A 57671-nucleotide genomic window follows, 5' to 3' on the forward strand; every position below is an offset into this window, starting at 1 on the left:
TGCCGAAGTCGGCGCCCGCTTCACCCTCGACGCCATCCCCGGCAAGCAGATGTCGATCGACGCCGACCTGTCCGCCGGCATGATCGACGACAAGACAGCGCAACTGCGCCGCCGCGAGCTGGAAGAGGAATCCTCCTTCTTCGGCTCGATGGACGGCGCCTCGAAATTCGTCCGCGGCGACGCCATTGCCGGCCTCATCATCACCGCCATCAACATCGTCGGCGGCATCGCCATCGGTTACATCAGGCACGGCATGGGCATGGGCGAAGCCGCCGATGTCTTCATCAAACTGTCGGTCGGCGACGGCCTCGTCACCCAGATCCCGGCGCTTATCGTTTCGCTCGCCGCCGGCCTGCTTGTGTCCAAGGGCGGCACGCGCGGCTCGACCAACCAGGCGGTGTTCGGCCAGCTCGGTGCGCATCCGCGCGCGCTCTATGTCGCGGCCTCGCTGCTCGTCCTGCTCGGCCTGATGCCCGGCCTGCCGTTCTTCCCGTTCTTCACGCTAGCCGCCGGCATGGCCGGCCTTGGCTACGTCATCCCGATGCGCGCCAACCGCGAGGCTGCCGCCGCCGAAGCGATCAAGGATCTGGAGAAGGCGAACAAAGTCGAGGAAGAGAAGAACTCGGTCAAGGCTTCGCTGACCACCGCCGAGATCGAGCTTCTGATCGGCAAGCAGCTGTCGACGCGGCTGCTGGTGTCGCATCAGGAACTGGTGTTCCGCATGGCCAAGATGCGCAAGAAATTTGCCACGCAATACGGCTTCGTCGTGCCGGAAGTGCGCGTCGCCGACGATTTCGGCATCCCGCCGAAAAGCTATCAGATCAAGGTCCACGGCACCGTCGTCGCCGAATACCAGATGCGGGTCGGCGAGATCATGGTGCTGCTGGGGAACCGGGATTTGCCCGACGTTCCCGGCGAGGAAATCCGCGAGCCGGCCTTCGGCATGCGCGCCTTCTCGGTGCTGGAAACCTTCGCCGAGGATCTGAAGCGCGAGAACTATACCTTTGCCGACAACATGTCGGTGCTGCTCACCCATTTGTCCGAGGTGATCCGCAACAACCTGCCGCAGCTTCTGTCCTACAAGGACATGAAGGCGCTGCTCGAGCGCCAGGATCCGGAATACCGCAAGCTGGCCGACGAGATATGCACCTCGCACATCTCCTACCCCGGCCTGCAGGCGGTGCTGAAACTGCTGCTGGCCGAACGCGTGTCGATCCGCAACCTGCATTTGATCATCGAGGCTATCGCCGAGATCGCACCGCATGTGCGCCGCACCGAGCACATCGTCGAGCATGTCCGCATCCGCATGGCCCAGCAGATCTGCGGCGATCTCTCCGAAGGCGGCATGCTCAAGGTGCTGCGGCTCGGCAACCGCTGGGACCTCGCCTTCCACCAGAGCCTCAAGCGCGACGCCAAGGGCGAGGTGCGCGAATTTGACATCGACCCGCGCCAGCTGGAGGAATTCGGCCAGGACGCGACCAAGGCGATCCGCAAGCATCTCGAGGCCGGCGAGCGTTTTGTCCTCGTCACCGCGCCCGATGCTCGCCCCTATGTGCGCATGATCATCGAGCGCCTGTTCACGACGCTTCCCGTTCTCTCCCATGTCGAAATCGCCAAGGGCGTCGAGATCAAGGTGCTCGGGACGATCTCGTGAACATACTGTCGCAAGGCGTCGTCATCGCCGCCTTCCTCGCCTTCTGTCGCATCGGCGCCTGCTTCATGCTGATGCCGGGCCTGTCCAGCGCCCGCGTGCCGATCCAGGTTCGGCTGTTCGCGTCGATCGCCGCCACCGGTGGCCTGCTCGCCTTCCTGTGGGACAAGATTTTTCCCTTCGTCGATGCGCGTCCGCAGGTGCTGGCGCCGATGATCATTTCGGAACTTTTGGTCGGCGGGCTGATCGGCGCCATGACCAGGCTTTACATGGAAGCGCTGCGCTTCATGGGCTCGGCCATTGCCATGCTGATCGGCTATGGTGGCACCGGCGGCCCGGCGATCGAGGAGCCAGAGCCGCAGGCGGCCCTCGCCGCCATCATCTCGTTTTCAGCGTTGCTGCTGCTCTTCGTCTTCGATTTCGACCACGAGATCATCCGCGCTCTGGTCGCCTCCTACACGGTGGCGCCGGTCAACGTCTTCTTCAATCCCCAGGCCGCCCTGGTCGATCTCACCGACACGGTGTCGGACGCCTTCTTCCTGGTCATCCGGCTCGGCAGCCCGTTCATCGCCTATGCCATCCTGGTCAATTTGACGATCGGCTTCGTCAACAAGCTGACGCCGCAGATCCCGGTCTACTTCATCTCGCTGCCTTTCGTCATCGCCGGCGGCATGATCATCTTCTACTTCGCCATCGGCACCATGCTGTCGCTGTTCGTCGACGGCTTTGTCGATCTGACGCTGGCGAGGTGAGATGAGCACGCGCAAGGAACGGCTGAAGAAACTGGTCAAGGTGCAGGAGCAGCTGAAGGCCCTGCACGAGACGCGCCATGCGGCCTTCCTGGCGGCAGCGGCAACCGCCGAAACCGAGGCCAAGGAACTTGTCCAGCATTTCGACGCCGACCAGTCGATGGCGGTGCTGTTCCCTGACCTCTACCATCGCCGCATCGCCAATGCGCTGGTCCGGCAGGAAGCGAGCCTGGAAAGCGCCAGGCAGGAGGTCACGCTCATCGCCACTGCGACGGCGCGCACCAACATGGTGGAGCGCGCCTACAAGGACGTGCGCCGACAGGACGAACGCGAACGCTCCGACCGCGACCGGCTCGATCTGATCGCGCAGAGGCGAGGCGGCGAGTAGCTGCGTTCCAGTAAATGCAAGCATTTCCGGCGGTCTGTCGACAGGCTGGCTTGCGCGCATTGCACGTTCCGCGGCTTACCGCGATTTTAAACGCGTCAGCTTCGAGCGAGATGACCTCTGCAGCTGCGCAGCTCGATGTCCTACGAATAGGCTTTGGTTAGTGGCCGCTTTTTGAAGAACCGCCGAAGATTGGACAGCGTCCTTACAGCTGGTCTCTCCTCAAGCAGCAGATCAATAATCCCGTTGGCTGCGGCATCCGATCGAAAACGCTCTGCCCATTCTTCTGTCAGGCCATCGCGCTGGATCTGAATCGAAGAAGCTGGTCTCTCGGCTGGAGCTCCAACACCCATATGCTCAGCGACCGCTTCCAAAAAAGGTGTCGGATCCTCAAACATCTCCTCATAGACGACATGCTTGTGGGGCAGCCCAAGCATGTCGAGATATTTCGACCAGAACGAGTACCCATCTTCAAGAGAAATGCAGGCTCGGGAGATCTCCGCGAAATCGTAGGCGGCTTTCGCTCCCGTTCCCCTTGCTCTGTTGGTCCATTGCCTGGAAACACTGGCGCGATAGTACGAAATGGCCTGCCGGAGCCGGTCTCGCCGTTCAAGGAAAATCAACCCGATTTCGTGCTTCTTCAGCGTTTCAAACAGAAAGTCTTTCTCAAACTTTTCTCGCGTTTCACGCAGATGGCCAGGGAACAGCTTGATGGCGAAACGCCCGTTTTCTGACAATCCGGCCTTGAGGACGGCGCTTTCCAGCTCGTCATAAGAGCGGGCCACGAATTTGAGATGGTCTGGATCCAGCCATTCCCCGAAACACCCCATGGAACCTGTGGCATTCGCAAGGCTTCCAAGCCATTCGGAGCCGCTTCTCGGTACGGTTAAAAGCGCAACGCCCTTCAAAGAGTATCTCCTCCAACAGCAATGGGTTTATAACGGCGTTCCTCGCAGAACAAATCTCAATTTGCCGCTAGGCAAAGCCGAACGCCCGAAAAACAGTCGCCGGCCGGCGAGCAAGCGAACCGGCGCGCTCCTGTTCACCGGAAAGTTGCCGCAAGAAGGCGCCCGCGCCAAACTGCGGCTTGACCCGAACCTGCAAATCGCAACTGCTGATGTCGGGTGGGGGGCATACGGATGAAAGACATTTCAGTGATCATCCCTGCACACAATGCAGGGCGTTCGATCGCTTCGACGATCCGGTCGCTGGCTTCGGAAGCCGACCTCATCGAGGAAATCCTGATCGTCGACGACGGATCGACGGACGGCACCGCTGAAATCGCCGAACAGACCGGCCGGCAAAGCGGGCTTCCGGTGTTGGTCAAACGGGTGGACCGATTTCAGGCGGGCGCCGCCCGCAATGTCGGCATAAAGACAGCCGTCTCGCCATGGCTCTACTTCATCGACGCCGACGACATCCATCTGAAGGATGGGCTGCGCAACTTGCTGCGCAAGGGCACCGAGCATGGGAGCACCGGAATAGTGGTCGGCTCGTATATCAGGCGCACAGATGGCGTTGACCGGCTCATAGACGCGCCAGCCGGATATGGTCCATCAAAGCTCGAAAACGCAGGCAATTATCTCATTGACAAATGCGAGACGATCAATGTCGGCGCTGCCCTGATCAGAAGCCTGGCGATCGGCACAGTCCGCTTTCCCGAAGGCGTCGCCTATGAGGAGGACACACTGTTCTGGGCAAGGCTGTTGACCCAGGCCGGCGTCGACAAGGTGCCCAACCCGGTGCTGACCTACCAAATATCGACTGCACGGGCCGACAATCGGCTTTTGGTCCAGCCCGCTACGCAGTTTTTCATTTGGCGCAAGGCATTGCGCGAGCTTGGCACTGTTCGGATCGACGAGGATACATTGCGCAGGCGGGAAGCTCTTCTGGCCATCAAGATTGCCCGCGTCCATTACCTCCACGGCAGTTTCCGCACAGCCGAACGATTTCTCATGATCGCCAGGCCTTTGCCGAAGACCGCAAGGACGCAATGGCGGTTCTGGCGGTATCGGCTCAAGCTATGGCTCAATCGGTCGACGAGAACGCCTGAAGGGCCAGGTGGGTCGCACAAAGAGTCGCTGGATCTTCGAACGTAATCGGGCCGGCTTTCTTCAGGAGCGTGATGAACAGGTCGAAATTCTCAGCGGTTGTGGGCAGGCTATCGTGGGTGAGGATAACGCAATCCCGCTTCGCTCGAACTTCGCGAAGCGCGCTCCTGATCCACCCCTTCGGCTGGCGGTGAGGATCCCAATCGTTTGGATCCACATCCCACAGAAGGGTGCGATGCCCGAGTTCATCCGCAATCTCTGAAACGACCCGGCTCAAAGCCCCGAAAGGCGGACGAAAAATCTTCCCTCCCGGCGTGAATGCGGAAATCAGACTACCGGTGCTCTCGATCTCCTGGCGAACTTCCGTTGGTTTAAGCTCGGTCAGACGGCGATGCGAAAACGTATGGTTTCCGATCCGGTGTCCCGCATCGAAGACGCGCTGGACGATGGCCGGATGAGCGGCCACCTTTTCTCCAATCACGAAGAACGTAGCCTTGATCCGATGAAGGTCGAGCACCTTCAAAATCTGCTCGGTATGGCCGGGCTCCGGACCATCGTCGAGCGTAAGCCAGACGCGCTTCGGCAATTTCCCGGCGTCACGCTTCCGGGCGTCAAACGGTGATGAGAAGCGTGGGATTTTCATCTTGCCGGCCATGCACCCCGAAATAGTCAGGCTTCTGTTCCAATGCCCAGCCGCTGAAAGCAACTGCCTCGGCTCGGCGCATGTGGCCGTGTCTACCAAAGCTCTCCGACAAACAGGCGCGCCGCTTCCTCGTGCCCATCGGATAAGGAGGGGTCGCCGCCGAAAGCTTTGGCATGTGACGACCATGCTGCTTGCTGGCCCGGTGCTCGTGCCATGGCGATGGCTTCGACGAGCGCCCGAAAAGAGTACGCGCCGGCGATGACGACGCCGGCATCGGCCTTTTCGACCAAGGGAGCAAACCCGCACGTATCGGTGGTGATCACCGGAAGTGCATTCGCAAGGGCTTCGACGATGACCGTTCCCGTGGTTTCGATTCGGGCAGGATGAATGAGAAGATCCGCCGCAGCCATAACAGCCGGTATGTCGTCTCGGATTCCAATGATCTTTGTTCGGCCCCGGGCGTGTATTGTCACCTTCTGGATCAGGCGGCTGCCCATGCCGCTGACAGGCACGACGCCCACCACCACCCAGACCGAGTCGGGAAATGCCTCCAGCGCGGCCGCCACCCTGTCGAAGCCCTTTACCCAAGCCGAGGAGCCGATCGACAGCCATACCTTGCTGTTTGGCGCAATGCCCAATTCAGCCCGGATGCGTTCGCGCGTTCCGTCGGTGCGTAGATGCGGCATGCGCCTCGCCGGATCGAGATTGGGCGAAATGCGTCGAAACCGACTCTCCGGCGTTTTCCAGACGCTCTGATACTCATTTTGCTGGCGCTCGGTCAGCATGATGAGGCTGGTGCGCGAACTTGGCGAAAAGCAAAGCTGCTCCAGCCGCATCTGGGTTCGGTGGCGTGGTGAAAAAGGGCGCCACGCGCCTGTCTTGATCTTCGCGTAAGAGCGATCGCCGGAATAATAGATGTCGAGCATCGGAAGCTTGTTGAAACCGATGATCCGGTCAAACCCCTGGCGATGCGCCTTCAGCGCGGCGCCAAGCGCGATGTCCCTTCCGGGATTGGTTCGATTGTTGGTATCTACAATCTGGATCGAACAGCCGGGGTCTGCGATCGACCCGCGTATTTCCGTGGTCAGGATCGTAACCTCATGCCCCGCCGCCACGATATTCCTGGCGATAGAGAGGCAATCCCGTTGCAGCCCGCCGAAAGTCGACAGGTTGCTGATCGCTATCCCGAAGCGCATTCACCAGCCCTCGGAACGGAAGTAATCCCGGCAAAACACTATATTTGGCCCCCACAGTCGAAACGACTTGAAAACAAGGAATGCGACAAAAACAAGAATGTAGCGTTCACGCTTTGGTGAAAAACCTCGGAGTTTTCGAGCTTGTGAGGGGCTCCGGTATGCAATGGTGGATCGCGACCAACTGCGTGAAACACGTTGGCTTATAGGTACGCTATCGGCGTGTTCACTGTTGCATCGACGTCCAGTTCGGATTTCGATGTCTGCGCAGTGTCCGGATCGACCATCGACCTTGCCAACGCTGCCAGATTGGATCGCACCTGTTCCGCGCCGTAAAGTTGGCGTGCCCGTTCCTCCGCTGCAGCGCCGATGCTGGCCGACCTTTCATGGCTGCTCATCAACTCGACCATCGCTTCGGCAAAGGCCCCTTCCTCATTGGCAAGGACCACTTCCTTGCCATCGATGAAACCGAGCCCTTCCGCTCCGATGGAAGTTGAAACGACCGGTCGGCCGTACAGCGCAGCCTCAATGATCTTGATCCGCGTGCCGCCGCCACGCTTGACCGGACATACAACAACCCTTGCCTCCGCATAGGCAGATGCAAGATCCGTAACGAATCCTAGCGTCTCTACCCCTGCGCTGGCGTCATTTATTCCAAGTTCGCGGCCGCCATCACCGGCGATGAGGAGCCGCGCTCGCGGCAGCCGTGCCCGGACCAGCGGAAAAATCTTTCCAACAAGCCAGAGGATAGCCTCGGCATTCGGTGGATACCGGGTGTAGCCGACAAAAAGAGCCGTTGGCTCTGAAGGCATCGGGGAGCGGCCGGTCATCACGGCAGCATTGGGTGCGACTTCGATGCGGGCGCCCGGCGAAAGCTCTTCGACGATTTTGCGATCATGCTCGGAACACACGAGGCCCACTGTCGCAAACCCCGCGACGAGTCTTTCTGTCCGGCGTGCGACCGCGGACACCAGGCTCAGTTTAAGGCGTTTCGCGGGAGAGCGCTCCATCTGGCGAGACCTGCCAAGGGCGACATGTTCGAGGTCATCGAAGTCGACCAGCACCGGAGGCAAATCCATCACCGTGCGGATCAGAGCCGCTGTCGACGCCAATCGATGCGCCAGGATGAGGTCAGGCTTCAACTCGCTGATCGCCTGCTCAAGCCGGGAAACTTCCGCCATACGGCTGGACCGCATCGTGACCCGGCCCTCCGTGAAACTGACTGCGCCGCGCGTCGCGGCGATCACGTCGCGGATGCCAAGATCGCGCGGCCAGCGCCGGAACCGAGACGGCAGAGCGGGCGGTGAAATCAGTATGATCCGCCCGGCAACAGACCATGACCGCCGAAAATCCTCGACGGATTGACGTTGCCGGTCTTCGTTTTCGGACCAGTGCAACGGCCACATGAAAACGAAATCGACGGAACCGATACTACCCAGCGCGTCGGCGTGACGCCGGAGCCTCTGGAAGACGCCATGGACCATCTGGTCAGGCAGGTGGGGAAAATACTCCGACACGATCAGGGTTTTGATTGATTGCGTCACTTCGAATTTGCCCGGTTGCGGAACTGAGGTTTACGGGCTCTTTGCCGAGTAAAGGCGACGCTTGTCCCTGCCGTCCAGCCACCCTGTGAAGCGCCACCATGAAAGGCGATTGTCTCGTAAAGATGGCGCTGGGAGCGGTCCCCCGTTTCCGCCGCCGTTGCAACGTGGTTTCGCAGCAAGGGGAAGAAGCTCTGCGGTCCGTAGGCAGGCGCTGCGGCTTGCAAAGCGGCGCGAGGAGTGACAAGCCTGCCGGTGAACCTGCTGTCCAGGGCCTGCAAGGCGCAACAGCTGCGCGTCGTGGCACCGGCTTTCAACGCAAGAGCCCTTATGTCAGAGCGAGCCTGTACGGTCATCATTCCAACCTACAATCGCCTGCCTTATCTGCTGAAGGCGGTCGCCTCGGTTACGGCTCAGACGTTCGGCGACTGGGAGTTGCTCATTGTCGACGACGGAAGCACGGACGACACCTTGGCCGCTATCACTGCGCTCTCTCTGGCCGAGCCACGTCTGCGCATTCTGCGAAACCCCGGCACGAGCGGACCGGCCGGCGCGCGCAACGCCGCGATTCGCGAGGCGCGCGGACGGTATATCGCGTTTCTGGACAGCGATGATCGGTGGGACGACGACAAGCTGGCGCAATTCATTGCGGCGGCCAACACCCGGCCCGACGCGATCCTGATTGGCAGCGACTATCGCATGGTCGACGAGCTTGCCGACACGTCCATGACCGCCTGCGACATGATCTTCGGTACCATGATGCCGTGGTGGGAAACCTATGATCGGACCGCATCTCTTCTGCCATGCCGGGAACTCAAGGCGGACCGTTCCCTGCTGGCCCGCTCTGATGTCGTGCTGACCACGACCATCGCCGGATACCTTTGGATTCACACCTCCTCGACGATGGTTCGGCGCGACGCGATACTGGCGGCGGGAGGGTTCGATGAAAGCCTCGCCCGCACCGAGGACATCGACCTTTGGCTGCGGCTCAACACGCGCGGACCCTTCGTCTATATCGACCGGCAATTGGCGACCTATGACGTCACTGGGCGCGATACGGCAGAAGGCGAACGCTACCAGACGCATTCAGAATCACGACATCACGACGAATACACGGAGTGGAAGCACCATCTCGCGCTCATGCTGCGCATTCGAAAACAATACCGGCTTTCTCCAGCGCTTAACGTACTGATGGAAGACCGGCTCGACTATTTTGACAAAAATTGTGCCAGGGCCGCCTGGCGGACAGGCCGGAAAACCCTCTGGCTCAAGCACTGGATTTCGAGCCTGCGGCGGGCGATCGGGCTTGTGCGTTCCGATAGGTGAGAACGCGCGGAAATGGCTGCGGCAGGCCTGAGCCATCGAGCGGGATGTCAAGTGCCCTAAGGACCGCGGGCAAGCGTGCGCTGCGTGAGAAGCTGGTCGCCACGGTCTGCGCGGCAGCCTGACCAAGACGGCTCACCGTCGCTGCTTCGGCGTCCAGAAATTCCTTCAGCTTTTCGCCCAACAAGCTCGCCGTCGATATGTCGGACACAAAGCCGTTACTGCCGTCTTTGATCAGCTCCAGCGCGCTCGCCATGGGATGGGCGACACAGGGTAGGCCTGTGGCCATCGCCTCCAGCAGGCTGAGGGAAAAACCCTCGACTGAGCTGGCCAGGACGAAGAGGTCAAGCGCATGGTAGATCGCACGCGGATCGTTTTGCCAGCCGAGCAATTTGATCCGGTCAGCAGCTCCGGACGAGCGCACTTTGTTTTCCACTTCGGAGCGAAACCAGCCATCCCCGGCGATGATCAGAGCGACGTTGGCGGCGGGCCGACTCGCGCGAAGAGCCGAGAAAGCATCAATCAGGACATCGATATTTTTTTCCGGCCCGAACCGGCCGACATAGCCGATCGTTCGCACATCTTCTGACAGTGCAAGCCGTTCGCGCGCTTGGCGCCTTTCATTGACAGTCGGTGGTGCGAAGATGGGGTCTACCCAATTGGCACAGACACGGACCTTATGGGGAGCCATGTCAAACTCTTTCGTCGCGATCTCTGACAATTCGCTCGACACGCCGATGGAGCGTTGGACGCAGGCATTCATGACCGCGCCATATCTGCGCTTCGAAAACATGGATCGCCACGCGGCCTCGCGCGGCCTGTGTTCGATGGTGTAAATTCGCCGGCCCGCGGCCTTGGCCATGAGCAACTCGACGACAGGCGTTTCCGCGAAAGCCCCCCGGCAGAAAATGATGTCATGGCCGGGATGCCTGACCAGCACAGACCCCCAAAGGATGTATCTTGAGACCGGGAACCGTCTCGGTTTGACGATGAGCCTTTGATAAGAAAGGCCCTCGACAAGCTCTACATCGATTGTCTCAGGGGGAAGAAGGTCGGAAAAATAGTCAGTGTTGACTGAAATGATCTTGACGGGAAACCCAAGCGAAGCGGCGGTGTGGGCCACGTCGGCGGTATGGATATGAAGACCGCCAGGATCCCCGCTCCCGCCGACAAACAAGAGGCGTCTTCTTTTCACTTTGGGATCTCACTGAATCCGCCACTCTGGCGGTGATAAACCGCACAACGGGTGCGGTAAAGGATTGGGCCGGGATTACAAGTGGGATAGCCGCCTCGTCGAACAGGCTTCGGTAAGCAGGCCTTCACCGTCGGGGTCATTGAAGACCACCCGTGTGGACGGCCGCTATTGGCGCGTAGCAGACGAGCTGACAGCATTCCGCCTCCCCTCTCCCTCGCAAGCCTGCCACAAGCTTGTTGCGGCATGGTCGCTCAGGAAACCCGGCAAAGAGGCGGACTTTCTTGGCGATTTCTCCACCCAGTGACATCGTTCTCGATGTTGCCCGAGCCGTCGACCCGGCGCATATCGAGGCTGCCCGTGCCGCGCTGGCCAAGCGGGCCAACGGCGTTGGCGGTAATTTTTCTGTCAACATGGCTGCTTCGGTCGATGCCGGCTCGATCCTGTCGCGCGCTACCGCCGACAAGGCCGCCGCAAATGCCGATCCCGCCAGCAAGTTCAAGAAGTTCGAGGCGATGGTCTTGCAGACCTTCATCCAAAACATGCTGCCCAAGGACACCGAGGGCGTCTACGGCAAGGGGCTGGCCGGCGACATGTGGAAATCGCAGCTTGCCGAGCGTGTCGCCGACGTCATGGCCGAGCGCGGCGGGATCGGCATCGCCAAATCGCTGCTCGCCGACCACTACAAGGACGGCAAGCGCACCGTGCCGATCGGCCCGGTGTCAACCGGGCCGCACAAGACCGAGATCGACCAGCAGACCCGGCTGTCCACCTCGCTGGTCGAGGAATTGCAGCGCAAGGCCGCACGGTCGATGACCGGCGACGAGACGACCATCAAAACCGAAATCAAGATCTAGACCAGGATTTTCAATGGCCGATTTTTCAAAATACTCTTCCAACCTGCCGGCGCGTACGTCCGAAGCCCCGATCCCGTTTGCACGGCCGGGCAACCTTGCCGCCATCATCGGTCGCATCGAGGAAGCGGTCGAGGAAGAGACGGCCGGTTTGAAGAACGACACCAGCTATGACCTCAAGGCCTCCAACGCCCGCAAGAGCCGCTACCTCTATGAGCTGACCCGCGCCATGAAGGGCGCCAACGAGATCGAATTCCTGGAACAGCATCGCGACAGTCTGGCGCGGCTGCGCCAGAAGCTCTCGAAAAACGAGGCTGCAATCCTCGCCCACCTCAACGCGGTCAACGAAGTCGCCACGCTGTTGAAGAACGCCATTCAGCGCGCCGAAGCCGACGGCACCTATTCGGCCGGCGAATTCGGTTGGGCGAGCTGATGATCTCGGCACCAGGCGGGAACAACCGGTGATCAAATTCATCGCCGCCGCGATCTGGATCTGCGCCGCCACGCTGGGCGCCGTGTTCTATTCGTTCCAGGCGGCCGGTGAGCGCGGCGTCGGCGAGACGCCGAAACCGATGCTGGGTGGCCTCGACTACGTCAAGACCGACATCATCTCGGTGCCGCTGATCCGCGATTCCAAGATCGACGGCTATTTCCTCACCAAGCTCGTCTACACGGTCGAGCCGGCCGAGATAAAGAAGATGTCGATTCCGGCCGAAGCCCTGATGACCGATCAGGTCTATTCCTATCTCTACTCCAATCCTCAGATCGACTTCACCAAGAAGGAAACCATCGATCTCGATGCCTTCCGCAAGGCCATACGCGACACCGTCAACGCCCGCGTCGGCGCCGACCTGGTGCATGAAGTGCTGATCGACCAGGTCAACTTCCTGACCAAGGACGAAATCCGCGACAACGCCATGCGCCGCCGCAAGGATCCGGCCACGCCGACCGAACCGGCCCCGGCGGAATCGGCCCAGGCCGAGGCGGCGAAGCCCGCTGCTGAACACTAACCTTCGTCGCAGGGCGAATGTTCTCTGCCGCATTCCTTCCGACTGAAACGAGATGACGCATCGCGCGTTGACGTTTACGTCAACTCGAAGCTATATGCGCCAAGCGACCAGATCGCGGTACGCGCGAGACAGTGACTTCGGCGGAGGCCGGTCACTGAAGCGCGGCAAAACGCAACGAGACCAGGAGAACAGTCATGAGCGTTCAGGATATTGCCGAGAAGATGAGGTCGCGCGTGGCGAGCGCCGGGTTCGAACATTCCGTGAAGTTCGATACCGGCAGCAACGGCGTCATCGTCATCGACGGCGCAACCGTCTCGACCACCGACGCGCCGACCGACTGCACCATAAAGCTGTCGCTCGACGATCTGGATTCGCTGATCGCCGGCGACCTCAACCCGACCATGGCGTTCATGTCCGGCAAGATAAAGGTCGAAGGCGATATGTCGGTCGCCATGGCGCTCAGCCAACTGATCGGCTGAGCCCTTCGCAAAAACAAAACGCCGCCCTCGCTGAAATGCAAAGGACCGGCGGCGTTTGTTTGTGGACAATCAGGCGGCCAGCGACAGCCTCTGTGCCTTGAGCTTGCGACCTGCAGCCTTCAGCGTGCCATGCGCGCCGTCGAGCGCACCATCGATCAGTTCCAGCGCCAGCAGGCGGTGCCGCTCGTACGGACCAGGCATGGCGAGCGCGCCGGTCTTCTCCGCCGAGAAGCCGAAGCGGCCATAGTAAGGCGCATCGCCGACCAGCAGCACCGCGGCATGGCCGAGACGCGCGGCCTCGGCCAAAGCATGGCGCATCAGCGCCGAGCCGATGCCGGCGTTCTTCAGCGCCGGATCGACGGCGAGCGGTCCGAGCAGAAGTGCTCCCGGGCCACCCTCGCCCAGACGCACGTCCCACAGCCGCACCGTACCAGCAACCGCGCCGGTTGCATCGCGCACGACAAAAGCGAGACCTTCGGAAGGCCGGCGGCCACGCCGCAGCTTCTCCGACGATTTCTTGCGCCGCATCGGCCCCATGGCGCGATCGAGCAACGCTTCACGCGATGCAATGTCTGCCGCAGTTTCGGCGACGATGGGAATGGCGCCGGCCATCTCCCCCTTGAGGGGGGAGAATCCAATGCCGTCAATGTAATTTACAATGTCCATTTCCGCGATCCTTCACGAGCGGAGCTTGTTCCACAGGCGAACCCGGGCGGACGCAAACGTCCGCCTGGGGTGATCTGAAGGCCGAAGCCGTCAGATCACGTAGGATCGGAGAGGCTCGAAGCCGTTGAAGGCGACCGCCGAGTAGGTGGTCGTGTAGGCGCCGGTGCCTTCGATCAGCACATCGTCGCCGATGGTCAGCGACAGAGGCAGCGGATACGGCGTCTTCTCGTACATCACGTCGGCCGAATCGCAGGTCGGGCCGGCGAGCACGCAAGGTGCGGTCTCCGAACCGTCATGGCGGGTGACGATCGGATAGCGGATCGCCTCGTCCATCGTCTCGGCCAGACCGCCGAACTTGCCGATGTCGAGGAACACCCAGCGCACATTGTCGTTTTCGGCCTTCTTCGAGATCAGCACGACTTCCGACTTGATGACGCCGGCATTGCCGACCATGCCGCGGCCCGGCTCGATGATGGTCTCGGGGATCGCATTGCCGAAATGCTTGCGCAGCGCCGAGAAGATGGCCTGGCCATAGGCCTGGGCCGCCGGCACGTCACGCAGATAGCGCGTCGGGAAACCGCCGCCCATATTGACCATCTTCAGGACGATGCCTTCGTCGGCGAGCGTGGCGAACACCTTCTTGGCGTCGGCCAGCGCACGGTCCCACGCCGTCAGGTCGGTCTGCTGCGAGCCGACATGGAACGACACGCCATAGGCGTCGAGGCCGAGCGTCCTGGCATGGCGCAGCACGTCGACGGCCATCGCCGGCACGCAGCCGAACTTGCGCGACAGCGGCCACTCGGCGCCTTCGCCGTCGGTCAAAACGCGGCAGAACACGCGCGCGCCGGGAGCGACGCGGGCGATCTTGTCGACCTCCTCGACGCAGTCGACGGCAAACAGCCGAATGCCGAGCTGGTAGGCGCGTGCAATGTCACGCTCCTTCTTGATGGTGTTGCCGAAGGAGATGCGGTCCGCCGGCGCACCGGCGTCCATCGCCATCTCGACCTCGGCAACGGAAGCGGTGTCGAAGGACGAGCCCATCGCAGCAAGCAGGCGCAGGATCTCCGGCGCAGGGTTTGCTTTCACCGCATAGTAGATTCTGGAATCGGGCAGCGCCTTCTCGAAGGCACGGAAATTGTCGCGCACGACATCGAGGTCGACGACGAGGCAGGGGCCGGACGGACGTCGGGTGGCGAGGAAGTCGAGGATGCGCTGGGTGGCCATCGGGGTCTCTCCATTAACGCCTTGCGGCGCGCAATAAGGCTGCGGGACGCGGGCTTTCGGCCTCGCGAACACGCGGTCAAACAAAGGCGGGACGGAAATCCATGGAACCAGCCGGTGGAGACCCCGGAACCATGAAACGCCGTCTCGCGGCGGTGAACCTTGGCCTTGCCCGGCCTCGGTTCGCTTTGTCTGCCTTGGCTTGGATGGGAGACCCGTCCGCACTGCCGGCAATGAAGGTGTGCCTCTTCAGTAACCCCGGTCTTTGGACAACCGGCAGAACACCAGAAAGGCCCGCACCGTCGTTGCTTCAAGGTGTCCTCGGGCTTGCGGTTGGCCGCTAGACCGACTGGAGGGGTTGGCTCCAGTTACCTTACCGATTTCCCTCACCATTCGAGGATCGGCGGACACCCACAGGCACGTGCGACTTTGGGCAAGCGCGATATAGGGTCGAAAGATTTCACAATCAATAAAAATCGTATCCCAGGTTGTAAAATTCCTGCCATCGAACAATGCTGCGCCAACCGTATACGGATATCGAACGATGACAGGCACGCACGGCCCGCTCAACGCCTTTCTCGACCTGCGTCGCATGCCGGTGGCCAATGCGGAACTGGGGCCGCTGGCAGGGCTCAGGCTGGCGGTAAAGGACATTTACGACGTCGCCGGCTACCGCACCGGTTGCGGCAATCCGGTGAAGTTCGACGAGGCGCATGCCGCGTCCAGCACGGCACCGGCCGTGCAGATGATTCTCGACGCCGGCGCGCGCTTCATCGGCAAGACGCAGACCGACGAGTTCGCTTTCTCGCTGATGGGCCAGAACGCGCATTTTCCGTTTCCGGTGAACCCGGCCGCTCCCGATCGCGTCACCGGCGGTTCCTCGTCAGGCTCAGCGGCGGCGGTGGCCGGCAAGCTTGCCGATATCGCTACCGGCTCGGACACCGGCGGCTCGATCCGCGCCCCGGCGAGCTTTTGCGGATTGATCGGGCTGCGCACCACGCATGGCCGCATTTCGCTCGAAGGCACGATGAAGCTGGCGCCGAGCTTCGACACATTCGGCTGGTTCGCCGACGACATCGAGACCTATGAGACGATCGGCAAATTGCTGCTCGGCCGCGACCCGCATCCATATCCGCTCACCCGGCCGCTTTCGATCCGCTGGCTGGACGCTTTCGTGGCCCGCCCCGCTGAGGCAGCCGAATATGCCAGGATGAGAGCGCTGGCCGCCAGTCTTATCGGTGAGCCGGCGCCGGTAGAGTACAGCTTCGCCTCCTTCCCCGACGAGCTCTACTGGTGCTTTCGCCGCCTCCAGGCCGCCGAGGCCTGGCAGCAGCATGGCACCTGGATCATTTCTGGCGAGCGCGATCTCGGGCCGGGCGTCGAGGAGCGCTTTGGTTTTGGCCGCACGATCGACGAAAAGACCGCGCGGGCCGAGGCGGTGCGCCGCCTGACGTTCCGCTCCGAGCTAGCCGCGCTGCTCGGCCAGGACGGGTTTCTTGTCCTGCCCACCGTTCCAGGCCCCGCACCTCTGGTCAAAAGCGAGCTGCAGCAGCTCCAGGCCTACCGCGAAAGGGCCTTGCATCTTTTGTGCCTTTCGGGTCTTTCAGGCTTTCCGCAAATCACCCTGCCGCTGGGCTCGGTTGACGGTGCCCCTTTCGGCCTCTCGCTGCTCGGCCCTCCCGGCAGCGACATTGCCCTGATACGGCTCGGCCGGCGAATTCTCGATGCGGCACGAAAGGCTTGATGATGGATACACTGACCCGCATGCGCGCCTTCATCGATGTCGTCGAGGCCGAAGGCTTTTCGGCGGCCGCGCGCAAGATCGGTCGCTCCAAGGCGCTGCTGTCGAAATATGTGCGCGAACTCGAAGACGAACTCGGCGCGCTGCTACTCAACCGCACCACGCGGCAGTTCTCGTTGACTGAGGCCGGCCATACCTATTACAGCCGCGCTTCGGAAATCGTGCGCGAGGTCGACAGCCTAGCCGACGCCGTGCGCGAATCCTCCGGCGACGTGCGCGGCAGGATCAAGCTCTCCGCGGCGCGCACCTTCGCCGACGCGCCGATAGGCCAATCGCTCATCGACTTCGCCAAACAGCATCCCGACATCGTGCTCGACATCCATCTCGACGACCGTTTTGTCGATCTGGTCGAGGAAGGTTTCGATCTTGCCGTGCGCATCTCGCGCCTGGAGAACTCATCGCTGATCGCCCGCCGCCTGGGGCCGTTTTCGATCAAGCTTTGCGCCTCGCCGGAGCTGATCGCCAAGCACGGCAAGCCGACGCGCCCGCAGGATCTCGCCAACTTGCCCTGCATCGTCGACACCAATGGCCGCTCGCTCGCCAACTGGCGCTTCAGGGGCGATGGCGAGGAGTCAGTCAGTGTCAACGTATCGGGTCCGATCGAGGTCAACAGCCCGATGGCCGCGCGAGCCGCCGCCGTGTCCGGTCTGGGCTTCACCATCCTGCCGGATTTCATCGCCGCGCCCGACCTCGCATCCGGGCTGCTGGTGTCCTTGCTCGACGACCGCATCCAGTCGGGCAGCGGCATTTTCGCCGTCTACCCGCACCGCCGCTATCTGCCGGCCAAGGTCCGTGTCTTCGTCGATTTCCTGGTGCAATGGTTCAGGAACCGCGAGAGCGCTTGAGCCGGTCCTGCCGTGCCGCGGTCCCAATTTCGCCCCGTTTCTGGTAACCTCTCGAAATCTCTCCGGGGCCGATGGAACAGCGACCGAGAATGCATCTGAAACGGCACGCAATCATGCTGGCTTCGGCCCTGGCGACGACTTTTGCCTCCGTCGGAGCGGCTGGCGCGCATCCTCATGTCTTCGCCGAGGCCCGCCTCGACGTGATCCTCTCGCCGGATCACCAAAGTGTGAAAGCGCTGCGTCACCTCTGGCGTTTCGATGATCTGTTTTCGAGTACGGTGATGATGGAGTTCGACAAGAACTCCGACCTGAAGCTTGACGACAAGGAGCTGAAGGATGTCGCCGACACCGTTCATGCCTCGCTGGCCGAATTCAACTATTTCCAGCTCGTCACCGTCGACGGCAAGGACGTGCCTATGACGCCGCCACCGCATCTGATGGCCAATTTCGACAACGACCAGTTGATCATCCTGTTCGAATCCGAACCCAAGGTGCCGATCAAGCTCGCCGGCAAGATCGATTTCGGCGTCTACGATCCAACCTTCTACACAGCGATCGACTTCACCGAGGATAGCAACATCACCGTGGAAGGCCTGCCCTCGAACTGCACCAAGAGCGTCATCCGGCCGGATCCAGACGAGGCGATCAAGGAAAACCAGAAGACCCTGACGGACGCGTTCTTCAACGACCCGACAGGCACCGACATGAGCAAGATCTTCGCCACCAAGCTCGAACTGAATTGCCCGCCAGAAGGATAGATCCGGTGATGAAACCGTCCCTGCGTTTGGCATTCGGCCTCGTGGCCGCTGCCCTGCTGATGACGCACTTTCTCGGGCAGGCCCATGCCCAGAGCTCACTCGGCATCGGTGTCAATGACGGCATGGCGCCCACCACCGGCCCGTTCGCCCACATCCTGATGTGGATCAATCTGCGCCAGCAGGAATTCTACCGCGCATTGGCCACGGCGATGAAAGCAATGCGCGAGGACGGCAGCAAGATGTGGCTGCTGATCGGCCTGTCCTTCGCCTACGGCATTTTCCACGCCGCCGGCCCCGGCCACGGCAAGGCGGTGATCTCGTCCTACATGGTGGCCAATGAAGTGGCGCTCAGGCGCGGTATCCTGCTGTCCTTCGTCTCGGCGCTGCTGCAGGGCCTGACCGCGATCCTGCTGATGCTGCTTGCCTATTTCGTCCTGCGCGGCACCGCCATCTCGATGACCGACGCAGCCTGGTTCATGGAGATCATGAGCTATGTCTTCGTCACTTTGTTCGGCGCCTGGCTGCTGTGGCGCAAGCTCGGGCCTACGGTCCTGCGCTGGTTCGGCAAGGCGCCCGCCTACAGCCTGTCGGCAGCCCACGCCGGTCATTCCCATGGCGGCCATTCGCATGCCGCTCACAGCCACGCGGCGCATGCGCATTCGCATGCCTTGCATGTGCATCACGACCATTCGCATGATCATCACGATCACGCTGCGCACGACCACGACACACACGATCATTCCCATCACGACCACGCTCATCACGATCACGCCGCTCACGATCACCCAGCCGGCGAGGTCTGTGATACGTGCGGCCACTCACATGCGCCCGATCCGGCGCTGCTGTCGGGCGACCGCTTCGACTGGCGCACGGCCTGGTCGGCTGTAGCCGCCGTCGGCATCCGCCCCTGCTCCGGCGCGCTGATTGTGCTGAGCTTCGCTTTGCTCAACGGCCTGTGGCTCGGCGGCCTGCTGTCGGTGCTGGCGATGTCGATTGGAACCGCCATCACAGTCTCGGCGCTGGCAACGATCGCAGTCACCGCCAAGAACTGGGCGGTCTATTTCGCCGGCGATGGCCGCATGGGCAACCGCATCCACACAGTCGTCGAAATCGGCGGCGCCACCTTCGTCTTCCTGTTCGGGCTGTTGCTGTTGTCGGCGAGCCTGTCCGGAGCTGTGTGACCTCGGCGGGTCAGGCCTGACCCGCGATCATTACGCCCAGCTCATCCTCGATATGAGCGCGGATGATTTCATCGAAACTGTTTTCGGCGCTGAAGCCGAGGTCCCTTGCACGGCGCGCCTCGAAGCGCGTCGGCCAACCCTTGACGATGGCCCAGATCGTTTCGTCGGGCTCCTCACGGATCAGGCTCGCCACCTCGGCGCCTGCAGTGCGCTCCAGCGCCTCGATCTGCTCGCCGACGGTGACGGCAACGCCGGGCATGGTGAGGTTGCGGCGCGGCCCGACAGCGGCACCGTCGAGCCCGGCGGCATGGATCAGGAAACCGACCGCAGAGCGCGGGCTGGCATGGGTGTGCAGCACCGAGCGCGGCACCGGCAGGATCGCCTCGTGGCCGCTCAGCGGCTCGCGGATGATGCCGGAGAAGAAACCTGACGCCGCCTTGTTCGGCTTGCCGGGCCGCACGCAGATGGTCGGCAGCCTTATGCCGATGCCGTCGAAGAAGCCGCGCCTGGAATAGTCGGCCAGCAGCGCTTCGCTCATCTGCTTCTGCGTGCCGTAGGAGGTCAGCGGCGTCGGATGGAAGTCGTCCGGGATGACATCGGGGAACGGCGCGCCGAACACCGCGATCGACGAGGTGAAGACCAGACGCGGCGAAAAGCCCGCCAGCCGGACCGCATCGAACAGAGCCCGTGTGCCGTCGAGATTGACGCGGTAGCCGAGATCGAAATTCGCCTCCGCCTCGCCCGACACGATGCCGGCGAGATGGAACATGACGTCGGGGCGTGAGGCGACCAGGCTCTCGGCAGCACCGGAGTCGGCAAGGTCGCCGGTATGCGTGGCGATGCTGACGCCGTCCATCGCCGGCGCCTGCGGCGGCACGATGTCGTGCAGGTCGAGCCCGGTGATCTTGCGGCCGTTGAGCGTGCCGTCCTTGGCCAGCCGGTCGACAAGTTTGCGGCCGACCATGCCGGCGGCGCCAGTAATCAGGATGCGCATTTCAAAGCCTCTTATTTGCCCTTGTTCTGGCTGCGACCCCGCAACCAGAACACCAGAAAGAATGCCAGCACGAAGGCGATGCCGACGATGCCGGCAAGTACGGTCGAGACATTGCCGACGGCCAGCATCACGGTCGGCAGATAGAACGCCGCGATGCCGAACAGCAGCATGATCCAGGCTGCGGCAATCAGCGCGTTTCGCGTGTCGCGATCCATCATGCCGTCCCGCCACAGCGGGAACTCGTCAACTCGGATGCCAATGCCATGAAATTCCCTGTCAGTGATAATGGCCGTGATGCGGTGGCGCACCATGGTCGTGGTCATGATCGTGCTCGTCATGGCTGTCGGCGCACTGGCCGAATTCCGGTTCGACCGTCGCGTGGCTGATGCCGTGTTCGGCGGCGAGCCGCTTCTTGATGGCGCTGACCGCCTGGTGCGGATCGACGCCATCGTTGAGGCAGGCATGCAGCGTCGCCATGTTGCTGGAGCCGTCCAGCGACCAGACATGCATATGGTGCACCTCGCGCACGCCCTTGACGGTGCCGGCAATGTCCTTGGCGATGATGTCGCGGTCGAGGCTTGCCGGTACGCCTTCGAGAAGGACGTGGGCGGCTTCGCGCATCAATGACCATGCGGTGGACAGGATCAGCACCGAGACCAGCACCGACAGAATCGGGTCGATCGGCGTCCAGCCGGTGGCCAGGATGACCAGCGCCGCCACGATCGCCGCCGCCGAACCGAGCAGGTCGCCCAGCACATGCAGGATGGCGCCGCGCATGTTGAGGCTGTCGCGGTCGCCGCCATGCAGCACGAAGAACGAGGCGAAGTTTACCAGAAGGCCGGCGATCGCCACCACCAGCATCGGCCCGCCCAGCACCGGCGCCGGCGTCATCAGCCGGCCCCAGGCTTCGTAGACGATCCACAGCGCAATCGCGAAGATGGCAATGCCGTTGGTGTAGGCAACCAGCGTCTTGACTCGGCCGAAGCCGTAGGTGAGGCGCACCGTCGCCGGCCGCCCGCCAAGATGGAAGGCGTACCAGGCAAGGCCAAGCGCGATCGAGTCGGCGAGCATGTGGCCGGCGTCGGCCAGCAGCGCCAGCGATCCCGTCAAAAGGCCGCCAAGCCCTTCGGCCACCATGAAGCCGGCGGTCAGGCAGGCTGCGATCAGCACACGCTTCTTGTCGGTCGAGCCATGCACGTGGCCGGCGCCATGCCCAGCATGCAAACCATGATCATGGCTGTGCGCCATCGGAAAAAACTCCTGTTACGCGCCGAACTCGGCGCGGAAATCCTCGAGCCGCCGCTTCTGCCGGCCTTCGCCATCGAAATTGGCAGGATCGAGCCATGCCTCATAGGCTTTGCGCAGCGCCGGCCATTCCTTGTCGATGATCGAGTACCATGCCGTATCGCGGTTTTCACCCTTGACCACAAGATGCTGGCGGAAAATGCCCTCGAACTTGAAGCCGAACCGCTCCGCAGCGCGCTTCGAAGGGTCGTTGCGGTTGTTGCATTTCCACTCGTAGCGGCGATAGCCGAGCCCGTCGAAAATGTACTTCATGAACAGGAACTGCGCCTCGGTCGCTGCCGGCTTGCGCGAGATCAGCGGCCCCCAATAGATGTTGCCGATCTCGATGACGCCATAGGTGGGATCGATGCGCATCAGCGTCTGTCGCCCGGCGACCTTGCCGCTGGCCTTGTCGATGACGGCGAAGAACAGCGGATCCTCGCTCGCCTCGACCTTGTCTAGCCATGGCTGGAAATCGGCGCGGGTTTGTGGCGGGTAGTCGGGCAGCCAGGCAAAGCGTCCATCGATGTCGGGCACGGACGACGCCTCGTACAACCCATCGCCGTGCTTTTCGGTGCTCAGCGGTTCGAGCCGGACATAGCGGCCGTCAATGGGCTTGCGCTCGGGCCGCGGACGCGCTTGCCAATCTTTGAGATTTTCCGACACGCAAAACTCCAATCCGTTTGACTTTTGTGAGCAGACGCTCACAAAAACGCGACCTAACAGCAAGAACCACACGGACGGGAAAAATGCTCCACACGATTTCGGCCTTCGACCGCCTCGGCGAGGAAAACGCCTTTGCCGTGCTGGCGCGGGCGACCGCACTGGCTCAACAGGGCCGCGATATCGTCAATCTCGGCATCGGCCAGCCCGACTTCAAAACGCCGCAGCACATTGTCGACGCAGCGATCAAGGCGCTGCGCGACGGTCACCATGGCTACACCCCGGCCAACGGCCTGCTGGCGACGCGCGAAGCGGTGGTGCGGCGCACGCTGGCCACCACCGGCGTCGAGGTCTCGCCGGAAAATGTGATGATCCTGCCCGGCGGCAAGCCGACCATGTTCGCGGCGATCCTGATGTTCGGCGAACCCGGCGCCGAGATCCTCTATCCCGACCCTGGCTTTCCCATCTATCGCTCGATGATCGAGTTCACCGGCGCCGCGCCCATTCCGGTGCCGATCCGCGAAGAGAACGGCTTTGCCTTCTCGGCCGAGGAGACGCTGGGGCTGATCACCTCGAAGACGAGGCTGCTAATCCTCAACTCACCGGCCAACCCGACCGGCGGCGTCACGCCGCGCGCCGAGATCGAGAAGCTGGTGGAGGGGCTGCAAGCGCATCCGCAGGTCGCTATCCTCTCCGACGAAATCTACGACGTCATGACCTATGACGGCGAGACGCATTTTTCGCTGCTCAATTTTCCGGAAATTCGCGACCGGCTGATCGTGCTCAACGGCTGGTCGAAGACATGGGCGATGACCGGCTGGCGCATGGGCTGGTCGATCTGGCCGAATGGCGACAAGGGCGCGCATCTCTACGACAAGGTGCGCAAGCTGGCGGTCAATTGCTGGTCCTGCGTCAACGCGCCGAGCCAGTTCGCCGGCATCGCCGCCATCGACGGCCTGCAGGACGATGTCGACAAGATGATGCGCGCCTTCGACAACCGCAGGAAGATCGTGGTCGAGGGGCTGAACGCGCTGCCCGGCGTCTCCTGCATCACGCCCAAGGGCGCATTCTATGCCTTCCCGAATGTTTCGAAGACCGGCTGGAAGGCCAAGAAGCTCGCCTCGGCACTGCTCGAGGAGGCCGGCGTGGCGCTGATCGGCGGCCCCGATTTCGGCATTCTCGGCGAAGGCTACATCAGGCTCTCCTACGCCAATTCCGAAGAGAACATCTTGCGCGCGCTGGAGCGGATCGAGTCGTTTTTGAAGAGGTAGGCCTTCGGCTCTTCACCCACGCCCCACGAACGGCATCTTGGTCGCCATCACCGTCATGAACAGCACATTGGCATCGAGCGGCAGGCTGGCCATGTGGACGACGGCGTCGGCGACGCGCTGGACGTCCATCACCGCTTCGGCGGCGATGGTGCCATTGGCCTGCGGCACGCCGACCGTCATTGCGTGCGCCATATCGGTCAGCGCGTTGCCTATGTCGATCTGGCCGCAGGCGATGTCATAGGGCCGGCCGTCGAGCGCCAGCGTCTTGGTCAGCCCCGATATGGCGTGCTTGGTCGCGGTGTAGGGCACCGAGCCCGGCCGTGGCGCATAGGCCGACACAGAGCCATTGTTGATGATGCGGCCGCCCATTGGCTTTTGCTTGCGCATGACGCCGAAGGCGGCGCGGGCGCATAGGAACGATCCGGTGAGATTGACGCCGACAATATCGTTCCAGACCTCGACCGGGATCTCGTCGATCGGCGTCGACTTGTAGCTCATGCCGGCATTGTTGAAGAGCAGGTCGACGCGGCCGAAGGCTGCGGCCACCGTCTCGAACAGGTCATCGACTTCGCCGGCCTTGCTGATGTCGCAGGCAACTGCCAGCGCCTTGGCGTCCGCTTTCCCGGCTTCGGTAATGGCGGCGTCGAGCACCGCTTTGCGGCGGCCGCAAAACACCGTGTTCCAGCCCGCCTTGAGCAGCGCCGTGGCGACGCTCTTGCCGATGCCGGTGCCGGCGCCGGTGACGATGGCGGTTTTCTCTGTGAGGGCTGTCATGGATTTTGCTCCTGCGCGCCGCGCATCCCCGGCACAGATCGGGGTGCATCCGAATGCACCGACCCATCGCAAATGAGGGCGATCATGGCAAGCCGGACACTAATGCATGTCGCTCAAAAGTGGCCCCGGTTCTGAGAGAACGACATGCATCCGGACAAAAACATGAAGCGCCACGCGCTTTATGTGATCGGTCCGACAAAAAGGGCGGTCATTGGCGACCGCCCCCTGATCTGAACCGGGCTTGGGAGGAGGAAAAGCCGATCCGACTAACTAAAATCATGCGCTTCCTCGGTAAACGAGAAGTTAACGCTTTTCCCGCCGCGGCTGCGTTGTCTACCAGCGCGGGTTCGGCGCCGTGCCTGACGGAACCGGCACCTTGGCCGCCGACACCGTCGCCTCGACATGATCGACGAGCGCATCCGGCAGGCCGAGCCGGCCGGCGAGCAGGTCGAGATAGCCGCGTTCGGCGCGCGTATCGGGGTCGATCGTCAGTCGGGACGCCGTGTAGAGCTCGAGCCTCTGCTCATCGGTCTTGGCGCCTGCGACCAGCGTATCGAGGTCGAGCGGGCTGTCCAGCTCGGCCATCAGAAACTTTTCCGCTTCCGTGCCGATGCCGGCCAGACTGAGCTTGCCGGCGATCTTTTGGCGTTCCGCGTCATCGACATGGCCATCGGCCTTGGCCGCCGAGATCATCGCCCGCACCAGGGTCAGCGTGAACTCGTCCTCCCCCTGTGGCGCCTGTGAAGGATGAAAGCCGGTGTCGGCGGGCGGCGGCAGCAATTCCGGCTGGCCGGCCGCCGGCGCCTGCTCGGGTGCATTGCCGGCCTTGTAATTCTGGTAGGCCTTGTAGGCGAGACCGCCGATCGCAGCCAGTCCGCCGAGCTTCACGGCCGTGCCGGTGACCTGCCGTCCCGTGCCGGTTCCAAGCAGCACCGCGGCCAGCGCACCGGCGGCCAGCGGATTGTCCTTGGCCATCTGCACAGCCTGCCCGGCCTTGTCGCGAACGGTGCCGGTTGTGCCGGGAACTTGCGAGCCGAGCAGATCGTCGAGAAGCTTCTTGGGGTCGAACATGGTGCCTCCAGAAAAGGGCCCGCGCCAACGTGGACGGGCAGGTTTTGGACGTTGCAGACGTAGGTCCCGATTGTTGACATTACAATGACGGACCGGCGCTTTGCTATCGGCGCCGGCAATGCCGCAAATCAAATTCGATGTGTCGAAACCCGCCTCGGCTTCGGTTAGTGTCGCCGCAACGTCGGCGAGGGAGGAGTTTTGCCGTGACCGATCAGCCAGACCGCGACCAAGCACGAGATCCCCAGGATCTGGAGCGCCTGCTAATTGATCGGCAATGGGCGGGAGACATTGAGGGCATGGTAGCGCTGTTCGAACCCGATGCCGTCATCGACACCGGAGCAGCCGAATTGACGCGTGGCCATGAGGCGATCCGCGCTTTGTTCGAAGCCTTTGCCGCGAGCTGGCGAAAATTCCAGCGCGGCGAGCAGCGCCCGGCGGCCATTAACGGCGACCTCGCGTTGACGTCGACCAGGCTTGCCGACGGCTCGATAACCTCAGAGGTCGCGCGCCGGCAGGCCGACGGCACATGGCTGTGGGTGATCGACCGCTATTCTGTCGTGTGGTGATCCAGTCAGGGCGTCGGCGGCACTTAACTGCCGATATGTCCCCTGCCCTGCGCCTGCGCAAGTTCGACCTGGCGCTGGCGCTCGGCATAGCGGGTGCGATCCTCATCCGAGCGTGCCTCGTAGCAATGCGGGCATGACACGCCGGTGGAAAAATGCGGCGACAGCCGGTTCTCCGGCGTCAGCGGATGCCGGCAGGCGCGGCAGAGTTCGGCCTCGCCTTCGGTCAACCCATGCGACACCGAGACCCGCTCGTCGAAGACGAAACACTCGCCCTGCCACAGGCTGTCTTCGGCCGGCACCTCTTCAAGATATCTGAGGATGCCGCCCTTGAGATGGAACACATCCTCGAAGCCGAGCGACTTCACATAGGCTGTCGCCTTTTCGCAGCGGATGCCGCCGGTGCAGAACATCGCAACCTTGCGGCCGTCGAGTTGGTCGCGGTGTTTTTCCACCCAGGCCGGGAATTCGCGAAAGCTCGACGTGCGCGGGTCCACCGCGCCCTCGAACGTCCCGATCGACACTTCGTACGCGTTGCGTGTGTCGATGACGATGGTGCCGGGGTCCGAGATCAGCGCGTTCCAGTCGGCCGGCGCGACATAGGTCCCCGCACCCGTCGCCGGGTCGAGGTCTTCGACGCCCATGGTGACGATCTCGCGCTTCAGCCGCACCTTCATGCGATGGAACGGCATTTCGGCGGCAGTGCTGTATTTGACCTCGAGATCGGCAAGACCCTCGATGGCCTCGAGATAAGCGATCAGGTCGGCTATGTCGGCTTCGCTGCCGGCGACCGTGCCGTTAATGCCCTCCTGCGCCAGAAGCAGCGTGCCCTTGATGCCGCGCCCGCAGCAGAAGGCGGCAAGCGGCGTGCGCAAGACCCGCAGCGCGTCGAAGTCGCCCAGCCTCGCAAATTTGTAGAGCGCGGCGACGCGCACGGGTTCATGGTTGGTCATCGCCAAGCCACTAGACCGTGGTCAAAGCGGATTCAAGGCAGAGCTAAAGACACTTCGTCGGTATTCGCCCGCAGGCTCGTTGGCCGACATGTGACATCGCGGCAGGCCGGGTTTCGTGGACTCGGAATCGGCCTTCTGCTAATCGGTTGAAATCACCCAGGGAGAGAAAAGCCAATGCCCAGCAAGACCGAAAAGCTCCTGTCGCTGCTCAATGGCCAGCCGGTCATTCCGGTGCTGAAGATCGCCAATGTCGCGGACGCCGTCCCGCTCGCCCGGGCGCTGGCCGCCGGCGGCCTGCCGGCGATCGAGATCACGTTGAGAACCGCCGATGCGCTGGAAGCGATCCGCCGCGTGGCCGGTGAGGTCGAGGGCGCCATTGTCGGCGCCGGCACAATTCTCGATGCCAAGCAGTTCGACCAGGCAGCGGCGGCTGGCTCGAAGTTCATCGTCAGCCCCGGCATCACGCGCGAGTTGCTGGCGGCGGCCAAGGACAGCGACGTTCCCTTGCTGCCCGGCGCCATCACGCCCGGCGAGATCATGGCTGCCCGCGAGGCCGGCCTGCGGTTCCTGAAATTCTTCCCGGCCGAACAATCCGGCGGCATCGCCTCGCTGAAGGCCTTTGCCTCGCCGCTGGCCGACGTGAAATTCTGCCCGACCGGCGGCATCTCGGCCAAGAACGCCGCCGACTATCTCAGCCTGTCCAACGTTATCTGCGTCGGCGGCTCGTGGGTGGCGCCGGACGAGTTGGTCAAGGCCGGCAAGTGGGATGAGATCGAGGCGCTCGCACAGAGCGCGAGCAAGCTCGGAAAATAACCTCCGCTACTTTATCTTTGCGCAATCCCAAGGGAAGCGCTCCGCGCTTTCCCGGGAAAATCACAGTGTTCCCGGAATTGCACTCGGCACAAAAACCCGCCAGCTGCGCCGACCGGGTTTGCTACGCGTTGAGATTTTGGTTCCCGCTCAAGGGCTCGAACCTCGATTCACGCCTTCAAAGGGCGCTGTCCTACCATTAGACGAAGCGGGAATGCAGGCTGGTGGTTAGCATTCCGGGACGCTAGAAGCCAGCGCTGGAGATTCGCCAACAGCAAAAAGCCGCGCGGGTTGCCCAGCGCGGCTTCGATGTTTACCCCGTCGAGCTCTTACTTCGTCTGGAAGCGGGCGACCGAAAGGAATTTCACGGCATTGCCGGTGAAGCGGTTGGCATCGGCCATCTGGTTGTCCGCCTGGAAGCCTGCGGTGTAGACCTCGCTCGGCGGCGTATGCACGATGTTGTAGGCATAGCGCGGCGCTGTCGTCGGGCTGGAAACGGTGGCGATGTTGTCGCCGCTGCTCAGCGCCCAGCGGGCCGCCTGCGGTTCGGCCGCCACCACCACTGCCTTCGGTCCTGGCTTCAGGTCGCGGGCCGAAGCCCTGGCTTCCTTGCGTGTCGTCTTGACGCCGGCGCCGATCACCGAGGCTGGATCGGTACCGGCGGGACGGGCAGCAATAGCGCCGCGCGGCGATGCGGCATCGACACCTGACGGATCGTTGAACGCAGAGCGCGGCTCAAGCGACGCAACCTGATAGTCGTCGGTAGCACCGGCTGTATCGGCGGCGCTGGCCTGTTCGAGAACCGCCTTGACCTCGTCCGGACGCTGCGACGGCAGCACCGAGAACGCGTCGGTTGCGGTCTGCTTGTGGGCAGCCGTATCGGCCAGCGCCAGCAGAACGCCCTTGTCCTGCGGCGCAAGCTCAGCCGGCGGCGAAGAGCGGTCGGGACGCCAGGTCGGCAACGGGACGTTGACCGCGACCTGCGCCGGAGCGGCAGCTTGATCGGCCCCCTGGTCGGCATTGCTCGCATCGGCCGTTCCGAACGGCACATTGGCCGGCGCCTGCGCCGTCGCCACCGTCTGTTCGGTGGTGGCATCGGCCACGCCGAACGGCACGGTCTCAGGTTGTTGCGCGCCGACATCGGCCTTCGGCCGCGGTGCGAAAGCGGGCAGCGGCACTTCCTTGGCGGGCAGCGCGGCGATGATCGTCTCCGGCGTGTCCTGCGGCTCCGCATCGTCAGCGCTGTCGTCGGCAAGCTGCGGAATGTTGGCGCGCTTGGCGTTCTGCGGCGACACGATCGCGATGCCAGGCAGATTGCTGTTGTTGTTGCTCGTGGCAGCCAGCACCGGCTTCACGCTTCTCGGCGGCGGCGCGGCGGTAGCGACATCGGCGCTGTCGTCGGCTTCGTCTTCACCGCCACCGCCAAAGAACGCGGACAGGAAGCCACCGGATTTCTTGGTGCTGCCGCCTGCGCTGGCCATCATGATGGCAGGAGAACCTGCGCCCTTGCGTGCCTTGTAGGAGGCGAGCGCTTGGTCATAACCCGGCAACGGCCTGCCGTCGCTCGGCACATGCAGCGTCTTGCCATTGGGGAACAGGCTGACCAGTTCCTGGCGGCTGATGCCTGGCCAATGCCGCACATTGCCGACGTCCATGTGGACGAAGGGCGAACCCGACGACGGATAGTAGCCGACGCCGCCGCCCTGCATCTTCAGGCCGATGTTGCGCAGCTTTTTCAGCGGCACACCCGGAATGTAGAAGTCCATCGCCTTGCCCAGCATATGCTGGCTTTCCTTGGCGACACCGCGGCTGCGGCTGCGCAGCATCGAATTGGTCGACGGCGAGCGATAGCCGCAAACGACCTGGATGTAGTCGGTGGCGCCGGCCTGCCGGTAAGCTTCCCACACCAGATCGAGCAGGCGCGGATCCATCTTGGTCGGTTCGTTGCGACGCCAGTCGCGCAGGATGATGTTGATCTTCCTGAGGCCTGCCGGATCGTAGCGGCCATTGCGCTTGTAGACGATCTCGGCCTTTTCGTGCGTGTGGAGGTGATAGAGCTTGAGCGAGCGCGTTTCAGCGCTGGCGCCGGCAGCAGTTGCGGCGAGGAAAGCGAACGCAACGATCAACGCTGCCAGCCATCTCGGCCAGACGCCCATGTGATCGCGCCGCCCGTTTCTGTGTCGTTCGACTTTGTTCAAATCAAAAGGCCTTGCAGGCTGCCGTTTGTCCCCGGATTTGTCCAAACGGATGCGTGGTTCTCACATCCGAATATCGATCCTAATGGTTAATCATCGCTTATTGAAGCCGAAATGCGGTAACACCGTGGCGATATCCCGTCAAAAATAATACACAGGATTTCTTGGTAAACTGCTGGTTTAGATCAAGATTCAGCCTTTTCCCGCTACACGATCTGTTACCGCTGGCCTTAATGCGTGAACAACGGCGTCGCATCAGCCATATTCCCGCCCCAACCCCTTATGCAGCGCCGGATGTGGCATGGCAAGCTGGTCCCGGCGTTGCGTTGGCAAGCTGTGGAATTCGGCGTTCAGGAGGCAAGGCGGTCGAGGCGGCCGGTTTCCGGGTCGATGCCGTATTCCTTGAGCTTGCGGTAGAGCGTCGAGCGGCCGATGCCGAGACGCCGTGCGACCTCGCTCATCTGGCCGTTGTAATGGTCGATGGCGAGCTTGATCATTTCGAGTTCGACATCGGCCAGCGCACGCACATTGCCACGCTCGTCCAGCGCCCTCAATGTGCCGAAACGCTGAAGCAACCTGGCCGGAGGGGCGAGCTCGGCAGCTGCCGTACCGGCGTCATCAGTCTGCGCGCCATCGCCTTGCGATCCGGTGCTCAAGGCCATGCCGGGGTCCGACAAGGACGCATCGGCGTCGAGATTGACGGTGCCGTCGACCTGCGCCCGGATCTGCGGAAATTCGTCAGTCGTGAGCACATCGCCTTCGGCAAGCACCGAGGCCCTGAACACGGCGTTTTCCAGCTGCCTGATGTTTCCCGGCCAATCATAGGCCTGCAGCATGGCCAGTGCGGCATCCGAGATGCCGTGCAGGCGATTGCCCGCCGGCGCCACCTTGTCCATGAAATGCTTGACCAGATAGGGGATGTCGTCGCGGCGGTCGCGCAGCGGCGGCACGACGATCGGGTAAACGTTGAGCCGGTAGAACAGGTCCTCGCGAAACTTGCCGTCCTTGACCTGCTGCAGAAGGTTGCGGTGCGTGGCCGAGATCAGCCTGATGTCGACCCTGACGGTGGAACGGCCACCGACCGGATCGACCTCGCCATCCTGCACGGCGCGCAACAGCTTGACCTGCACGTCGAGCGGCAGGTCGCCGATCTCATCCAGGAACAGCGTGCCCGAATGCGCCTCGACGAACTTGCCGGTGTGCTTTTCGGTGGCGCCGGTGAACGAGCCTTTTTCGTGACCGAACAGGATCGATTCGACCAGATTGTCGGGGATGGCGCCGCAATTGACGGTGACGAACGGTTTTGTGCGGCGTTCGCCGCTGCCCTGGATGGCGCGCGCCACCAATTCCTTGCCGACGCCCGATTCGCCCTCGATCAGGATCGGGATGTTGGAGGCCGCAGCCTTCTGGCCGAGGCGGATCACCCGGTCCATCGCCGGGCTGTGCGTGATCATGTCCTTGAAGGTCAGGTGGCCGCCGCGACGCCGCGACGTGCGCTTGACCTCGTCCTCGACCGCCTCGACCTTGAGCGCGTTGCCGATCGCGGTCTGCAGCCGGTCGGGAGACGCCGGCTTGACGACAAAATCGAAGGCGCCGTGGCGCATCGCCGAAACCACCGTTTCGATGCCGCCCTGCGCAGTCTGCACGATGACGGGAACAGTGATGCCGCGCTCGCGCATCGCCTTCAGCACGCCGATGCCGTCGAGGCCCGGCATGACAAGGTCGAGGATGACTGCCGAAATATCCCTCGCATTGGGTCCGTCAAGCGCGCTCAGACCGGCCTCGCCGCCATCGGCAACGATGGCGCTGTGGCCGAATTTCGTCACCGCCGCCTCGAGCAGCCGGCGCTGCACGGGATCGTCATCGACTATAAGAATGGAACCTGTCATGACTGATTTGAGTTGCCCGCCTTGGGAAATTCCCATGGATCATCTTGGCACAGGGTTCTAAACAAGGTTTCAAAAAACCCGGTGAACGAATTCCTTAGGATTTGACCGGCTTGTCCTTTCCCCTTGATTCCAGAAGGTAATTGTTGATGAGCAGGATTCTCGGTCGGCAGCTTACGGCGGTAGCGTCCGGTCAGGGCGCGGCGGAACTCGGCGACCTACCGGAATGGAATCTCGCCGACCTCTATTCCGGCATGGAAGCACCCGAACTGAAGCGCGACCTTGCCAAGGCGGCGGCCGATGCCGTCGCCTTCGAGAACCGCTGGAAGGGCACGCTGGCTGCGGAGGCCGAGCGCGGCAGCGCCGGCAGGCTTGGCGAGGCGCTGACAGCCTATGAGGCGCTGGAGGAACTGATCGGCCGCATCGTCTCCTATGCCGGCCTGATCTATGCCGGCAACACCGCCGATCCGCAGCGCGCAAAGCTCTATGGCGACATCCAGGAAAAGATGACCGACGCCAGCGCGCATCTTCTGTTCTTCGCGCTGGAGCTGAACCTGATCGACGACAAGGCGCTCGAATCCGCCCTCGCCGCCGACGCCGGCTTTGCCCATTACCGGCCTTGGGTGCTCGACCTCAGAATGGACAAGCCCTACCAGCTCGAGGATCGGGTCGAGCAGCTGTTCCATGAGAAGTCGATCACCGGGCGCGGTGCCTGGAACCGGCTGTTCGACGAGACGATGACCGATCTGCGCTTCGACATAGACGGCGAGGAACTGACGCTGGAGCCGGCGCTGAACCGCCTGCAGGACGCCGATGGCGAGGTCCGCCGCCGCGCCTCCGAAGCGCTGGCCACAACCTTCCGCAAGAGCCTGCGCACCTTCACGCTGATCACCAACACGCTGGCCAAGGACAAGGAGATTTCCGATCGCTGGCGTGGCTTTGAGGACATCGCCGATTCACGCCATCTCGCCAACCGTGTCGAGCGCAGCGTGGTCGATGCGCTGGCGTCGGCCGTGCGCGAAGCCTATCCGCGCCTGTCGCATCGCTACTACGCGATGAAGGCGCGCTGGCTCGGCATGGAGGTGATGAACCACTGGGACCGCAACGCCCCCTTGCCCGAGACGCCGCAGGCCGTGATCCCTTGGGACGACGCCAGGAATACTGTGCTGTCGGCCTATCAGCGCTTTTCCCCCGACATGGCGGAGATCGCCCGCACCTTCTTCGACCGCAACTGGATCGACGCGCCGGTCAGGCCCGGCAAGTCGCCCGGCGCCTTCGCCCATCCGACCGTGCCTTCGGCGCACCCTTACGTGCTGCTCAACTACATGGGCAAGCCGCGCGATGTGATGACACTGGCGCATGAACTCGGCCACGGCGTGCATCAGGTGCTGGCCGGCGGCCAGGGCGCGCTGATGGCTTCGACGCCGCTGACTTTGGCCGAGACGGCCTCGGTGTTCGGCGAGATGCTGACCTTCCGTTCGCTGCTCGACCAGACCACCGACAAGCGCGAGCGCAAGGCGATGCTCGCCCAGAAGGTCGAGGACATGATCAACACGGTCGTGCGCCAGATCGCCTTCTACGAGTTCGAACGCAAGGTGCATGCAGAGCGCAAGAACGGCGAACTGACCTCCGACAAGCTCGGCCAGTTCTGGCTCGAGGTGCAGGCAGAAAGCCTGGGGCCGGCGATCAAGCTGCGCGAGGGCTATGAGGTCTTCTGGACCTACATCCCGCACTTCGTCCACTCCCCCTTCTACGTCTACGCCTATGCCTTTGGCGACTGCCTGGTGAACTCGCTGTACGCGGTCTACCAGAACGCCGAGCATGGCTTCCAGGACAAGTATTTCGAGATGTTGCGCGCCGGCGGCACCAAGCATCACTCGGAGCTTCTCGCCCCCTTCGGCCTCGACGCCACCGACCCCGCCTTCTGGCAGATCGGGCTTGGCGTGATCGGCGGCCTGATCGACGAGTTGGAAGCGCTCGACAGTTAATGCGCGCACCCATTGGACCGATGGCGCAGAGTGGCAGGTTCAGCAGCGGCCTCGACTTTGCAGAATCGCAGAACAGTTTAGCCGGAATGCATGTGACGGCAGCTCTGTTCTTGTTCTAAATATCTGTTCTTGAATAACTCTCCGGCGAAAATTCCGTTAGCTTTCCCGAAGCCGTATGATAGCTTTCCGACTGAAGCTCAGCCGGGCGCGCGGCTTAAGGCCGGACAGTATCCCGGCCCATGGCAGCGGTCTGACGAATGCGACAGCGACGGTTGGCAATGGGCGGAAAGCCGAACGCCGACACTCGACGACAGACCGGCTGTTCCCTGAGCCGCCGAACCACATTGGATGATCCGATCTGCCAAGGTCATGACTTGGGACGGCGGCGGACGGATCCGACTGGAGAGAGACGATGACCTTCTTTTACATTGTCCTGGCGTTCCTTGTAGGTGTGTTGGTTGGCTGGTTTATCTGGGGCCGGCTGCGCGGCGAACTCGACAGCCTGCGCGGCGATCTCGACCGCACCCGCAGCGAGCGTGACAGACTGCGCGCCGACGCCGATCGCCTGACTGGCGAACTCGACGCCTGCGGCAAGACCCGCGCCGATCTCGAACGCCGGCTGCGTGAAACATCAGCTCCATCCGCCAAGCCTTCAAGTTCGGCGCCGGCTGCGCTGGTATCGACAGCGGCAAAGGCCAAGTCCGCCCCGGCCGCGAAACCGGCCCCCGCCAAACCCGCCGCGGCCAAACCAGCTGCGGCCAAATCCGCGGCCGCAAAACCAGCGGCCAGCAAACCTGCCGCCGCCAAGGCCGCGCCCAAAGCCGCTGCTTCAAAACCCGCTGCCGTCCCGAAGAAGGCCGCCCCGGCAGCTGGGAAGGCCGACAATCTGCGCCGCCTGATCGGTATCGGCCCGGTCAACGACAAACTGCTCAAGGGCCTTGGCGTCACGACCTACGCGCAGATCGCCGGCTGGACCGCGGCCGATGTCAAGCGCATCGAGGACACGCTGAATTTCGACGGCCGCATCGCCCGCGAAAACTGGGTCGAGCAGGCCAAGCTGCTTGCCACCGGCGACGAAAAGGAGTTCGCACGCCAATTCCCGAGCGCCGGGACCGCCAACAACAGCTGATCCGTCATCGGCAACATAACCAGAAGGCGGCGCTCTCGGGCGCTGTCTTTGTTTTTGCATTCGCCACTGTCTTTGCGCCCTGCGACGCCGCTCCCTCGATTGCACGCCGCCCGGCCCCCATATAGAGCGGTTCTGGCGTTGTCGACCGCAGTACCCGAGCCCCATGCCCCTGCCCTCTGCCATTTTCCGCAACGATGAAAGCGGCCGTCAGTTGGTCTTCGACCACCCGGCCGACATCATCATTGCCTATGATGCCAAGGATTTTCTGCCGGCGCTGGCGGCCGCGCAGGCGGCGAGCGATGCCGGCAAATGGCTGGCCGGCTATTTCTCCTACGAAGCGGGCTATCTGCTCGAACCGAAACTAGTGCCGCTGCTGCCTGAAGGCCGGCGCGCGCCACTGGTTTGTCTGGGTGTCTTCGATGCTCCGGTCGAAGAGGCGGTGCCGCGCAACGATGCGCCTGCCACCAATGGCCCCATCTTCGACGCCCGGGCCAGTTGGTCCGCTCAGGACTACGCCAAAGGCTTCGCGCGCCTCCACGACCACATCCGCAAGGGCGATTGCTACCAAGGCAACCTGACCTTTCCGGTCCGTGCCCAATGGTCGGGCGATCCGGTTGCTGCCTTCGACGCACTGACAGGACGCCAGCCGGTCAAGTATGGCGCACTGATTTCGCTCGGCGATCCCATCATCTTATCGCGTTCGCCCGAGCTGTTCTTCGAGATCAATGCCTTAGGCATGATCGAAACCCACCCGATGAAGGGCACCGCACCGCGCGGCGCGACCAAGGCCGAGGACGCGCGGTTGAAGTCCTTCTTGCGCAGCGACGAAAAGAACCAGGCCGAGAACCGAATGATCGTCGATCTCCTGCGCAATGACATCTCACTGATCAGCGAGGTCGGCACGCTGGAGGTCCCGGAACTGTTCCGCATCGAGAGCTACCCGACCGTCCACCAGATGGTGAGCCGTGTGCGAGCGAAGCTTCTGCCTGATCTCGGCATCCGCCAAATCTTTGGCGCGCTGTTTCCCTGTGGCTCGATCACCGGCGCGCCGAAAATCCGAGCCATGGAAATCCTGCACGAGCTGGAAGAGACACCGCGCGACGTCTATTGCGGCGCCATCGGCTGGATCGCGCCTGGCGGCATGATGCGCTTTTCGGTGGCGATCCGCACCATATCGCTCTTTTCCAGTGGCGAGGCCGTTTACAATGTCGGCGGCGGCGTCGTCTTCGATTCGACGGCGCAAGAGGAGTATCAGGAGTGTCTGCTGAAGGCGCGCTTCGCGACGGGGACACCGCCGATTTCGAGCTGATCGAGACCATGCGCTGGGAGCCCGGCCAGGGCTTTCTGCGCTTCGAACGCCATCTCGCGCGCCTTTACGGCTCGGCGGAAGAACTCGGCTTTGCCTGCGATCCGCGGCGGATCGGCGAGGTGCTGGCGAATACTATCGGGGCGCAGCAGACGGCGCTGCGCACCCGGCTCGTCCTGCAGCGCAATGGCGAAGTGACCGCCTCGGTCCAGCCCTATGAGCCGTTCGCCGCCGACAAGGTCTGGCGGCTGCAGCTGGCACGGGTGCGGCTCTCCTCCACCGACACGCTGCTGCGCCACAAGACCGGCCGGCGGCAAGTCTACACTCACGCCCGCTCCGAATATCTGATCACCCAGGCCGACGAAGTGTTGCTCGCAAATGAGCGCAGTGAAATCTGCGAAGGCACCATCACCAACGTCTTCGCCGATTTCGGTGATGGCATGCTGATGACACCCAGGCTCGACTGCGGCCTGCTGCCTGGCGTATTGCGCGCCGAGCTGCTGGACGAAGGCCGCGCCCAGGAGGCGATCTACAGCTATGACGAGTTGAAATCCGCCAAAATACTGTTCGTCGGCAATTCTCTGCGCGGCTTGATCCCGGCAACATTGGCCTGATACGAAGCGGCTGCGAGAATAACCGCCGGCATTGGACACTTTCTAGCGAAGCATGAATTCTCGTCAGCCCACGCACACGCCCTATGATGGCTCCTCAAAGCTCTTCACCATCGGGCTGAAGCCGCTCGAGCTCGACAAGTGGATCGAGGTCGACCGGTATCTCTTCGACCATCTCGCCGAAAAGCGCCGGCTCTATGCCGAAATTCCCGACAAGGTGTTTGTCGAGGAAGACGGCACGCGCGACACCCAGCGCGAAGTGCGCGGCCTCATCGAAGCACATCTGCTGTCGACATTTCCCGGGATGTACCGGCGCACCAATGCCGGGGTTGAGGTCATTGGCGCCAAAGCCGACTCTGACGCCACCTTCCCCGATGCCCCGCTGGTCGCAGCGTCGCTGCTCGTCCAGGAAGACCTGATCCTGATGCGTCGTGACGACACCGGCTGGCGGCTCGCCGCCGGCTCGCTGTGTTTCCCGTCATCCTGGTCGCTGGTCGAGAAATTCGGCCGGCCGCTGCAGCAGATCCACGCACCGGTGCCGGGCTTCGGTCCGGGCACCAGGCCGGCCGAGCTCATCAACCGCATGTTCGACGGCCTGCAGGGCCAGGCCGTCGAACGCTTCAACTGGTCGATCCAGGCCGGCGACGCGCTCTATCATCCGCTCTCCAATGTCGAGCGCATCGACCGTGCCACCAACCGCCCCTCGCGATTTCCCGACGGCGACGTCAACGCCCACGCCTTCATCCGCGTGGAGCGCCAGACGTTGCGCAAACTGCCTCTGTCGCGCGACATCCTGTTCACCATCCGCATCCATCTCGACCCGCTGAAAGTGCTGGCGCGGCATCCCGACCGTGCAACGCTTGCCGCCTCTTTCGCGGCGCAATTGCAGGCGCTGGATGAGGCTCAACTCGACTATAAGGGGATTACATCAGACCGTGACCGGCTGGTGCAACGCCTGCAAACCATGGCTCAGGAGTGACGATGATCCGACATGTTCTGAAGCTAGCCGTCCTGCTCGGTGCATTGCTGGCGTTGCCGGCAACAGCGCATGCGGAACCGGTGACCTATGCGGGGAAGCTCGGCAACATCGACATCGTCGTCGAGTTTACCGGTGATCCGGCGACGGTTGGAGAGGCACTGGCGGGCCGCTATTTTTACCGCTCCAAGGGCGTCGATATTCCTCTGCAGGCGAAGTCGAGCAAGGGCGCCACCTTTCAATTGGCCGAGGAAGAAGCCTGCGATGCCAAGAAGTGCGGCGACGGCCAGTCTCCACCCATCGGCGCCGTCTGGCGGTTGAGTTCCGCCGACAAGGGCAAGACGCTGGAAGGCACCTGGACGGCCAAGAAGACCCTGCCGCTGAAGCTGACAAGGATCGCCAGCCGTGCCCAGACGGAGACGCCGGCGACGACGCCACGCAATCTCTATGATTTCACCGACATGACATTCTCGGGTGACGAGGCGCCGATCACCATGGCGGCATCGCCCTACGACTATCTCAAGCTGGATTTCGCGCCCGAGGCAGACGCCAAGGAAGGTTGGCCGGATGCAGCCTACAACTATGTCACCGATCCACGCACCAAATTCGCCAGGCCGCGCATCGTCGATCTCGCCGGCGGCGCGCCGATCGAAGCCGCCAATGCCTTGCTGCAGAACCGCCATTGGCATGACAGCCTCAGCGCCTTGACGTGCGCGGCGCTGCAATACGCCGGCTTCCACGATGGACCACCGATGGAGGGCATGGATGACGATTCGCTTGGCGGCTACGAAGACACGACGTCCAAAGTGACGTCATTGACGCCGAAGCTGATGAGCTGGTCGGAATCCGGCAGCCTCTATTGCGGCGGTGCGCATCCGAACAACTATTCCGACGCCTATGTCATGGACGTGCGCCGTGGCGCCTTGCTTACCCTTCAGGACATGTTTTCCGATACGGGCGACGGCAAGCCAGGCCCCTCGCTGGCCGCCTTCGTCAGGGAAAACCGCAAGAAGCCAAGCGACCAGACCGAGGTGGATTACGAGGCCGAATGCGGCATCGACGATTTGATCAGCGACTATCTCGGCGCCAGCCTGAAGCGCGATGGCGACAGGCAGGTTCTGGTCTTCGGGCTGCAAGGTTTGCCCAACGTCATCCAGGCTTGCGGCGACGATCTCGTTGAAATGCCGGTCTCCGAAGCACAAGCGCTGTTCACACCGGAATTCGCGAAACTGCTCGAACCGTAGGCGCATCTGCGCCGTCGGGAACTAACCTTATCCCTGCTTTTCGCTTTATTGTGACAATGATCTATGGTTTGTCGCGCGGCGGTCGAACGGCCGTTTTGGCGCGTTGCTTGAAGGAGTGCTCGATAAAATGGCGAATGAAAACTGGCCCGTTTACGGTGAAATCACCGGCCCTGTCGTGATGATCGGCTTTGGTTCGATCGGACGGGGAACGCTGCCTCTGATCGAGCGCCATTTCAAATTCGACAAGTCTCGCATGACGGTCATCGACCCGCTCGACACCGACCGCAAGCTGCTCGACGAGCGCGGCATCGCCTTCGTGCAGGAGCACGTGACCGAGAAGAACTACAAGAAACTGCTGACGCCGCTTTTGACCAATGGTGGCGGCCAGGGCTTTTGCATCAATCTGTCGGTCGATACCGGCTCGGTCGACCTGATGCGGCTCTGCCGCAAGCTCGGCGTGCTCTACATCGACACCGTCGTCGAGCCGTGGCTCGGCTTCTATTTCGACGCCAAGGCCGGCAATGCCAGCCGCACCAACTACGCGCTGCGCGAAGCCTTGATCAAGGAGAAGCACGACAAGCCCGGCGGCGCTACCGCGGTTTCGACCTGTGGCGCCAATCCGGGCATGGTCTCGTGGTTCGTCAAGCAGGCGCTGCTGAACCTTGCCGGCGACCTCGGCCTCGAGTTTTCCGAACCCGCGCAGGACGACCGTGACGGCTGGGCGAAGCTGATGAAGAAGGCCGGCGTCAAGGGCATCCACATCGCCGAGCGCGACACCCAGCGCACCAAGAAGCCGAAGCCGATGAACGTGTTCTGGAACACCTGGTCGGTCGAAGGTTTCATCTCGGAAGGGCTGCAGCCGGCCGAGCTCGGCTGGGGCACGCATGAGAGATGGATGCCGAAGAACGGCAAGGAGCACAAGCATGGCTCCAAGGCTGCGATCTATCTCGAACAGCCCGGCGCCAACACCCGCGTGCGCTCCTGGTGCCCGACGCCGGGCGCGCAATACGGTTTCCTGGTGACGCACAATGAGGCGATCTCGATCGCCGACTTCTTCACCGTGCGGTCGAAGAAGGGCAAGGTGCAATACCGCCCGACCTGCCACTATGCCTATCACCCCTGCAACGACGCCGTGCTGTCACTCCACGAAATGTTCGGCGCTGCCGGCAAGCCGCAGCCGGTCCACCATGTGCTTGACGAAAACGAGCTGGTCGACGGCGTGGACGAGCTTGGCGTGCTGCTCTACGGCCATGCCAAGAACGCCTACTGGTACGGTTCGCAGCTGTCGCTGGCCGAAGCCCGCAAGCTGGCGCCCTACCAGAACGCTACCGGCATGCAGGTCACCTCGGCCGTGCTCGCCGGCATGGTCTGGGCGCTGGAAAACCCCGAAGCCGGCATCGTCGAGGCCGACGAGATGGACTACAAGCGCTGCCTGGAAGTGCAGTCCCAGTATCTCGGACCAGTCAAGGGCTACTACACCGACTGGACGCCGCTCGATAACCGTCCGGGCCTGTTTCCCGAGGACCTCGACAAAAGCGACCCGTGGCAATTCCGCAACATCCTCGTTCGATAGCGGTTCCATACCCCTGCCTCACTGCCTTGCAATCGCCCGGAAATCGGGCGATTGAAGGGATGCGGACGAGAGCAGTGTGCATCCATTTGGACGCACGAGGGACGGCTCTGGAAACTTGAGGCCACGCACATCGTGTTCCCCAAAACGTCGTTTGACGATTGGGCCGATGCGTCAGGAGAGGATTTGATATGACGATTGTGCGCAAAATTCTTTCTGCGGGCGCGGCGGGCGTTCTTGCGACGATGCTTGCCGCCTGCACCACCGGCGGCTCCGACGGGCCACCGATCTCATCGCAGGCGCGAGGCGTCGAAGGCTCATGGCTGAACGCCGAAGGCAAGGCGGTCTCGACATTGAACGGCGGCGTCTTCACCACCGTTTCGGCGGAGACCGGTGAGAAATTCGCTGACGGCAGCTACACCAAGACCGGCGCCACCTCGGTCGAGATCAACGGAACCTCGCTGATCCGGCAGCAGCCAATCGCTTTCAACTGCCTGCTGGTGTCCATAAACCAGCTGAATTGCACCAGCTCCGCCGGGCAGAACTTCGTGCTGACCAGGCGCGGCTGAACCTTTCCCATGCGGCTTTGCGGATGGCGGCGCCGCGATGCCGCCGCCTTTTTTATGCCGGCAAACCGATGCCGGTTATCCGCCCTGATTCTTCTTGCATCGCCACAACCGCGATGTGAACATACCCGAAATGCTGGCTGTTATCCTGCAGTCGGGCAAGAGCGTTAAACGCCTTTGATCATATCCGGGAGACGAAGATGAAGAAGCTCGCCGCCATTGCCGCCCTCTCTGCCTCGACACTCGGCCTGTCGGCCGCACCATCCTTTGCCGACTACACGTTGAACATCCTGCATTTCAACGATTGGCACAGCCGCATCGAAGGCAACAACAAATACGAGTCGACCTGCTCGGCCGAGGAAGAGACCAAGGGTGAGTGCATCGGCGGCGCCGGCCGGCTGGTCACCGCGATCGCACAGGAGCGCAAGAAGCTCGAAGGCCAGAACGTGCTGCTGCTCAATGCCGGCGACAGCTTTCAGGGATCGCTGTTCTACATCACCTACAAGGGCACGGCGGAGGAGGAATTCCTCAATCAGATCAAGCCCGACGCGGTGACGCTCGGCAACCACGAATTCGACGATGGCGAGAGCGCGCTGGTGCCTTATCTCGACAAGGCGAAGTTCCCGATCGTCAGCGCCAATGTCGTGCCCAACGACAAGTCCGGCGCCGCAGGCAAGATCAAGCCGTCGATTGTGCTTGAGGTCGGCGGCCAGAAGATCGGCATTGTCGGCGCCGTGACCAACGACACACCGGAACTCGCCTCTCCCGGCCCCAACATTACCATCGAGGACGACGTCAAGTCGATCACCGCCGAGGTCGAGAAGCTGAAGGCGCAAGGCGTCAACAAGATAATTGCCGTCACCCATATCGGCTACAGGCGCGAGCGCGATGTCATCGCCAAGATCCCGGGCATAGATGTGGTGGTCGGCGGCCACAGCCATTCGCTTCTGTCCAACACCGACCCGAAGGGGGAAGGCCCCTATCCGACGATGGTCGACAACCCCGACGGCTCCAAGGTGCCTGTCGTGCAGGCCGCGTCCTATTCGAAATATCTCGGCGAATTCAAGGTCGTGTTCGACGACAACGGCAACGTCAAGGAAGCCAGCGGCGACCCGATCTTCCTCGACAAGTCGATCATCCCCGATCCGGCCGTTCTTGCCCGCATCAAGGAGCTCGGCGCGCCGATCGAGGCGCTGAAGAACAAGGAAGTGGCCGAGACCACCGAGGCCATCGACGGCAGCCGCGAAAGCTGCCGCACCAAGGAATGCGCGATGGGCAATCTCGTCTCCGACGCCATTCTCGACCGCGTCAAGGGACAGGGCGTCGAGATCGTCGTCTCCAATGGCGGCGGCCTGCGTGCTTCGATCGACAAGGGCACCGTCACCATGGGCGAGGTGCTGACCGTGCTGCCTTTCCAGAACACGCTGGCGACCTTCCAGATTTCCGGCAAGGATCTGGTTGCCGGGCTGGAAAACGGCGTCAGCCAGGTCGAGGACGGCGGCGGCCGCTTCCCGCAGGTGGCAGGTCTCAAATACTCCTTCGACAAGTCGGTCGCGCCCAATGCCGGCCGAGTCAAGTCGGTCGAGGTGATGCAGAACGGTGCCTGGGCGCCGATCAATCCGGACAAGGACTATCTGGTCGCCACCAACAATTACGTCCGCCAGGGCGGCGACGGCTACAAGGTCTTCGCCGAGAAGGCCAAGAACGCCTACGATTACGGCCCCGGCCTCGAACAGGTGGTTGCCGACTATCTCGCGGCGCACCGGCCCTATACGCCGAAGCTCGACGGCCGCATCACCGAGGTCGCGGCAACCGTAGCGGCTGCCCCGGCCGCCGAGCCGGCAAAACCAGCCGAACCGGCACCTGCTCCAGAGGAACCGGCAAAACCGGCCGAGGCTGCACCGGCGGAGCCGGCGATGCCCGCATTGCCGGCAGGCTCCGGCGACATCACCACCACGCCGCCGACTGTCCCGGCGGAAACCGCCCCGGCAACGCCGGCTCCGGCCGAACCGGCAAAACCGGCCGAAGCCGCACCTGCTCCGGCAAAGCCGGCTGACGCCGCCCCGGCCGAAGCCAGCCATGTCATCGTCGCCGGCGATACCTATTGGGATCTCGCCAAGAAGGCCTACGGCGACGGCGCCAAGTGGAAGGTGATCTCCGAGGCCAACAAAGGCTACGAACCACGCCGGCTTCCTGTCGGCGCGACCTTGACCATTCCGGCGAAGTAACCTCGCTTCGCACTTGCGACCAGCAAAACCCGTCCGGGTAACCGGACGGGTTTTTGGCTTTCAGGGTAAGGTGCGGCCAGACGCGGCATTGAAAACTCGCGCCACATCGCTAGGTTCGCCCGACATCGTCGGTTTCGCGGTGTCGGGAGACCTTCATGACGCTTTCCACGCCTGTCGACCCCAAAGCCGCGAAAGCGCTCGACCCGCTGCCGGCCGGACATCCGCCGGTAAAGGCAGGCAAGATCGGCGTCATGTTGGTCAATCTCGGCACGCCGGACGGTACCGATTTCAAGCCGATGTGGCGCTATCTCCGCGAATTCCTGTCCGATCCGCGCGTCATCGAACTCAACAAGGCGATCTGGTATCCGATCCTCTACGGCTTGGTGCTGACCACCAGACCGAAGAAGTCCGGCGCCAATTACGCCAGGATATGGAACCGCGAGAGGAACGAGTCGCCGCTGCGCACCTACACCCGCGCGCAGGGCGAAAAGCTGGCCGCAGCGCTCATCGACCTACCCGATGTCGTGGTCGACTGGGCGATGCGCTACGGCAACCCCTCGACCGCGAGCGTCGCTCAAAGGCTGGTCGAGCAAGGCTGCGACCGCATCCTGTCGTTCCCACTCTACCCGCAATACTCCGCGACCACCACCGCGACCGCCAACGACCAGCTGTTTCGCGCCTTGATGAAGATGCGCCGCGCGCCTGCCGTGCGCAGTGTTCCGCCCTACTATGACGAGCCGGTCTACATCGAGGCGCTCGCCCATTCGATCGAACGGCATCTGGCAACGCTAGACTTCGAGCCCGAGGTGGTCATCACCTCCTATCACGGCATCCCGAAGCCCTATTTCGAGAAGGGCGATCCCTATCACTGCCACTGCCAGAAGACGACACGGCTGTTGCGTGAACGACTGGGGTGGGATGAAAAGAAGCTGATCATCACCTTCCAGTCGCGCTTCGGCGCCCAGGAATGGCTGCAGCCCTACACCGACAAGACGGTCGAGAAACTGGCGAAGGACGGCGTGAAATCGATCGCCATCGTCAACCCAGGCTTTTCCGTCGACTGCATCGAGACGCTGGACGAAATCGGCCGCGAGGCGGCCGAGACCTTCCATCACGCCGGCGGCGAGAAATTCGCCCACATCCCGTGCCTCAACGACAGTGCAGAAGGCATGGCGGTGATCGAGGCGATGGTGCGGCGCGAGCTGTCGGGCTGGGTCTGAGGCCGCCACGTTGCGGCGATCGATCGCCGCAGTTGCGCTATTCCATGCACTAATAATCAACGATCACCTGATTGTAACATTATTGAAACACACCTAAGTGTTTGGTGAAGTCGGTTGCATGGAATCAACGCCATGGCCGGCATCTGAGGGAGATTCAAATGGACTTCAGTGGTTTCGGTATTGCGATTGGTGCGCTTGCCTTTCTGGTATTGGTGCTTCTTATCAAAGGCATCCGGACAATCCCGCAAGGCTATAATTATACGGTGGAGCGCTTTGGTCGTTACACCAAAACACTAAGCCCCGGCCTCAACCTCATCGTGCCGTTCGTCGACCGAATCGGCGCCAAGATGAACATGATGGAGCAGGTGCTCGACGTTCCGAGCCAGGAAATCATCACGCGCGACAACGCCATTGTGGGCGTCGACGGCATCGCCTTCTACCAGATCCTCAATGCGGCCCAGGCCGCCTACCAGGTCGCCGGCCTGGAGAACGCCATCCTCAATTTGACGATGACCAACATCCGTACCGTCATGGGTTCGATGGACCTCGACGAACTGCTGTCGAACCGCGACGCCATCAACGAACGGCTGCTGCGCGTCGTCGACGAAGCGGCGCATCCGTGGGGCATCAAGATTACCCGCGTCGAGATCAAGGACATCAATCCGCCGGCCAACCTCATCGAATCGATGGGCCGTCAGATGACCGCCGAACGCAACAAGCGTGCGCAGATCCTCGCCGCCGAAGGCCTCAAGCAGTCGCAGATCCTCGAGGCCGAGGGCCGCAAGGAAGCCGCCTTCCGCGACGCCGAGGCGCGCGAACGCTCGGCCGAAGCCGAAGCGCGAGCCACCCAGGTTGTATCGGAAGCCATCTCCAAGGGCGACGTGCAGGCACTCAACTACTTCGTGGCGCTGAAATACACTGAAGCGATGGGCAAGATCGGCACCGCCAACAACAGCAAGGTCGTGCTGATGCCGATGGAAGCCTCGGCGCTGATCGGCACGCTCGGCGGCATAAGCGAGATCGCCAGGGAGGTGTTCCGCAGCGAAGGTACCGCCGGCGCCGCCAGGCAAGCCGCCCGCCCTCCGGTGGTTCGCCCGAATGAGAACTGAGACCTGACGAGAACTGAGATCATAGGAGCGCACTCCCATGTTCGACCGCATCATTTCCGAACTTGGTCCGTGGAACTGGATGGTTCTGGGCTTCGTCCTCCTGGTGATGGAGGTCATCGCGCCAGGAATATTCATGCTGTGGATCGGCATCGCCGCATTGGTGATCGGTGTGATTTCCCTGCTCGTCTGGGACGCAAGCTTCTGGGCCTGGGAAGTCCAGGTCCTCGCCTTCCTGGCCCTGTCGCTGGTCTCGGCCCTTGCCGGAAAGAAGCTGGTTGGTGGGCGTAATACCCCTAGCGACCAGCCGCTCCTCAACCGGCGCGGCGCGCAGTTGGTCGGCAGGATGGCAACGCTGGCCGAGCCGATCAAGGACGGTCGCGGCCGCATCAAACTCGGCGACACACTGTGGCGCGTCTCCGGTCCCGACCTGCCGGCCGGCACGCAGGTGCGCGTCGTCAGTTCGGCCGACACGGATCTGGAACTGACCGTCGAGGCTGTTTGACATTTCGAAAGCGCATGGCGCTTTCGATCCGGAAAATCAGGGCGCGTCGCGCAGGGCTTCCCGAACGCGACGCGTCCTTTGATTTTTTCAGGCGGCGCCGATGCGCAGCAGGTCGTGCAGATGAACCAGTCCCACGAGCCGCCTGCCTTCGACCACCATAAGGCTCGTAATGGCCGAATTGTTGATAATCTGCAGCGCCGTCGCCACCAGCGTGTCCGGTGTGGCGGTCTTCGGCTTTTTCGTCATCACCTGATCGACGCTCATTTCCATGAGATTGCTGCCGATGTGACGCCTGATGTCGCCGTCGGTGATGATGCCCACCAACGCGCCATCCGCCGTCGCGATCGCCACGCAGCCGAAGCCCTTGTTCGACAATTCGAGGATCGCCTCGCGCATGCCCGTGCCGGAAGACACCAGCGGCAGCCTGTCGCCGACATGCATGATCTCGTGGATCTGCGTGAGGTTGGCGCCGAGCTGGCCGCCGGGGTGGAACGTGCGGAAATGGTCGGGCGTGAAGCCGCGCGCTTCGAGCAGCGCTATGGCCAGCGCATCGCCGACCACCAGTTGCAGCAGGGTCGATGTCGTCGGCGCCAGACCGTGCGGGCAGGCTTCCGGCGCGGACGGCAGGAGCACCACCACGTCGGCCGCGCGCGCCAGCGCCGAGGCCGCGCCCGCGGTAATCGCAATCAGCGGGATCGAGAAGCGCCTGGAATAGGCGACGATGCCCATCAACTCTTTGCTCTCGCCGGACCATGACATGGCGATGATGGCATCGTCTCTGGCGATCATGCCAAGGTCGCCATGATTGGCCTCCGCCGGATGGACGAAGAAGGCAGGCGTGCCGGTCGAAGCCAGACTAGCCGCGATCTTAGTGCCGATATGGCCGCTTTTGCCGACGCCGGTGACTATGACGCGGCCATTGATGCGCGACACCATGTCGACGGCGCGGGCGAAAGGTTCGGCCAGTTCGTTCTCCAGCGCGGCGGCCAATGCCGCCACGCCGGCCTGTTCCGTGGCTACCGTTCTCAGCGCCGAGGCGACCGAAGCCTCCAAAGGCTTCTTTTCTGGGGATCCCGCATGCATGGCTGATGCGATTAGCGCTTTGCCGTTCGCCTGTCCAACAGAATTGCCGTCCAGCCATGTCGTATAGGCACACCTTCAACCCTCCGTTAACCATCCCCGTTTACGGTTCGGTAAGTATGGCGCGCTTGCGCCGCGCAAGCAGTGGTGACGATGTCGCGGGCCCAGCCTCAAGAGAAAAAAGGTCGAACGGGCAGAGCCTTTTGCGCTCTGCTTCTGGCGACGAGCGTGCTCGCTTTGCTGCGGCCAACTGCGCTTCATGCCCAGGAGACCGAGCTGCGCGGCGAAGTTTCGGAATCGGCGATCCTGTCCGACCAGCAGCGCCGGGCCAGGCAATTGAGCAAGGCCAACACGCAGGTCAAGCCCGCCCCTGCCGACACCGCCCCCACGGGAAACACGCCAACCGCTTATGTGCCGGCCAGCGATGGCGCCTTGCCTGACGACACCGACCCGTCACAGGCCGGCGCAAACAGCATTTTCGACCCGCCGGCGACCATCGACGATTCGTTCGCCGACAAGCCGCCAACCGTCCAGCCACGCCGGCCATCGACGGCAAAACAACGCGCCGCCGCGGATGCAGACAAGGCCAAGGACAAAACCAAGGCTGCCGACAAGAAGAAGCCTGGCAAAGCCACGGACCAGACCACCACCGCCGCGACTCCGGACGGCACTGCGGCAGGCGACGCCGATCAGGACACAGCGAACGGCCGTGTCCTCACCGTCGGCGGTGTCGACCGACGAAAGCTCGACCCCGGCGCCGAGCGCACCGGCGCCATCGAGGGCCAGAAGAAGAAGCTCGAGGACGACCCGTACGCGGCAACCGGCATCAAGGTCGGCTCGTTCCTGCTGCGGCCGACGCTCGAGCAGGGCGTTGCCGTCACGTCGAACGCCGATTCCAGCGCTGGCGGCAAGTCGGCGGTGCTGTCCGAAACGGCGCTCCGTTTCTCCGCCGCCTCCGATTGGCGCGAGAATTCGGCGGTCATCGACGGCTACGGCAATTTCCGCAACACCATTTCGGGCCAGAAGATCAATGAGGCACGCGGCCGTATCCAAGGCACGTACAATGTCGACCTCGACAATGAACTGCGCGCCATCGCCAAGCTCGGCTACGAGATTGCGCCGGAATCGGCCTCCGCGCCCGACGCCATTGCCGGCGTCACCTCGCAGCCGATCCGCCAGACTGTCGACGGCAGCCTCGCCGTCGAGAAGGATGTCGGCAAGCTGCGCTTTGCGCTGACCGGTGCCGTCTCCCACGACATCTATGGCGATGCCGAACTTACCGATGGCACCTCGCTGTCGCAGAAGGACCAGGACAACACGCTCTACACCGCAACGTTGCGGACTGGCTATGAAATTTCCCCGGCTCTGACGCCCTTTGCTGAGATTGAGCTCGGCCGCCGGGTATATGACCAACGGGTCGACAACAAGGGCTTCGAGCGCTCCTCGACCCGGCTTGGCGCACGCGCCGGTATCGAAGTCGACATGGGCGAGAAGCTCAAGGGTGAGTTCTCGGCCGGCTGGCTGAGGGAGGCGATCGACGACAAGAACCTGGAGGCGATTTCGGGAGCCACCATCAATGCCGACCTCAAATGGTCGCCCGAGCGCGGTACCATCATCGGCCTCACCGGGCGAACCACGGTCGAAGGCACAACGAATGCCGGTGAGAGCGGCGACATCCTCTATTCCGGCCGCCTCACCGGCGAGCGGCAGATCCGCGCCGACCTGACCGGCAACGCAGCCCTTGGGCTCGACTGGCGCAATTACACCGGCTCCGACGGCCATGACATGACGCTGAGTGCAGAGGCCGGGCTGACCTGGTGGCTGAACCGCTATGTCGGCCTCACCAGCCGCGCCCGCACCGAAAAGCTGACCAGCAATCTGCCCGGGCGCAACTACACCGCCAACAGCATCTATTTGGGGCTGAAGCTGCAGCGGTAGCTAAAAAGCAGCGCCGCGACGCTCGGACGGCTTCATCTCATCGAGCAGCGTGCGGATGACGCCGGCCATGTTCTCGTTCATGTCGCTGCGCCACAGCGCGAAGGCGACATTGGCCTCGACGAAGCCTTCCGGCGAGCCGCAATCGAAGGTGCGGCCCTGAAAGTGGTAGCCAAAGAAGGGCTGCTGCTTTTCCAGCTTCAGCATCGCGTCGGTGAGCTGGATCTCGTTGCCGGCGCCCTTTTCCTGGCTTTCGAGGATCTTGAAAATCTCGGGCTGCAGGATGTAGCGGCCGTTGATGTAGAGATTGGACGGCGCGGTGCCGGTCTTCGGCTTTTCGACCATCTCGGTGATGCGGAAGCCGTGATGCGTGTCCTCGCCGCGGCCGACAATGCCATATTTGTGGGTTTCGGCCGGATCGCATTCCTGCACCGCGATGATGTTGTTGCCGGTCTCCTCGTAGAGCTCGACCATGGCCTTCGTGCAGCTCTTCTCCGACTGCATGATCATGTCGGGCAGCAACAGCGCGAAGGGTTCGTCGCCGACCAGTTCGCGGGCGCACCAGACGGCGTGGCCGAGCCCCATCGGCACCTGCTGGCGGGTGAACGAGGTCTGCCCCGGCGCCGGCTGCAGCCGCTGCAAGCGGGCCAGCTGATCGTCCTTGCCGCGCTGTGCCAGCGTATCATAGAGCTCGAACTGGATATCGAAATGGTCTTCTATGACCGCCTTGTTGCGGCCGGTGACGAAGATGAAATGTTCGATGCCGGCCTCGCGCGCCTCATCGACGACATACTGGATGACCGGCCGGTCGACGACGGTCAGCATCTCCTTGGGAATGGCCTTGGTGGCCGGGAGAAACCGTGTGCCGAGACCGGCGACCGGGAAAACTGCCTTGCGAACTCGCTTCATGCGTCAATTATCCGTTTGAGGGCGTGCCCGGCAATCCCGCCTCGCGACATTTTCGCGCCGGAATTGTGGATTATCGGGCCATTGAGGGAAACATCAACCGGTAAAGCATCCAGGTGTCTTTTCGTTCCAGGCGCCGCCTATGGTAAACCAATTGCTAACCCGGTTCGGCGATGAATGGTCTTTCCTGAGATAGAGAAAGGGGAAAATATGTCCGTTCGCAGTGCCGCAAAACTCTTTACCAGCGTGCTGACGGCGGCCAGCCTCTCGCTCGCCTTGCTGATGCCGGCCGGACCGGCCTTCGCCGATGCCGGTTTTCGGCAATGGGTCGCCGGCTTCCGCGCCACGGCCGTGGCGGGCGGCGTTTCCGGCGGGGTCTACGACCGAGCGTTCCGGGGCATCAATGAGCCCGACCCGGTGGTGCTGGAAAAGGCACGCACCCAGCCCGAATTCACCGCACCTGCCTGGGACTATTTCGACAACCGCGTCCACGACCAGTCCGTTGCCGTCGGCCAGCAGATGGCCAAGAAATGGAAGCCGTGGCTGGAACGGATCGAGGCGAGGTTCGGCGTCGACCGCTACATCCTGCTCGCCATCTGGTCGATGGAATCGAATTATGGCGAGATCCTCAAGCGCGACGACATCATGCGCAATGTCATCCGCTCGCTGGCAACCCTCGCCTATGGCGACCCGAAGCGTTCGAAATTCGCCCGCACCCAATTGGTCGCCGCGCTGAAAATCCTGCAGACCGGCGACATCGACGAAAGCCACCTGATGGGCTCCTGGGCCGGCGCCATGGGCCAGACCCAGTTCATCCCGACCAGCTACCAGCATTATGCCGTCGACATGGACGGCAACGGCAAGCGCGACATCTGGAATTCGGTCCCCGATGCGTTGGCGACATCAGCCAATCTGCTGAAGAAGAATGGCTGGCAGGGCGGCAAGACCTGGGGCTACGAGGTCACCATTCCGGCGGGCAAACTGCCGGCCGGCTCGAAGACATTGGCGCAGTGGCAGGCGCTCGGCGTCGCCAGGGCCAATGGCAAGCCGTTCAAGAACGCAACCGACAAGGCGACCCTGAAAGTGCCGGACGGCCGCGGCGGACCGGCCTTCCTGATGATCAAGAACTTCTCCGTCATCAAGGCCTACAACAACGCCGACAAATATGCCCTGGCCGTCGGCCTTCTTGCCGACGAAATCGCCGGCTCTAATGGTCTGGTGCAGGACTGGAAGCGGCCCTTCACCAAACTGTCCTTCGAGGAAAGGCAGGAGTTGCAGAAGCGGCTTTCGCAGCACGGACTTTACGACGGCAAGTTCGACGGCAAGATCGGTGACGGCACGAAAACCGCCATCATGACCTATCAGGCAACGGTCGGCTTGACCCAGGACGGGTATCCGAGCATGGAAGTGCTCAAATGGCTCAGAAAGAAATAGAGCCGGCGACGGCAGCGCGCATCTGTGACGCGCAAGGGATGCCGTAGCATCGGTCTGTGCATGATCCCCTGCGAGGGCCATGCACCAAGGGATGGAGAGGGTGCTTGGTTTCGGCAACGCGTATCCGTGTGATCGTTTTCCGCTTGCCGATCCTCGTTCTGGCCATCGTTGTCCTGGCGACGGGACTCGCCGGCACTTTCCACACACCGGCTTTGGCGCAGGAACAACCGCAGAACCGCGGCTGGTCGCTGCGCGACCTTCTGTTCCCGCGCCGCAGCGAACGCATCGAGCCGCCGCTCGACGTCCGCAAGGCAAAGCCGAAGGTCAAGAAGAAGCCCCGTGCACCCGTTGGACCTTCCGCTCCGATTGTCGAGAAGACACCGGATGCCCGCGTCGTTCTGGTGATCGGCGATTTCATGGCCAACGGCCTGGCCGAAGGCCTCGAAACAGCCTTTGCCGACAATGCCAACGTCAGGATCGTCGAGCGCGCCAACGGTTCTTCGGGTTTCGTGCGCGATGATGTCTACAACTGGCCCGAACAGGTCAAATCGCTGGTCGAGACCGAGAAGCCCGCCGCCGTGGTCGTCATGCTGGGCTCCAACGACCGCCAGCAGATGCGCGTCAACGATGTGCGCGAGCAGCCGCGCTCCGAGAACTGGACCAAGGAATACGAACGCCGGACCGAAGCCTTGGGAAAGGCACTGGCGGCGACCAAGGTGCCTTATCTGTGGGTCGGCATGCCAGCCTTCAAGACGCCGAAGATGACCTCCGACATGCTGGCATTCAACGACATCTACCACTCGGCTGCCGAGAAGAACGGCGGCGAATTCGTCGATGTCTGGGATGGGTTCGTCGACGAGAACGGCGCCTTTGTCTCGACCGGCCCCGACATTAACGGCCAGGCCGTGCGGCTGCGCTCCGACGACGGCATCAACGTCTCGAAAGCCGGCAAGCGAAAGCTCGCCTTCTACACCGAAAAGCCGCTGGCCAAGATCCTCGGCCTGGCAGCGCCGGGAAGCGTGGTGACGGCTGCCGCACCGGCCGGCGCCCCGGTCGAGGCGCCGTCGTTGCCCGCCGCCCCGATCGTGGTCGACCGCACCGTTCCAATGCTGCTCAACGATCCGGCGCTCGACGGCGGGACCGAGCTTCTCGGTGCGGCGGCGGCGCCGAAAGCCAATCCGGATCTGCCCGGCGAAAAACTAATCCTCGAAGGCAAGGCGCCCGAGGCCTCGCCCGGTCGCGCCGACGACTTCTCCTGGCCGCCCAAGGCCGCTGCCGCGACGGATACGACGACGGCGATCAACCGTTAACGGGGGAGTACCGTCGACCCCATCAGCGCTTCATCGATCGAGCGCGCGGCCTGGCGGCCTTCGCGGATCGCCCACACAACCAGCGACTGGCCGCGGCGCACATCACCTGCGGCGTAGAGCTTGTCGACGCTGGTCTTGTAGTCGCGATCGTTGGCTTCGACATTGCGGGAACGGCGGCTGTCGGTGGTGATTTTCATCTCACCGTCCAGCTCTTTCGCGACGCCGGCGGCAGCCGGTCCGGCAAAGCCGATGGCGATGAAGGCGAGGTCTGCACGGATGACGAATTCGGTGCCGGGGATAGGCTTGCGCTTCTCGTCGACTTCGCAGCATTTGACGCCGGTCAGCTGGCCGTCCTCGCCGATGAATTCGAGCGTCGCCACCTGGAATTCGCGCTCCGCACCTTCGGCCTGTGAGGACGAGGTGCGCATCTTGGTCGCCCAGTAAGGCCAGACCGAAAGCTTGTCTTCCTTCTCCGGCGGCTGCGGGCGGATGTCGAGCTGGGTGACACGCACCGCGCCCTGGCGGAAGGCGGTGCCGACGCAGTCGGACGCGGTATCGCCGCCGCCGACGACGACGACATGCTGGCCGCCGGCGATGATCGGATGCGACGGCCAGGCCACCGACTGGATCGGCTCGCCGCCGACGCGACGGTTCTGCTGCACCAGATAGGGCATGGCGTCATAGACGCCGCCGAGATCGTCGCCCGGAATATTGGCCGGACGCGGCGATTCCGAACCGCCGCAATAGAGCACCGCATCATATCCGGCGAGCAACTCTGCCACCGGCTTGTCGACGCCGACATTGACGCCGCAATGGAAGGTCACGCCCTCGCCCTGCATCTGCTCGATGCGGCGGTCGATATAGTGCTTCTCGATCTTGAAGTCGGGAATGCCGTAGCGCATCAGCCCGCCGGGACGGCTCTCACGCTCATAAACGCTGACCTCGTGGCCGGCGCGGCCAAGCTGCTGCGCCGCCGCCATCCCTGCCGGGCCGGAGCCGATGACAGCGACCCGCTTGCCCGTCTTCTTCTCTGGCGGATAAGGCCGGATATGGCCGGTTTCATAAGCCTTGTCGGCGATTGCCTGTTCGACAGTCTTGATGGCAACCGGAATGTCCTCGAGGTTCAGCGTGCAGGCTTCCTCGCAGGGCGCGGGGCAGATGCGGCCGGTGAACTCGGGGAAATTGTTGGTCGAATGCAGGTTGCGGATCGCATTGTCCCAGTCGCCATTGTAGACGAGGTCGTTCCAGTCCGGGATCTGGTTGTGGATCGGGCAACCGGTCGGCCCGTGGCAGAACGGGATGCCGCAATCCATGCAGCGCGCCGCCTGTTTCTCGACCTCCTTGTCCGACATCGGCAGCGTGAATTCACGAAAATGCCGGATGCGGTCGGAGGCCGGCTGGTACTTGTGCACCTGCCGGTCGATTTCGAGAAAGCCTGTTACCTTGCCCATAGTCCAGTTCCTGCTGTCCAGATGGTGCGGTTTTCGCACCCGTTAACCCCTTGAGGCAGCCGTGGCAACCTTGCATCCGAGGTCAAACTGTCGCTGAAAGTTCCGCCGGGAAGCCTGCGCCTCCCGGCAAGTCGAAAAACCTATTCCGCCGCCACGCCCATGCGCATGCGTTCCATCTCGATCAGCGCGCGGCGGTATTCGACCGGCATGATCTTGCGGAATTTCGGCCGGAAGGTCGTCCAGTCGTCGAGTATCTCGCGGCCGCGTACCGAACCGGTGAAATGGACGTGGTTCGAGATAAGCTGGTAAAGCCGTTCCTCGTCATGGGTGGTCATGTCGCCCGAGACGTCGACGCGACCCTTGTGGTCGAGGTCACCGCCATGATGCAGCAGCCTTTCCATCAGATCGTCTTCTTCCGGAACCGGCTCCAGCTCGACCATCGCCATGTTGCAGCGCGCGGCGAAATCGCCGGCCTCATCCAGAACATAGGCCACGCCGCCCGACATGCCGGCAGCGAAGTTGCGACCGGTCTGGCCGATGACGACGACGATGCCGCCGGTCATGTATTCGCAGCCATGATCGCCGACGCCTTCAACGACGGCGGCGACGCCCGAATTGCGCACCGCGAAGCGCTCGCCGGCGACACCTGCGAAATAGGCCTCGCCCTCGGTCGCGCCATAGAGGACGGTGTTGCCGACGATGATCGATTCCGCCGCGACGATCCTGGACTCCTCCGGCGGCCGGATGACGATGCGTCCGCCCGACAGGCCTTTGCCGACATAGTCGTTGGCCGCACCGACGAGATCGAACGAGATGCCGCGCGCCAGGAAGGCGCCGAACGACTGGCCGGCGGTGCCGGTCAGCTTCACCTGGATCGTGTCCTCGCGCAGGCCCTTGTGCCTGAAGCGCTTGGCGACTTCGCCCGACAGCATGGCGCCCGTGGAGCGATCGACATTGCGGATGTCGACCTCGATCTTGACCGGCTGCTTGCTTTCGAGCGCGGGCTTCGCCAGTTCGATTAGCTTGCGATCGAGTACATCGTCGATCGGGTGTTTCTGCCGTTCGGTCCAGTGCACCGCCTCATGCGGCGCGTCCGGCTTGAAGAACATCTTGCCGAAATCGAGCCCGCGCGCCTTCCAATGCTGGATCATCTCGCGCTTTTCCAGCAGGTCGCTGTCGCCGATGATCTGGTCGATATGGGTGTAGCCCATCTCGGCCAGCAGCCCCCTCACCTCTTCCGCAACATAGAAGAAGAAGTTGATGACATGCTCGGGCGTGCCCTTGAAACGCTTGCGCAGAACCGGGTCCTGCGTCGCGACGCCGACCGGGCAGGTGTTCAAGTGGCACTTGCGCATCATGATGCAGCCGGCCGCGATCAGCGGCGCGGTCGAGAAGCCGAACTCGTCGGCACCGAGCAGCGCACCGATGATGACGTCGCGCCCCGTGCGCAAGCCACCATCGACCTGCAGCGCAACGCGCGAGCGCAGCCCGTTCAGTACCAGCGTCTGGTGCGTCTCGGCAAGGCCCATTTCCCATGGACTGCCGGCATGCTTGAGCGAGGTCAGCGGCGACGCGCCGGTGCCGCCATCATAGCCGGAGATGGTGATGTGGTCGGCGCGCGCCTTGGCGACGCCCGCCGCAACCGTACCGACACCGACTTCCGACACCAGCTTTACCGAGACGTCGGCCGCCGGGTTGACGTTCTTCAGATCGTAGATCAGCTGCGCCAGATCCTCGATCGAATAGATGTCGTGATGCGGCGGCGGCGAGATCAGGCCGACGCCGGGCGTCGAGTGCCGGACCTTGGCGATGGTGGCGTCGACCTTGTGGCCGGGCAGCTGGCCGCCCTCACCGGGCTTGGCGCCCTGCGCGACCTTGATCTGCATGACATCGGAATTGACGAGATACTCGGCGGTGACGCCAAAGCGCCCCGAGGCGACCTGCTTGATCGCCGAACGTTCGGGGTTCTTGCTGCCGCCGGGCAGCGGCAGATAGCGGTCGGCCTCTTCGCCGCCCTCGCCGGTGTTCGACTTGCCGCCGATCTGGTTCATGGCGCGCGCCAGCGTCGTGTGTGCCTCGCGCGAGATCGAGCCGAACGACATCGCCCCGGTCGAGAAGCGCTTGACGATATCGGCCGCCGACATCACGTCCTCTATCGCCACCTTCTTGCGGCCGGTCTCTTCCGCAAGCTTGATCCTGAACAGGCCGCGTATGGTCTGGGCACGGGCCGTCTCGCTGTTGATCTGCGCGGAATACTCCTTGAACGTCTCCCACGAGCCCTGACGCACGGCGTGCTGCAAGGTGGCGACGGCGTCGGGCGACCACATATGGGCTTCGCCGCGCATGCGGTACATGTACTCGCCGCCGACCTCGAGGCTGTTGCGCAGCACCGGATCGTTGCCGAAACCGTCGGTGTGGCGGCTGAGCGTCTCGGCCGCGACCTCGTCCAGACCGACACCTTCGATCAGCGTCGCTGTGCCGGTGAAGTACTTCTCGACGAAATCCGACTTCAGCCCGATGGCGTCGAATATCTGCGCGCCGCAATAGGACTGGTAGGTGGAGATGCCCATCTTCGACATCACCTTGAGGATGCCCTTGCCGATCGACTTGATGTAGCGCGAGACCACCTCGTAGGCGTCGACCTCAGCCGGCAGTTCGCCACGCTTGTGCATGTCGAGCAGCGTATCGAAGGCAAGGTAGGGGTTGATCGCCTCGGCGCCGTAGCCGGCGAGACAGCAGAAATGATGCACTTCGCGCGGCTCGCCGGATTCCACGACCAGGCCGACCGCGGTGCGCAGACCCTTGCGGATCAGATGGTGGTGCACGGCAGCCGTCGCCAGCAGTGCCGGAATGGCGATACGGTCGGGACCGACCTGGCGGTCGGACAGGATGATGATGTTGTAGCCGCCGGCGACAGCGGCTTCCGCCCGCTCGCACAGACGCTCGACGGCGCCCTGCATGCCGGCCGCGCCCTCGCTCGACCCGTAGGTGATGTCGATGGTCTTGGTGTCGAAACGGTCCTCGGTGTGGCCGATCGAGCGGATCTTTTCCAGATCGCCATTGGTCAGGATCGGCTGGCGCACTTCGAGCCGCTTGCGG

At 62.8% G+C, this 57671-nt stretch carries 51 protein-coding genes and 1 tRNA gene (2 of these 52 only partly in view); 31 read left to right on the forward strand and 21 right to left on the reverse strand.

Going from position 1 to position 57671, the window contains the following annotated elements:
• The 3 genes in view from flhA to X771_RS162845 are tightly spaced (at most 1 nt apart) and all read left to right on the forward strand, a layout consistent with a single transcriptional unit that may run on beyond the window.
• Positions 1-1654: the 3' portion of a flagellar biosynthesis protein FlhA gene (flhA, locus tag X771_RS162855; RefSeq protein WP_023686373.1), read on the forward strand. Its footprint begins 434 nt before the window's first position; the window shows 1654 of its 2088 coding nt (coding positions 435-2088); the start codon falls outside the window, past its left edge; the stop codon is at positions 1652-1654.
• Positions 1651-2403 carry a flagellar biosynthetic protein FliR gene (gene fliR / locus X771_RS162850; RefSeq protein ID WP_023686374.1) on the forward strand — a complete coding sequence of 251 codons (753 nt, stop codon included), beginning with the start codon at positions 1651-1653 and terminating at the stop codon, positions 2401-2403. The genes flhA and fliR overlap by 4 nt, the downstream gene beginning before the upstream one ends.
• A 1-nt stretch (position 2404) precedes the next feature.
• Positions 2405-2788, forward strand: a complete 384-nt coding sequence (locus X771_RS162845; protein ID WP_023686375.1) for a hypothetical protein — start codon at positions 2405-2407, stop codon at positions 2786-2788.
• 140 nt (positions 2789-2928) lie between these two features.
• On the opposite strand, the gene X771_RS162840 is transcribed toward X771_RS162845, so the two are convergent.
• Positions 2929-3693, reverse strand: coding sequence for a Stf0 family sulfotransferase (locus tag X771_RS162840; protein ID WP_023686376.1), 765 nt, complete (start codon positions 3691-3693; stop codon positions 2929-2931).
• A 231-nt stretch (positions 3694-3924) separates the two neighbouring features.
• Here X771_RS162840 and X771_RS162835 point away from each other — a divergent pair, with 231 nt between their 5' ends.
• A complete protein-coding gene (locus X771_RS162835; RefSeq protein WP_023686377.1) occupies positions 3925-4884 on the forward strand; it encodes a glycosyltransferase family 2 protein in 960 nt (319 codons plus the stop codon).
• On the opposite strand, the gene X771_RS1000000166230 is transcribed toward X771_RS162835, so the two are convergent.
• From X771_RS1000000166230 to X771_RS162820, 3 genes are all read right to left on the reverse strand, one after another.
• The gene (locus tag X771_RS1000000166230) at positions 4814-5491 is read right to left on the reverse strand and encodes a polysaccharide deacetylase family protein (protein ID WP_198025803.1); all 678 of its coding nucleotides are present in this window, start codon (positions 5489-5491) and stop codon (positions 4814-4816) included. The genes X771_RS162835 and X771_RS1000000166230 overlap by 71 nt on opposite strands.
• Positions 5492-5571: 80 nt before the next feature.
• Positions 5572-6675: a glycosyltransferase family 4 protein gene (locus X771_RS162825; RefSeq protein ID WP_023686379.1), complete on the reverse strand. Its 1104-nt coding sequence runs from the start codon at positions 6673-6675 to the stop codon at positions 5572-5574.
• A gap of 200 nt (positions 6676-6875) precedes the next feature.
• Positions 6876-8216, reverse strand: a complete 1341-nt coding sequence (locus tag X771_RS162820) for a glycosyltransferase (RefSeq protein WP_023686380.1) — start codon at positions 8214-8216, stop codon at positions 6876-6878.
• Positions 8217-8453: 237 nt separating this feature from the next.
• Between X771_RS162820 and X771_RS162815 the strand changes: the two genes are divergently transcribed.
• Positions 8454-9539 carry a glycosyltransferase gene (locus X771_RS162815; RefSeq protein ID WP_023686381.1) on the forward strand — a complete coding sequence of 362 codons (1086 nt, stop codon included), beginning with the start codon at positions 8454-8456 and terminating at the stop codon, positions 9537-9539.
• Here X771_RS162815 and X771_RS162810 read toward each other — a convergent pair.
• Positions 9481-10731 (reverse strand): glycosyltransferase family 4 protein, encoded by a 1251-nt coding sequence (locus X771_RS162810; protein WP_156935961.1) that lies wholly within the window; start codon positions 10729-10731, stop codon positions 9481-9483. The genes X771_RS162815 and X771_RS162810 overlap by 59 nt on opposite strands.
• Positions 10732-11012: 281 nt before the next feature.
• Here X771_RS162810 and X771_RS162805 point away from each other — a divergent pair, with 281 nt between their 5' ends.
• The 4 genes from X771_RS162805 (at position 11013) to X771_RS162790 (ending at position 13071) form a co-directional block, all read left to right on the forward strand.
• Complete coding sequence (locus X771_RS162805) at positions 11013-11585, forward strand: rod-binding protein (protein ID WP_023686383.1); 573 nt, start codon at positions 11013-11015, stop codon at positions 11583-11585.
• 13 nt (positions 11586-11598) lie between these two features.
• Positions 11599-12015 (forward strand): hypothetical protein, encoded by a 417-nt coding sequence (locus X771_RS162800; protein WP_023686384.1) that lies wholly within the window; start codon positions 11599-11601, stop codon positions 12013-12015.
• Positions 12016-12043: 28 nt separating this feature from the next.
• Complete coding sequence (locus X771_RS162795) at positions 12044-12592, forward strand: hypothetical protein (RefSeq protein WP_023683275.1); 549 nt, start codon at positions 12044-12046, stop codon at positions 12590-12592.
• Positions 12593-12786: 194 nt separating this feature from the next.
• Complete coding sequence (locus X771_RS162790; protein ID WP_023683274.1) at positions 12787-13071, forward strand: SCP2 sterol-binding domain-containing protein; 285 nt, start codon at positions 12787-12789, stop codon at positions 13069-13071.
• A 69-nt stretch (positions 13072-13140) separates the two neighbouring features.
• Here the strand turns inward: X771_RS162790 and X771_RS162785 are convergent, their stop codons facing one another.
• Entirely contained in the window at positions 13141-13683 is a 543-nt protein-coding gene (locus tag X771_RS162785) for an N-acetyltransferase (protein WP_023686385.1), read from the reverse strand.
• 144 nt (positions 13684-13827) lie between these two features.
• On the reverse strand, positions 13828-14961 hold the full coding sequence (gene odc2, locus X771_RS162780; protein ID WP_023671923.1) for an ornithine/lysine decarboxylase: 1134 nt from the start codon (positions 14959-14961) through the stop codon (positions 13828-13830).
• A gap of 541 nt (positions 14962-15502) precedes the next feature.
• On the opposite strand from odc2, the gene X771_RS162775 reads away from it, so the two are divergent.
• From X771_RS162775 to X771_RS162760, 4 genes are all read left to right on the forward strand, one after another.
• On the forward strand, positions 15503-16702 hold the full coding sequence (locus X771_RS162775; protein WP_023686386.1) for an amidase: 1200 nt from the start codon (positions 15503-15505) through the stop codon (positions 16700-16702).
• 2 nt (positions 16703-16704) lie between these two features.
• Positions 16705-17604: a LysR family transcriptional regulator gene (locus tag X771_RS162770; protein WP_023686387.1), complete on the forward strand. Its 900-nt coding sequence runs from the start codon at positions 16705-16707 to the stop codon at positions 17602-17604.
• 89 nt (positions 17605-17693) lie between these two features.
• Positions 17694-18362, forward strand: coding sequence for a DUF1007 family protein (locus tag X771_RS162765; protein WP_023671926.1), 669 nt, complete (start codon positions 17694-17696; stop codon positions 18360-18362).
• Complete coding sequence (locus X771_RS162760; RefSeq protein WP_023686388.1) at positions 18359-19543, forward strand: nickel/cobalt transporter; 1185 nt, start codon at positions 18359-18361, stop codon at positions 19541-19543. Before X771_RS162765 ends, X771_RS162760 begins: the two co-directional genes overlap by 4 nt.
• Before the next feature lie 10 nt (positions 19544-19553).
• On the opposite strand, the gene denD is transcribed toward X771_RS162760, so the two are convergent.
• From denD to X771_RS162740, 4 genes are read right to left on the reverse strand one after another with little or no spacing between them, the layout of a single operon-like run.
• Positions 19554-20537: a D-erythronate dehydrogenase gene (denD, locus tag X771_RS162755; RefSeq protein WP_023686389.1), complete on the reverse strand. Its 984-nt coding sequence runs from the start codon at positions 20535-20537 to the stop codon at positions 19554-19556.
• 11 nt (positions 20538-20548) lie between these two features.
• A complete protein-coding gene (locus X771_RS162750; protein WP_023686390.1) occupies positions 20549-20755 on the reverse strand; it encodes a hypothetical protein in 207 nt (68 codons plus the stop codon).
• Positions 20756-20813: 58 nt separating this feature from the next.
• Positions 20814-21785: a cation diffusion facilitator family transporter gene (locus tag X771_RS162745; RefSeq protein ID WP_023686391.1), complete on the reverse strand. Its 972-nt coding sequence runs from the start codon at positions 21783-21785 to the stop codon at positions 20814-20816.
• Positions 21786-21800: 15 nt separating this feature from the next.
• Positions 21801-22487, reverse strand: coding sequence for a GNAT family protein (locus X771_RS162740; protein ID WP_023686392.1), 687 nt, complete (start codon positions 22485-22487; stop codon positions 21801-21803).
• 83 nt (positions 22488-22570) lie between these two features.
• Between X771_RS162740 and X771_RS162735 the strand changes: the two genes are divergently transcribed.
• Positions 22571-23755 carry a pyridoxal phosphate-dependent aminotransferase gene (locus X771_RS162735; protein ID WP_023686393.1) on the forward strand — a complete coding sequence of 395 codons (1185 nt, stop codon included), beginning with the start codon at positions 22571-22573 and terminating at the stop codon, positions 23753-23755.
• 12 nt (positions 23756-23767) lie between these two features.
• On the opposite strand, the gene X771_RS162730 is transcribed toward X771_RS162735, so the two are convergent.
• Entirely contained in the window at positions 23768-24529 is a 762-nt protein-coding gene (locus tag X771_RS162730; RefSeq protein WP_023671933.1) for an SDR family oxidoreductase, read from the reverse strand.
• 333 nt (positions 24530-24862) lie between these two features.
• On the reverse strand, positions 24863-25600 hold the full coding sequence (locus X771_RS162725) for a tellurite resistance TerB family protein (RefSeq protein WP_023671935.1): 738 nt from the start codon (positions 25598-25600) through the stop codon (positions 24863-24865).
• Positions 25601-25803: 203 nt separating this feature from the next.
• On the opposite strand from X771_RS162725, the gene X771_RS162720 reads away from it, so the two are divergent.
• Positions 25804-26166, forward strand: a complete 363-nt coding sequence (locus X771_RS162720; RefSeq protein WP_023671936.1) for a nuclear transport factor 2 family protein — start codon at positions 25804-25806, stop codon at positions 26164-26166.
• Positions 26167-26189: 23 nt separating this feature from the next.
• On the opposite strand, the gene X771_RS162715 is transcribed toward X771_RS162720, so the two are convergent.
• Positions 26190-27116: a rhodanese-related sulfurtransferase gene (locus tag X771_RS162715; RefSeq protein ID WP_023686394.1), complete on the reverse strand. Its 927-nt coding sequence runs from the start codon at positions 27114-27116 to the stop codon at positions 26190-26192.
• Between the two features lie 174 nt (positions 27117-27290).
• Here X771_RS162715 and X771_RS162710 point away from each other — a divergent pair, with 174 nt between their 5' ends.
• Positions 27291-27929, forward strand: coding sequence for a 2-dehydro-3-deoxy-phosphogluconate aldolase (locus tag X771_RS162710; protein ID WP_023671938.1), 639 nt, complete (start codon positions 27291-27293; stop codon positions 27927-27929).
• Positions 27930-28066: 137 nt separating this feature from the next.
• On the opposite strand, the gene X771_RS162705 is transcribed toward X771_RS162710, so the two are convergent.
• The 3 genes from X771_RS162705 to X771_RS162695 all read right to left on the reverse strand — a co-directional run bounded on the left by X771_RS162705 (position 28067) and on the right by X771_RS162695 (position 32010).
• A tRNA-Gln gene (locus X771_RS162705) sits at positions 28067-28140 on the reverse strand.
• Between the two features lie 115 nt (positions 28141-28255).
• Positions 28256-30082 (reverse strand): DUF882 domain-containing protein, encoded by a 1827-nt coding sequence (locus X771_RS162700; RefSeq protein ID WP_023686395.1) that lies wholly within the window; start codon positions 30080-30082, stop codon positions 28256-28258.
• A 389-nt stretch (positions 30083-30471) separates the two neighbouring features.
• A complete protein-coding gene (locus X771_RS162695) occupies positions 30472-32010 on the reverse strand; it encodes a sigma-54 dependent transcriptional regulator (RefSeq protein ID WP_023686396.1) in 1539 nt (512 codons plus the stop codon).
• Positions 32011-32156: 146 nt separating this feature from the next.
• Here X771_RS162695 and X771_RS162690 point away from each other — a divergent pair, with 146 nt between their 5' ends.
• The 12 genes from X771_RS162690 (at position 32157) to X771_RS162635 (ending at position 46456) form a co-directional block, all read left to right on the forward strand.
• On the forward strand, positions 32157-33995 hold the full coding sequence (locus X771_RS162690; RefSeq protein WP_023686397.1) for a M3 family oligoendopeptidase: 1839 nt from the start codon (positions 32157-32159) through the stop codon (positions 33993-33995).
• 412 nt (positions 33996-34407) lie between these two features.
• A complete protein-coding gene (locus X771_RS162685) occupies positions 34408-35124 on the forward strand; it encodes a protein in NADH-ubiquinone oxidoreductase complex (protein WP_023686399.1) in 717 nt (238 codons plus the stop codon).
• Positions 35125-35287: 163 nt separating this feature from the next.
• On the forward strand, positions 35288-36433 hold the full coding sequence (locus tag X771_RS162680) for an aminodeoxychorismate synthase component I (RefSeq protein WP_023686400.1): 1146 nt from the start codon (positions 35288-35290) through the stop codon (positions 36431-36433).
• Complete coding sequence (locus X771_RS162675; RefSeq protein ID WP_032899993.1) at positions 36382-37044, forward strand: aminotransferase class IV family protein; 663 nt, start codon at positions 36382-36384, stop codon at positions 37042-37044. Before X771_RS162680 ends, X771_RS162675 begins: the two co-directional genes overlap by 52 nt.
• Before the next feature lie 52 nt (positions 37045-37096).
• Complete coding sequence (locus X771_RS162670; RefSeq protein ID WP_023686402.1) at positions 37097-38020, forward strand: DUF3445 domain-containing protein; 924 nt, start codon at positions 37097-37099, stop codon at positions 38018-38020.
• A 2-nt stretch (positions 38021-38022) separates the two neighbouring features.
• Positions 38023-39261, forward strand: coding sequence for a hypothetical protein (locus X771_RS162665; protein ID WP_023686403.1), 1239 nt, complete (start codon positions 38023-38025; stop codon positions 39259-39261).
• Between the two features lie 127 nt (positions 39262-39388).
• On the forward strand, positions 39389-40834 hold the full coding sequence (locus X771_RS162660; protein ID WP_023686404.1) for a homospermidine synthase: 1446 nt from the start codon (positions 39389-39391) through the stop codon (positions 40832-40834).
• Positions 40835-41022: 188 nt separating this feature from the next.
• The gene (locus X771_RS162655) at positions 41023-41400 is read left to right on the forward strand and encodes a hypothetical protein (protein WP_023686405.1); all 378 of its coding nucleotides are present in this window, start codon (positions 41023-41025) and stop codon (positions 41398-41400) included.
• 197 nt (positions 41401-41597) lie between these two features.
• The gene (locus X771_RS162650) at positions 41598-43625 is read left to right on the forward strand and encodes a bifunctional UDP-sugar hydrolase/5'-nucleotidase (RefSeq protein WP_023686406.1); all 2028 of its coding nucleotides are present in this window, start codon (positions 41598-41600) and stop codon (positions 43623-43625) included.
• Positions 43626-43780: 155 nt separating this feature from the next.
• The gene (gene hemH / locus X771_RS162645) at positions 43781-44845 is read left to right on the forward strand and encodes a ferrochelatase (protein WP_023686407.1); all 1065 of its coding nucleotides are present in this window, start codon (positions 43781-43783) and stop codon (positions 44843-44845) included.
• A 158-nt stretch (positions 44846-45003) separates the two neighbouring features.
• On the forward strand, positions 45004-45954 hold the full coding sequence (locus tag X771_RS162640) for an SPFH domain-containing protein (protein ID WP_023686408.1): 951 nt from the start codon (positions 45004-45006) through the stop codon (positions 45952-45954).
• Between the two features lie 37 nt (positions 45955-45991).
• A complete protein-coding gene (locus tag X771_RS162635) occupies positions 45992-46456 on the forward strand; it encodes an NfeD family protein (protein WP_023686409.1) in 465 nt (154 codons plus the stop codon).
• Positions 46457-46543: 87 nt separating this feature from the next.
• Here X771_RS162635 and X771_RS162630 read toward each other — a convergent pair whose 3' ends face one another.
• A complete protein-coding gene (locus X771_RS162630; RefSeq protein ID WP_023686410.1) occupies positions 46544-47539 on the reverse strand; it encodes a KpsF/GutQ family sugar-phosphate isomerase in 996 nt (331 codons plus the stop codon).
• Between the two features lie 150 nt (positions 47540-47689).
• Here X771_RS162630 and X771_RS162625 point away from each other — a divergent pair, with 150 nt between their 5' ends.
• A complete protein-coding gene (locus X771_RS162625; protein ID WP_031202388.1) occupies positions 47690-49474 on the forward strand; it encodes an outer membrane beta-barrel protein in 1785 nt (594 codons plus the stop codon).
• Here X771_RS162625 and galU read toward each other — a convergent pair whose 3' ends face one another.
• On the reverse strand, positions 49475-50380 hold the full coding sequence (gene galU / locus X771_RS162620) for a UTP--glucose-1-phosphate uridylyltransferase GalU (RefSeq protein WP_023671956.1): 906 nt from the start codon (positions 50378-50380) through the stop codon (positions 49475-49477).
• 207 nt (positions 50381-50587) lie between these two features.
• On the opposite strand from galU, the gene X771_RS162615 reads away from it, so the two are divergent.
• Entirely contained in the window at positions 50588-51811 is a 1224-nt protein-coding gene (locus X771_RS162615) for a lytic murein transglycosylase (protein ID WP_023686412.1), read from the forward strand.
• A gap of 104 nt (positions 51812-51915) precedes the next feature.
• The gene (locus X771_RS162610) at positions 51916-53121 is read left to right on the forward strand and encodes a DUF459 domain-containing protein (RefSeq protein WP_023686413.1); all 1206 of its coding nucleotides are present in this window, start codon (positions 51916-51918) and stop codon (positions 53119-53121) included.
• Here the strand turns inward: X771_RS162610 and X771_RS162605 are convergent.
• Positions 53118-54572, reverse strand: a complete 1455-nt coding sequence (locus X771_RS162605; RefSeq protein ID WP_023686414.1) for a glutamate synthase subunit beta — start codon at positions 54570-54572, stop codon at positions 53118-53120. The genes X771_RS162610 and X771_RS162605 overlap by 4 nt on opposite strands.
• A gap of 140 nt (positions 54573-54712) precedes the next feature.
• On the reverse strand, positions 54713-57671 hold the 3' portion of the coding sequence (gene gltB, locus X771_RS162600) for a glutamate synthase large subunit (protein ID WP_023686415.1). It continues 1793 nt past the right edge of the window; the window shows 2959 of its 4752 coding nt (coding positions 1794-4752); its start codon lies off the right edge, out of view; it ends in the stop codon at positions 54713-54715.

Origin of the sequence: Mesorhizobium sp. LSJC269B00 (assembly GCF_000502815.1) — a bacterium.
GTDB lineage: Bacteria > Pseudomonadota > Alphaproteobacteria > Rhizobiales > Rhizobiaceae > Mesorhizobium.

Bases quoted from the DNA above. Each gene is read 5' to 3' on its own strand.
- X771_RS162640 (WP_023686408.1), top strand. From the start codon at position 45,004: ATGGACTTCAGTGGTTTCGGTATTGCGATTGGTGCGCTTGCCTTTCTG.
- X771_RS162825 (WP_023686379.1), bottom strand. From the start codon at position 6,675: ATGCGCTTCGGGATAGCGATCAGCAACCTGTCGACTTTCGGCGGGCTG.
- X771_RS162700 (WP_023686395.1), bottom strand. From the start codon at position 30,082: ATGGGCGTCTGGCCGAGATGGCTGGCAGCGTTGATCGTTGCGTTCGCT.
- X771_RS162835 (WP_023686377.1), top strand. From the start codon at position 3,925: ATGAAAGACATTTCAGTGATCATCCCTGCACACAATGCAGGGCGTTCG.
- X771_RS162680 (WP_023686400.1), top strand. From the start codon at position 35,288: ATGCCCCTGCCCTCTGCCATTTTCCGCAACGATGAAAGCGGCCGTCAG.
- X771_RS162800 (WP_023686384.1), top strand. From the start codon at position 11,599: ATGGCCGATTTTTCAAAATACTCTTCCAACCTGCCGGCGCGTACGTCC.
- X771_RS162615 (WP_023686412.1), top strand. From the start codon at position 50,588: ATGTCCGTTCGCAGTGCCGCAAAACTCTTTACCAGCGTGCTGACGGCG.
- X771_RS162845 (WP_023686375.1), top strand. From the start codon at position 2,405: ATGAGCACGCGCAAGGAACGGCTGAAGAAACTGGTCAAGGTGCAGGAG.
- X771_RS162730 (WP_023671933.1), bottom strand. From the start codon at position 24,529: ATGACAGCCCTCACAGAGAAAACCGCCATCGTCACCGGCGCCGGCACC.
- denD (WP_023686389.1), bottom strand. From the start codon at position 20,537: ATGCGCATCCTGATTACTGGCGCCGCCGGCATGGTCGGCCGCAAACTT.
- X771_RS162715 (WP_023686394.1), bottom strand. From the start codon at position 27,116: ATGACCAACCATGAACCCGTGCGCGTCGCCGCGCTCTACAAATTTGCG.
- X771_RS162685 (WP_023686399.1), top strand. From the start codon at position 34,408: ATGACCTTCTTTTACATTGTCCTGGCGTTCCTTGTAGGTGTGTTGGTT.
- X771_RS162725 (WP_023671935.1), bottom strand. From the start codon at position 25,600: ATGTTCGACCCCAAGAAGCTTCTCGACGATCTGCTCGGCTCGCAAGTT.
- X771_RS162665 (WP_023686403.1), top strand. From the start codon at position 38,023: ATGATCCGACATGTTCTGAAGCTAGCCGTCCTGCTCGGTGCATTGCTG.
- X771_RS162790 (WP_023683274.1), top strand. From the start codon at position 12,787: ATGAGCGTTCAGGATATTGCCGAGAAGATGAGGTCGCGCGTGGCGAGC.
- X771_RS162710 (WP_023671938.1), top strand. From the start codon at position 27,291: ATGCCCAGCAAGACCGAAAAGCTCCTGTCGCTGCTCAATGGCCAGCCG.
- X771_RS162660 (WP_023686404.1), top strand. From the start codon at position 39,389: ATGGCGAATGAAAACTGGCCCGTTTACGGTGAAATCACCGGCCCTGTC.
- X771_RS162695 (WP_023686396.1), bottom strand. From the start codon at position 32,010: ATGACAGGTTCCATTCTTATAGTCGATGACGATCCCGTGCAGCGCCGG.
- X771_RS162635 (WP_023686409.1), top strand. From the start codon at position 45,992: ATGTTCGACCGCATCATTTCCGAACTTGGTCCGTGGAACTGGATGGTT.
- X771_RS162735 (WP_023686393.1), top strand. From the start codon at position 22,571: ATGCTCCACACGATTTCGGCCTTCGACCGCCTCGGCGAGGAAAACGCC.
- X771_RS162630 (WP_023686410.1), bottom strand. From the start codon at position 47,539: ATGCATGCGGGATCCCCAGAAAAGAAGCCTTTGGAGGCTTCGGTCGCC.
- X771_RS162785 (WP_023686385.1), bottom strand. From the start codon at position 13,683: ATGGCCGGCGCCATTCCCATCGTCGCCGAAACTGCGGCAGACATTGCA.
- X771_RS162750 (WP_023686390.1), bottom strand. From the start codon at position 20,755: ATGATGGATCGCGACACGCGAAACGCGCTGATTGCCGCAGCCTGGATC.
- X771_RS162650 (WP_023686406.1), top strand. From the start codon at position 41,598: ATGAAGAAGCTCGCCGCCATTGCCGCCCTCTCTGCCTCGACACTCGGC.
- X771_RS162655 (WP_023686405.1), top strand. From the start codon at position 41,023: ATGACGATTGTGCGCAAAATTCTTTCTGCGGGCGCGGCGGGCGTTCTT.
- X771_RS162625 (WP_031202388.1), top strand. From the start codon at position 47,690: ATGTCGCGGGCCCAGCCTCAAGAGAAAAAAGGTCGAACGGGCAGAGCC.
- hemH (WP_023686407.1), top strand. From the start codon at position 43,781: ATGACGCTTTCCACGCCTGTCGACCCCAAAGCCGCGAAAGCGCTCGAC.
- X771_RS162775 (WP_023686386.1), top strand. From the start codon at position 15,503: ATGACAGGCACGCACGGCCCGCTCAACGCCTTTCTCGACCTGCGTCGC.
- odc2 (WP_023671923.1), bottom strand. From the start codon at position 14,961: ATGGCCACCCAGCGCATCCTCGACTTCCTCGCCACCCGACGTCCGTCC.
- galU (WP_023671956.1), bottom strand. From the start codon at position 50,380: ATGAAGCGAGTTCGCAAGGCAGTTTTCCCGGTCGCCGGTCTCGGCACA.
- X771_RS162770 (WP_023686387.1), top strand. From the start codon at position 16,705: ATGGATACACTGACCCGCATGCGCGCCTTCATCGATGTCGTCGAGGCC.
- X771_RS1000000166230 (WP_198025803.1), bottom strand. From the start codon at position 5,491: ATGGCCGGCAAGATGAAAATCCCACGCTTCTCATCACCGTTTGACGCC.
- X771_RS162670 (WP_023686402.1), top strand. From the start codon at position 37,097: ATGAATTCTCGTCAGCCCACGCACACGCCCTATGATGGCTCCTCAAAG.
- X771_RS162690 (WP_023686397.1), top strand. From the start codon at position 32,157: ATGAGCAGGATTCTCGGTCGGCAGCTTACGGCGGTAGCGTCCGGTCAG.
- X771_RS162745 (WP_023686391.1), bottom strand. From the start codon at position 21,785: ATGGCGCACAGCCATGATCATGGTTTGCATGCTGGGCATGGCGCCGGC.
- X771_RS162605 (WP_023686414.1), bottom strand. From the start codon at position 54,572: ATGGGCAAGGTAACAGGCTTTCTCGAAATCGACCGGCAGGTGCACAAG.
- X771_RS162765 (WP_023671926.1), top strand. From the start codon at position 17,694: ATGCATCTGAAACGGCACGCAATCATGCTGGCTTCGGCCCTGGCGACG.